The organism is Pedobacter sp. AW31-3R, assembly GCF_052180285.1.
Taxonomy (GTDB): Bacteria; Bacteroidota; Bacteroidia; order Sphingobacteriales; family Sphingobacteriaceae; genus Pedobacter.
Map to the genome: position 1 here is coordinate 6,459,207 of NZ_CP197475.1, position 57,671 is coordinate 6,516,877.

General features: G+C 42.6%; 52 protein-coding genes (1 of these 52 only partly in view). 19 read left to right on the forward strand and 33 right to left on the reverse strand.

Annotation, left to right across the window (positions count from 1 at the left end; all coding sequences use genetic code 11):
* Positions 1 to 57 precede the first annotated feature (57 nt).
* From ACSBL2_RS26315 to ACSBL2_RS26330, 4 genes are all read left to right on the forward strand, one after another.
* Positions 58 to 1,077 (forward strand): FecR family protein, encoded by a 1,020-nt coding sequence (locus ACSBL2_RS26315; RefSeq protein ID WP_442589526.1) that lies wholly within the window; start codon positions 58 to 60, stop codon positions 1,075 to 1,077.
* A gap of 220 nt (positions 1,078 to 1,297) precedes the next feature.
* A complete protein-coding gene (locus ACSBL2_RS26320; RefSeq protein ID WP_442589527.1) occupies positions 1,298 to 4,567 on the forward strand; it encodes a SusC/RagA family TonB-linked outer membrane protein in 3,270 nt (1,089 codons plus the stop codon).
* A 17-nt stretch (positions 4,568 to 4,584) separates the two neighbouring features.
* The gene (locus ACSBL2_RS26325) at positions 4,585 to 6,243 is read left to right on the forward strand and encodes a RagB/SusD family nutrient uptake outer membrane protein (RefSeq protein ID WP_442589528.1); all 1,659 of its coding nucleotides are present in this window, start codon (positions 4,585 to 4,587) and stop codon (positions 6,241 to 6,243) included.
* Positions 6,244 to 6,317: 74 nt separating this feature from the next.
* A complete protein-coding gene (locus ACSBL2_RS26330; protein WP_442589529.1) occupies positions 6,318 to 8,147 on the forward strand; it encodes a right-handed parallel beta-helix repeat-containing protein in 1,830 nt (609 codons plus the stop codon).
* Positions 8,148 to 8,248: 101 nt separating this feature from the next.
* On the opposite strand, the gene ACSBL2_RS26335 is transcribed toward ACSBL2_RS26330, so the two are convergent.
* From ACSBL2_RS26335 to ACSBL2_RS26385, 11 genes are all read right to left on the reverse strand, one after another.
* Positions 8,249 to 9,502, reverse strand: coding sequence for a pyridoxal phosphate-dependent aminotransferase (locus tag ACSBL2_RS26335; protein ID WP_442589530.1), 1,254 nt, complete (start codon positions 9,500 to 9,502; stop codon positions 8,249 to 8,251).
* 26 nt (positions 9,503 to 9,528) lie between these two features.
* Positions 9,529 to 10,860, reverse strand: a complete 1,332-nt coding sequence (gene argH / locus ACSBL2_RS26340) for an argininosuccinate lyase (RefSeq protein ID WP_442589531.1) — start codon at positions 10,858 to 10,860, stop codon at positions 9,529 to 9,531.
* A gap of 296 nt (positions 10,861 to 11,156) precedes the next feature.
* Entirely contained in the window at positions 11,157 to 12,224 is a 1,068-nt protein-coding gene (locus tag ACSBL2_RS26345) for a M20 family metallo-hydrolase (RefSeq protein WP_442589532.1), read from the reverse strand.
* Between the two features lie 3 nt (positions 12,225 to 12,227).
* Positions 12,228 to 13,046 carry a pyrroline-5-carboxylate reductase gene (proC, locus tag ACSBL2_RS26350; protein WP_442589533.1) on the reverse strand — a complete coding sequence of 273 codons (819 nt, stop codon included), beginning with the start codon at positions 13,044 to 13,046 and terminating at the stop codon, positions 12,228 to 12,230.
* 1 nt (position 13,047) lies between these two features.
* Positions 13,048 to 13,836 (reverse strand): acetylglutamate kinase, encoded by a 789-nt coding sequence (gene argB, locus ACSBL2_RS26355; protein ID WP_442589534.1) that lies wholly within the window; start codon positions 13,834 to 13,836, stop codon positions 13,048 to 13,050.
* Between the two features lie 21 nt (positions 13,837 to 13,857).
* Entirely contained in the window at positions 13,858 to 14,820 is a 963-nt protein-coding gene (locus ACSBL2_RS26360; protein WP_442589535.1) for an acetylornithine carbamoyltransferase, read from the reverse strand.
* Between the two features lie 8 nt (positions 14,821 to 14,828).
* Complete coding sequence (locus ACSBL2_RS26365; protein WP_442589536.1) at positions 14,829 to 15,962, reverse strand: aspartate aminotransferase family protein; 1,134 nt, start codon at positions 15,960 to 15,962, stop codon at positions 14,829 to 14,831.
* A gap of 77 nt (positions 15,963 to 16,039) precedes the next feature.
* Positions 16,040 to 17,011: an N-acetyl-gamma-glutamyl-phosphate reductase gene (argC, locus tag ACSBL2_RS26370; protein ID WP_442589537.1), complete on the reverse strand. Its 972-nt coding sequence runs from the start codon at positions 17,009 to 17,011 to the stop codon at positions 16,040 to 16,042.
* The gene (gene argG, locus ACSBL2_RS26375) at positions 17,001 to 18,194 is read right to left on the reverse strand and encodes an argininosuccinate synthase (RefSeq protein ID WP_442589538.1); all 1,194 of its coding nucleotides are present in this window, start codon (positions 18,192 to 18,194) and stop codon (positions 17,001 to 17,003) included. Before argG ends, argC begins: the two co-directional genes overlap by 11 nt.
* A gap of 117 nt (positions 18,195 to 18,311) precedes the next feature.
* A complete protein-coding gene (locus ACSBL2_RS26380; RefSeq protein ID WP_442589539.1) occupies positions 18,312 to 19,013 on the reverse strand; it encodes a GNAT family N-acetyltransferase in 702 nt (233 codons plus the stop codon).
* A gap of 422 nt (positions 19,014 to 19,435) precedes the next feature.
* The gene (locus ACSBL2_RS26385; RefSeq protein ID WP_442589540.1) at positions 19,436 to 21,409 is read right to left on the reverse strand and encodes a carboxypeptidase-like regulatory domain-containing protein; all 1,974 of its coding nucleotides are present in this window, start codon (positions 21,407 to 21,409) and stop codon (positions 19,436 to 19,438) included.
* A gap of 1,127 nt (positions 21,410 to 22,536) precedes the next feature.
* Here ACSBL2_RS26385 and ACSBL2_RS26390 point away from each other — a divergent pair.
* The 8 genes from ACSBL2_RS26390 to ACSBL2_RS26425 all read left to right on the forward strand — a co-directional run bounded on the left by ACSBL2_RS26390 (position 22,537) and on the right by ACSBL2_RS26425 (position 29,843).
* A complete protein-coding gene (locus ACSBL2_RS26390; RefSeq protein ID WP_442589541.1) occupies positions 22,537 to 22,674 on the forward strand; it encodes a hypothetical protein in 138 nt (45 codons plus the stop codon).
* A gap of 33 nt (positions 22,675 to 22,707) precedes the next feature.
* Positions 22,708 to 22,848: a hypothetical protein gene (locus ACSBL2_RS26395; RefSeq protein ID WP_442589542.1), complete on the forward strand. Its 141-nt coding sequence runs from the start codon at positions 22,708 to 22,710 to the stop codon at positions 22,846 to 22,848.
* 84 nt (positions 22,849 to 22,932) lie between these two features.
* The gene (locus ACSBL2_RS26400; protein WP_442589543.1) at positions 22,933 to 24,111 is read left to right on the forward strand and encodes an HlyD family secretion protein; all 1,179 of its coding nucleotides are present in this window, start codon (positions 22,933 to 22,935) and stop codon (positions 24,109 to 24,111) included.
* Complete coding sequence (locus ACSBL2_RS26405; RefSeq protein ID WP_442589544.1) at positions 24,111 to 26,261, forward strand: peptidase domain-containing ABC transporter; 2,151 nt, start codon at positions 24,111 to 24,113, stop codon at positions 26,259 to 26,261. Before ACSBL2_RS26400 ends, ACSBL2_RS26405 begins: the two co-directional genes overlap by 1 nt.
* Before the next feature lie 82 nt (positions 26,262 to 26,343).
* Positions 26,344 to 27,492: a M28 family metallopeptidase gene (locus ACSBL2_RS26410; RefSeq protein ID WP_442589545.1), complete on the forward strand. Its 1,149-nt coding sequence runs from the start codon at positions 26,344 to 26,346 to the stop codon at positions 27,490 to 27,492.
* 106 nt (positions 27,493 to 27,598) lie between these two features.
* Positions 27,599 to 28,681 carry an NADPH dehydrogenase NamA gene (gene namA, locus ACSBL2_RS26415; protein WP_442589546.1) on the forward strand — a complete coding sequence of 361 codons (1,083 nt, stop codon included), beginning with the start codon at positions 27,599 to 27,601 and terminating at the stop codon, positions 28,679 to 28,681.
* A gap of 120 nt (positions 28,682 to 28,801) precedes the next feature.
* A complete protein-coding gene (locus ACSBL2_RS26420; RefSeq protein WP_442589547.1) occupies positions 28,802 to 29,107 on the forward strand; it encodes a YbaB/EbfC family nucleoid-associated protein in 306 nt (101 codons plus the stop codon).
* 58 nt (positions 29,108 to 29,165) lie between these two features.
* Positions 29,166 to 29,843 (forward strand): metal-dependent hydrolase, encoded by a 678-nt coding sequence (locus ACSBL2_RS26425; RefSeq protein ID WP_442589548.1) that lies wholly within the window; start codon positions 29,166 to 29,168, stop codon positions 29,841 to 29,843.
* A 134-nt stretch (positions 29,844 to 29,977) separates the two neighbouring features.
* On the opposite strand, the gene polA is transcribed toward ACSBL2_RS26425, so the two are convergent.
* The 6 genes from polA to trmB all read right to left on the reverse strand — a co-directional run bounded on the left by polA (position 29,978) and on the right by trmB (position 35,523).
* On the reverse strand, positions 29,978 to 32,791 hold the full coding sequence (gene polA, locus ACSBL2_RS26430; protein WP_442589549.1) for a DNA polymerase I: 2,814 nt from the start codon (positions 32,789 to 32,791) through the stop codon (positions 29,978 to 29,980).
* A 102-nt stretch (positions 32,792 to 32,893) separates the two neighbouring features.
* The gene (locus ACSBL2_RS26435; protein WP_442589550.1) at positions 32,894 to 33,589 is read right to left on the reverse strand and encodes a CPBP family glutamic-type intramembrane protease; all 696 of its coding nucleotides are present in this window, start codon (positions 33,587 to 33,589) and stop codon (positions 32,894 to 32,896) included.
* A complete protein-coding gene (locus tag ACSBL2_RS26440) occupies positions 33,586 to 34,158 on the reverse strand; it encodes a DNA-3-methyladenine glycosylase I (protein ID WP_442589551.1) in 573 nt (190 codons plus the stop codon). The genes ACSBL2_RS26435 and ACSBL2_RS26440 overlap by 4 nt, the downstream gene beginning before the upstream one ends.
* A 17-nt stretch (positions 34,159 to 34,175) precedes the next feature.
* Entirely contained in the window at positions 34,176 to 34,517 is a 342-nt protein-coding gene (locus ACSBL2_RS26445) for a carboxymuconolactone decarboxylase family protein (protein ID WP_442589552.1), read from the reverse strand.
* An 18-nt stretch (positions 34,518 to 34,535) separates the two neighbouring features.
* A complete protein-coding gene (locus tag ACSBL2_RS26450) occupies positions 34,536 to 34,862 on the reverse strand; it encodes an MGMT family protein (protein WP_442589553.1) in 327 nt (108 codons plus the stop codon).
* 10 nt (positions 34,863 to 34,872) lie between these two features.
* On the reverse strand, positions 34,873 to 35,523 hold the full coding sequence (trmB, locus tag ACSBL2_RS26455; RefSeq protein WP_442589554.1) for a tRNA (guanosine(46)-N7)-methyltransferase TrmB: 651 nt from the start codon (positions 35,521 to 35,523) through the stop codon (positions 34,873 to 34,875).
* 98 nt (positions 35,524 to 35,621) lie between these two features.
* On the opposite strand from trmB, the gene fcl reads away from it, so the two are divergent.
* Positions 35,622 to 36,557, forward strand: coding sequence for a GDP-L-fucose synthase (fcl, locus tag ACSBL2_RS26460; RefSeq protein ID WP_442589555.1), 936 nt, complete (start codon positions 35,622 to 35,624; stop codon positions 36,555 to 36,557).
* Positions 36,558 to 36,648: 91 nt separating this feature from the next.
* Positions 36,649 to 37,581, forward strand: a complete 933-nt coding sequence (locus ACSBL2_RS26465) for a hydrogen peroxide-inducible genes activator (protein WP_442589556.1) — start codon at positions 36,649 to 36,651, stop codon at positions 37,579 to 37,581.
* Positions 37,582 to 37,702: 121 nt separating this feature from the next.
* Here the strand turns inward: ACSBL2_RS26465 and ACSBL2_RS26470 are convergent, their stop codons facing one another.
* The 3 genes from ACSBL2_RS26470 to ACSBL2_RS26480 all read right to left on the reverse strand — a co-directional run bounded on the left by ACSBL2_RS26470 (position 37,703) and on the right by ACSBL2_RS26480 (position 39,201).
* Positions 37,703 to 38,308, reverse strand: a complete 606-nt coding sequence (locus ACSBL2_RS26470) for a superoxide dismutase (RefSeq protein ID WP_442589557.1) — start codon at positions 38,306 to 38,308, stop codon at positions 37,703 to 37,705.
* 83 nt (positions 38,309 to 38,391) lie between these two features.
* Positions 38,392 to 38,865, reverse strand: coding sequence for a nucleoside deaminase (locus ACSBL2_RS26475; protein WP_442589558.1), 474 nt, complete (start codon positions 38,863 to 38,865; stop codon positions 38,392 to 38,394).
* Complete coding sequence (locus tag ACSBL2_RS26480) at positions 38,866 to 39,201, reverse strand: tRNA-binding protein (protein WP_442589559.1); 336 nt, start codon at positions 39,199 to 39,201, stop codon at positions 38,866 to 38,868.
* A 92-nt stretch (positions 39,202 to 39,293) separates the two neighbouring features.
* Here ACSBL2_RS26480 and ACSBL2_RS26485 point away from each other — a divergent pair, with 92 nt between their 5' ends.
* Both ACSBL2_RS26485 and ACSBL2_RS26490 read left to right on the forward strand, forming a co-directional pair.
* On the forward strand, positions 39,294 to 40,481 hold the full coding sequence (locus ACSBL2_RS26485) for a class I SAM-dependent rRNA methyltransferase (protein WP_442589560.1): 1,188 nt from the start codon (positions 39,294 to 39,296) through the stop codon (positions 40,479 to 40,481).
* Positions 40,482 to 40,590: 109 nt separating this feature from the next.
* A complete protein-coding gene (locus ACSBL2_RS26490; protein ID WP_442589561.1) occupies positions 40,591 to 41,502 on the forward strand; it encodes a bestrophin family protein in 912 nt (303 codons plus the stop codon).
* Between the two features lie 97 nt (positions 41,503 to 41,599).
* Here ACSBL2_RS26490 and ACSBL2_RS26495 read toward each other — a convergent pair whose 3' ends face one another.
* The 5 genes from ACSBL2_RS26495 to ACSBL2_RS26515 form a co-directional block, all read right to left on the reverse strand.
* Positions 41,600 to 42,655: a nucleoid-associated protein gene (locus tag ACSBL2_RS26495; RefSeq protein WP_442589562.1), complete on the reverse strand. Its 1,056-nt coding sequence runs from the start codon at positions 42,653 to 42,655 to the stop codon at positions 41,600 to 41,602.
* A gap of 83 nt (positions 42,656 to 42,738) precedes the next feature.
* A complete protein-coding gene (locus ACSBL2_RS26500; RefSeq protein WP_442589563.1) occupies positions 42,739 to 43,527 on the reverse strand; it encodes a TerC family protein in 789 nt (262 codons plus the stop codon).
* 102 nt (positions 43,528 to 43,629) lie between these two features.
* Positions 43,630 to 44,934 carry a hypothetical protein gene (locus tag ACSBL2_RS26505; protein WP_442589564.1) on the reverse strand — a complete coding sequence of 435 codons (1,305 nt, stop codon included), beginning with the start codon at positions 44,932 to 44,934 and terminating at the stop codon, positions 43,630 to 43,632.
* On the reverse strand, positions 44,931 to 45,458 hold the full coding sequence (locus ACSBL2_RS26510; protein WP_442589565.1) for a hypothetical protein: 528 nt from the start codon (positions 45,456 to 45,458) through the stop codon (positions 44,931 to 44,933). The genes ACSBL2_RS26505 and ACSBL2_RS26510 overlap by 4 nt, the downstream gene beginning before the upstream one ends.
* Positions 45,448 to 46,005 carry an RNA polymerase sigma factor gene (locus ACSBL2_RS26515; RefSeq protein WP_442589566.1) on the reverse strand — a complete coding sequence of 186 codons (558 nt, stop codon included), beginning with the start codon at positions 46,003 to 46,005 and terminating at the stop codon, positions 45,448 to 45,450. Before ACSBL2_RS26515 ends, ACSBL2_RS26510 begins: the two co-directional genes overlap by 11 nt.
* 148 nt (positions 46,006 to 46,153) lie before the next feature.
* On the opposite strand from ACSBL2_RS26515, the gene aspS reads away from it, so the two are divergent.
* Positions 46,154 to 47,899 carry an aspartate--tRNA ligase gene (aspS, locus tag ACSBL2_RS26520; protein WP_442589567.1) on the forward strand — a complete coding sequence of 582 codons (1,746 nt, stop codon included), beginning with the start codon at positions 46,154 to 46,156 and terminating at the stop codon, positions 47,897 to 47,899.
* 68 nt (positions 47,900 to 47,967) lie between these two features.
* Here aspS and ACSBL2_RS26525 read toward each other — a convergent pair whose 3' ends face one another.
* The 6 genes from ACSBL2_RS26525 to ACSBL2_RS26550 form a co-directional block, all read right to left on the reverse strand.
* The gene (locus ACSBL2_RS26525) at positions 47,968 to 48,414 is read right to left on the reverse strand and encodes a hypothetical protein (RefSeq protein ID WP_442589568.1); all 447 of its coding nucleotides are present in this window, start codon (positions 48,412 to 48,414) and stop codon (positions 47,968 to 47,970) included.
* Positions 48,401 to 48,781, reverse strand: coding sequence for a phage holin family protein (locus tag ACSBL2_RS26530; protein WP_442589569.1), 381 nt, complete (start codon positions 48,779 to 48,781; stop codon positions 48,401 to 48,403). Before ACSBL2_RS26530 ends, ACSBL2_RS26525 begins: the two co-directional genes overlap by 14 nt.
* A gap of 52 nt (positions 48,782 to 48,833) precedes the next feature.
* Complete coding sequence (locus ACSBL2_RS26535; protein ID WP_442589570.1) at positions 48,834 to 49,100, reverse strand: YtxH domain-containing protein; 267 nt, start codon at positions 49,098 to 49,100, stop codon at positions 48,834 to 48,836.
* A gap of 62 nt (positions 49,101 to 49,162) precedes the next feature.
* Positions 49,163 to 50,215: an AI-2E family transporter gene (locus tag ACSBL2_RS26540; protein WP_442589571.1), complete on the reverse strand. Its 1,053-nt coding sequence runs from the start codon at positions 50,213 to 50,215 to the stop codon at positions 49,163 to 49,165.
* A gap of 9 nt (positions 50,216 to 50,224) precedes the next feature.
* Entirely contained in the window at positions 50,225 to 51,628 is a 1,404-nt protein-coding gene (locus ACSBL2_RS26545) for a sigma-54-dependent transcriptional regulator (RefSeq protein ID WP_442589572.1), read from the reverse strand.
* 269 nt (positions 51,629 to 51,897) lie between these two features.
* Positions 51,898 to 52,680 (reverse strand): enoyl-CoA hydratase/isomerase family protein, encoded by a 783-nt coding sequence (locus ACSBL2_RS26550; protein ID WP_442589573.1) that lies wholly within the window; start codon positions 52,678 to 52,680, stop codon positions 51,898 to 51,900.
* A 332-nt stretch (positions 52,681 to 53,012) separates the two neighbouring features.
* On the opposite strand from ACSBL2_RS26550, the gene ACSBL2_RS26555 reads away from it, so the two are divergent.
* Positions 53,013 to 54,674 carry a glutamine--tRNA ligase/YqeY domain fusion protein gene (locus ACSBL2_RS26555; protein ID WP_442589574.1) on the forward strand — a complete coding sequence of 554 codons (1,662 nt, stop codon included), beginning with the start codon at positions 53,013 to 53,015 and terminating at the stop codon, positions 54,672 to 54,674.
* Between the two features lie 114 nt (positions 54,675 to 54,788).
* Here ACSBL2_RS26555 and ACSBL2_RS26560 read toward each other — a convergent pair whose 3' ends face one another.
* A complete protein-coding gene (locus ACSBL2_RS26560; RefSeq protein WP_442589575.1) occupies positions 54,789 to 55,622 on the reverse strand; it encodes an N-acetylmuramoyl-L-alanine amidase in 834 nt (277 codons plus the stop codon).
* A 221-nt stretch (positions 55,623 to 55,843) separates the two neighbouring features.
* Here ACSBL2_RS26560 and ACSBL2_RS26565 point away from each other — a divergent pair, with 221 nt between their 5' ends.
* A complete protein-coding gene (locus ACSBL2_RS26565) occupies positions 55,844 to 57,529 on the forward strand; it encodes a dipeptidyl-peptidase 3 family protein (RefSeq protein ID WP_442589576.1) in 1,686 nt (561 codons plus the stop codon).
* Positions 57,530 to 57,609: 80 nt separating this feature from the next.
* On the opposite strand, the gene ACSBL2_RS26570 is transcribed toward ACSBL2_RS26565, so the two are convergent.
* Positions 57,610 to 57,671: the 3' end of a response regulator gene (locus ACSBL2_RS26570; RefSeq protein WP_442589577.1), read on the reverse strand. 310 nt of this gene lie beyond the right edge of the window; 62 of the gene's 372 nt are visible here — the last part of the coding sequence; its start codon lies off the right edge, out of view — the gene reads right to left on this strand; its stop codon occupies positions 57,610 to 57,612.

Genomic DNA, 57,671 nt, shown 5'->3' on the forward strand with positions numbered 1-57,671 from the left:
CTATTAAATGTAAAAACCGCCTAGTACATCCCCTGTCCTGAACTGGTTATGTTGTAGATGGCCGAGTTAAACAGAGTAGTATTGCAGGAATTACTGCAAAAAGAAGCAGAAGGAACACTGACCCCGCATGAACAGCAAATGCTGGAGGAATGGCACCATACATTTGATGTGCCTGAACGTGCGCAGGAAGTATTCCGGGATAGTCAACACGAACAACTCGTTAAACTCAGGTTGTTCAACAGAATCCTGAAAAGCGGGTATACTGAAAAAGAAAAAATTCCCCCGAAAAAAACAATCCGGTTTCATCCCTCCTTTCGCTGGACAGCAGCAGCAATATTCCTTCTCGTGCTGGGTTATGGTACCCTTCAGCTAAAGAAAAGCAAGATTCCACCACACAGCTATGCAGGAATAAAGAAAGCCAGTTCCCATCCTTTGCCCAAAGGAGTAAAAAGAATTGTTCTGGCCGACGGAAGTACCGTCATCCTGAATAAAGACAGCCATTTAGATTATCCGGAAACATTCGGCAGCAATACCCGTGAAGTTTATTTACGCGGAGAAGCCTATTTCGACATTCAGCATGATGAAAAAAAACCTTTCCTGGTACATACCGGAAAATTAACCACGCGGGTTTTAGGAACTGCGTTTAATATCAAAGCCAAAGCAAATGAAAATGATGTTGAAGTTACGGTATCACGGGGTAAAGTAGCCGTATCCGACCAGCAGAAAACACTGGCCGTATTGCTACCCGATCAGAAGATCAACTACCATGTCAATTCCAGTACTGCAGAGAAATCTTCTTCCAATGCTAAAATTGCTACGTTATGGAAAGAAGAAGACCTGGTGCTGAACGATATCGCCATGGATCAGGCCATCAACCTTCTGGAAGAACGTTATGGTGCTGAAATCAGCCTGGCAAGCGATCAGATCAGCCACTGCAAATTTACGGCTTACTTCCTCAATACGACCAGCCTCAGGCAGGTACTGAGTGTCATCAGTAAACTCAATAACCTCAGCTATACACAAACAAAAAATGGAGTATACATCCTCTCCGGAGACGGGTGTGAAATAAAAAAATAAAACACAAATGAAACAACACTGATCCTCAGCACACCAAGAAAAAAATGCCCTGAGCCATAGCATCTCAACTCAATAGCTACAGGGCATCGCGAGTATTAACAAAAATTAAATTATTAAAACCCAATTGCAAGTTATGAAAAAAAACTTTGCGTGTAACCTTTTGCCTCTGAATCCAAATCATTTTGGACAACAAAGAGCTATAGTTGTATTACTCAGCCTTATGAAATTAAGCTTCCAAGTATTATTAATCCTGCTGGTCTCTGCCCAACTGCTGGTGGCCAGTACATTAAAAGGACAAAATCTAAATGAGATCAGGATCAAAATAGATTTCAGAAATGTTTCCCTAACCACTGCCATACAAAAGATACAGCGTAAAACACAGTTCCGCTTCGCGTTCAAAGAGAGCGACCTCAGCAACATGGCCAATATCTCCCTGCCGAATGAGGAAAGATCATTCAAGGCCACACTGGACCTGCTCTTCAAAAACCAGGGCATTGCCTATACACAGGTTGAAAACAGCATCCTGTTATTCAAAAAAAGCGCTGCTGCGGAAAGCGGTATGCTTCAGCAAGAGGGATCCGGTCAGTCTGCCCTCCTGATCAGCGGTAAAACACAGGATGAAAAAGGCCTGGGCTTAATCGGGGTCAGTGTAAAAGAAAAAGGAACCAGCAATGGCACAACAACAGACGCCAATGGTTTTTACAGATTAAACGTAAGCACTGAAAACGCCATCCTTGTTTTCTCTTATATTGGGTATACCACTAAGGAAGTTACTGTAGGTACACAGAAAAACATCACGGTTGTACTTACTGAAGATAAGAAACTACTGAACGATGTGGTCGTTATTGGTTATGGTACCGTTAAAAAGAAAGATGCAACAGGCGCCATTTCCACGATCAACCCTGATGGGTTCAACAAGGGAAGCCAGATCAATGCACAGGATGCATTGTTAGGTAAAATTGCAGGGGTAAATATCACTCCCGGTAGTGGTGCCCCTGGTGATGGCGGAACTATCCGGATCCGCAGCGGATCGTCCCTCTCTGCCAGTAATGACCCGCTAATCGTTATTGACGGAGTACCTATCGACAATACCTCTATTCAGGGATCTTCCAATATCTTAGGCATCATCAACCCTAACGACATTGAAAGTTATACAGTCCTCAAGGACGCATCTTCAACTGCCATCTACGGATCACGTGCCAGCAATGGGGTCATCATCATTACCACCAAAAAAGGATCCCGCAGCGGTGCCATGGCTTTAAATTACAGCAATAACTTTACTACAGGTTCCATCACCAAAAAAATAGATGTATTGAACGGTGATGAATACAGGGCATTCATCACCACACACAATGCGGCCTCCCCGACGGTAATAGCCGGACTGGGGACAGCAAATACCGACTGGCAGGATGAGGTCTTCCGTACTTCTTTCGGACAGGAGCACAACCTGGGCATATCCGGAAATTTGAAAGCTATTCCTTACCGGATTTCCCTGGGGTACAACAACCAGAACGGTATCATCAAAACGAATAACTATGAGCGTTTTACCGGAAGCCTCAATTTAAGCCCTACTTTCCTTGACAACCATTTAAAGGTGAATATGAATGTGAAAGGCAGCCATGAAACAAACAGGGATGCGGATGAAAATGTATTGGCCTCGGTCCTGACTTTTGATCCTACACGCCCTGTGTTTGAAAGCAACGCCAATAATTATGGCCTGGGTTATTTTACCTGGTTATCTTCCACAGGAACGCCCCTGACCATCGCTGATGCCAATCCTGTGGCGGCACTCGACCTGCGCAACAGTACCTCAAAAATCAACCGCAGTATCGGGAATGCTTCCATCGATTATAAAATACATGGCCTGGAAGATTTACGTTTCAACCTCAACCTGGGATATGATGTGTTAAAAAGCAAAGGACATGAGCTGATTGAAGACAATGCCCCGGCAACCTATGTAGCGGTTAAAAAAGACGGACAAGGCCTTGATCATACCTATACCCAGAAAAAAGACAATCAGTTAATGGATTTTTATGCCAACTACACCAAACAACTGGGCATACATAACCTGGATGTACTGGTAGGTTACGGCTGGCAGCACTTTACCTCAAGCCTGAATGATACACAGCTGAACAGAAGAGCTGAGCAACTGTTCGATCCTACCCATTACGAGTCAGAAAATTACCTGATCTCCTTTTACGGACGTCTGAACTATTCCATCGCTTCAAAATATCTGTTCACCGCAACCTTACGTTCTGATGGTTCAAGCCGCTTCACGAAAGAGAACAGGTGGGGATATTTCCCTTCAGCAGCTTTTGCATGGCGCATGAACCAGGAAGATTTCATGAAAAATTCGACGGTGGTTTCCGACCTGAAGCTACGCCTGAGTTATGGCCAGACTGGTCAGCAGGATATTGGTTCAGATTACCCGGCCCTGTCGACTTATACGGCAAGTTATAACAATTCACGTTACCAGTTAGGTGATGAATGGTATACCACCTACAGACCTAACGGATATGATCCGAATATCAAATGGGAGACAAATGAGACTTTCAACCTGGGTCTGGACTTCGGTTTCCTGAATAACCGCATTACCGGTAGCGTAGATGCCTATCGCCGCAACACGACCGACTTGCTGAACCAAATCCCCGTAGCCGCAGGATCAAACCTGGCAACTGAAATTTATACCAATGTGGGATCCATGAAAAACTCAGGTATTGAGTTTGCCATCAATACCGTCCCTGTTTCCGCTACCAACTTTAAATGGGAAATTGGTGCAAACATTTCACATAGCAAATCTGAAATCACGAAGCTGAATACCATCGATGCCGCAAATTACGGAGTGATGATCGGCCCGGTTTCAGGAACAGGAAAAACAGTACAGATCCATTCTGTAGGGTATGCCCCATACACCTTTTACCTGGCACAACAGGCATATGATGAGCAGGGCCAACCTATTGAAGGACAATACGTACAACCTGATGGCAGTGTTTCTTCTACAGCCACACTGGTTAGAAACCACTCTGCAACACCTTCAACCTATCTGGGATTAACTTCCAGATTCACTTACAAACAATGGGACCTGGGTTTTAATGCACATGCTGCATTCGGACACTCCATCTACAACTATGTAGCCGCCAATGACCATATGGGAAGTGTGTACGAAGCGAATACCTATAAAAACATCCAGCAGTCGACCATGGACAGTGGTTTTGAAGCAGAACAGCTGTATTCGGATTACTTCCTTGAAAACGGTAACTTCTTCAGAATGGATAACATCACCTTAGGATATACTTTCCCGAAAATCGGAAAGAGAAAAAGTTCCCTCAGCATCTCTGCAGCTGTTCAGAATGTATTTGTGATCACGAAGTATTCCGGCCTTGATCCGGAAGCATTTTATCGCTCAGGCAGTACTTCATACCTGGGTATCGATAAGAACTTATACCCAAGACCAAGAGTCTTCATGGCAGGTCTAAAATTTAATTATTAATCATGAGCTACTCATTTATGAAAACTATATCTCGTTTATTTACCCTATTCTTATTTTGTATAGTTGTGTCCTCTTGTACCAAGGACCTGGATACTTTACCTCTTGACGACAATGAACTGGTAGCCGATAAGTTATATGCCGATGCCGCGAACTATAAAGGTGTACTGGCCAAATGTTATGGCGCACTTGCCTTAACCGGTCAACAAGGTGGCGATGGGGGTGACAATGACCTGGGTTCCTTCAACGAAGGCTACGGAGGATATACCAGGATCCTCTTTTACCTGCAGGACCTGACCACAGACGAGGTGCTGATGCCCTCCTCCACCAATGGCTTGCGTGAATGCTTAACCATGAGCTGGACGCCCAATACCGCAGTGATTCAGGGTGCTTATACCAGGCTTTACCTTACTATCGGATACTGTAATGAATTCCTGCGCCAGACTACACCTGAAAAACTTGAAGCCCGCGGCGTAGCCAATGCAGCGGAAATCAAGAATAATTTGGCAGATTACAGAAATGAAGCCAGGTTCATCCGCGCTTATTGCTACAGTGTGCTGGGTGACCTTTTCGGAGATATCCCTTTTGCCACTGAAGAGCTTGGTGTAGGAACAATGCCACACCAGAAATCACGTAAGGAGGTCTTTGCCTATGTGGAAAGCGAGCTGCTAGACCTTGCAACAACCCTAAAAGACCCGCATGCCAATGAATTTGCGAGAGTAGACAAAGCTGCTGCCTGGTTCCTGCTGGCCAGGATATATTTAAATGCGGAAGTTTATACGGGCCTGAGCCAGTATGCGAATGCCTATAAATATGCAAAACAGGTAATCGATGCCAATTTCCCTTTGGCCAAAGAATACCGCAATAACTTCCTTGCCGATAACCATACCTCAACAGAGATCATCTGGCCATTGGTACAGGATGGACTGAACGGACAGTCATCTGCCGGAACAAACTTCTTCGTCAAGGCATTCGTGAACGGCAATATGCAAAGTTATTTCGACACCGGTATCGGTACCAAAGGCTGGGGTAACGTACGTGTTAAACCACAGTTTGTCGACAAATTTGATGTGGCAGACCAGACCTTCAATACAGCCGATGTATGGGGGAACACAAAAAAAGATAAAAGGGCACAATTTTTCACCATCGGACACAATAAACAAACAGCGACAGCGACCGGTAGCTTCTCTACCCTGTTCACAGATGGGTATGCACTCATCAAATGGCGCAATGTCAAGGCTGATGGCGGTGCAGCAAGTGACGGAACCTATGTTGATGTGGATTTCCCGCTGTTCAGGTCTGCCGACAGTTACCTGATGGCCGCAGAGGCAATTCTTCGTGGCGGTGGCGGTACAAAAGCAGAAGCCCTTGCCAATGTCAATGAAGTGCGGAACAGGGCATACCAATCAGGAGCCTATGGTACCGACCTTTCAGGGGCGATTACAGAAAGTGAACTGACACTGGATTTCCTGCTTGACGAACGTGCAAGGGAGTTCAGTACAGAGCTGGTCAGGCGTACAGACCTTATCCGTTTCGGTAAATTTGTAAAAAACAACAACTGGGCATGGAAAGGTAATGTACTGAATGGAAAAGACATGGATGACAAATATGTATTATTCCCGCTTCCGGCTTCTGACATCAGTGCGAACCCGAACCTGGTTCAGAATCCCAACTACTAGTCAGCTCTTTTTCTAGTCATACATTGTTTCCGGATTTCTATCCATCCGGAAACAATGCTTTTAATCCAATATACATGCAAAAACGAAAAACGGGTGCTACATTCCCGAATGCACTGCTTTTTTCTGTATTCTTATTTTCAGGAATTGACAGTGTTTCAGGCGGCAGTCTCCACGTACAACAAGCCGGCAGGCCAATCCCCAAAATATGGAATGTCCCTGCCGATTACCCCACAATTGCTGCTGCAGTCCAAAAGGCAGAAAATGGCGACCAGATTATTCTCGCACCGGGGATCTATAAGGAAAACACCATCGACCTGCATAAAGCCATCACCATTTCCTCGAAATGGAAACTGGATAAACGCCAGGAGCATATTGATAAAACAGTTATTGATGCCGAAGGAAAAACATTGTTTAATATCAATGTGGACGGTACTGAAATTAGCGGACTCAGCCTGATCAACGGGGACCATACGCTTGAAAACAAAGCCAGCGTCAGGATCATTCATAACCATTTCATCAATAACCTGGATGCAATCAGCATGGAAGGCGGAAGTGGCGGCTACATTGCTAATAATTTAATAGAAAATGACAGGGATGATGGTATTGATATGGATATCGGAGATGATGCGCGGCCAAACATCGGTACGGACATCGTGGTCACAGGCAATACCATTGTCAACAGCCATGATGATGGCATTGAGATCCGTTTATTCAAACGTCCGAACCAGAATATCCGGTATGACATTGGAAACAACCGGATCATAGGCAGCAAAAATGCCGGCATTCAGCTGATCTCTTATGATGTGCCAACAGGAAAGATCTTCAACATCCACCACAATACCTTCCAGTATTGTAAAACCGCATTGGGCTGTATGTCGGGTGGAAGAACAATGGAAAACCTGGAAGGAACCGACAAAATGGATGAAACGGTATATTTCTATAACAATAGTATCGCCTACAATCAAATGGCCGCAACAGGCGGAAACCATATTGTCGCCATCAACAATGTACTATACAAAAACACCTTAGGCGGATTTAAACATTTCGGAGCGGAGTCAGTTCTTGTAAATAACCTATTTTATGATAACAATGGTGCCGACCTGACCGACATAAACAGCCATGTTGCCATGATACACGCACAGGTTAGCCTTGGGGCCGATCCGGGATTAAATGAACTGGAAGCCCTCATGGGCAAAAACAGCCAGCCTGCTCCTAAAGCAGGCTATTCTTCTGCCGGTAATGACATGGTGGTTACGGAAGCTGAATTTACAGTAAACGGTAAACAATCCGGAGAACCGGGTAATGGCAGTGCGCCCTTCTGGAAACAGGTTGGAGGTTTGGCTGAAGCAACACTTTCTACCCCGAACGCCCTCTCTTCTACTGTAAAACTACCTAAACCCGGCATCTATGAATTCTTGTTTTCTTCTTCCCTGCAAAGCTCCGGATCGGATAAACTTACTGTCAGGTATATCAGCAAGGCTAAAAAACAGGAATATTTGTTCAGGGACACCAAAGAAAATACTTTCCAGGCAGGAGGTTTTCAATATGCCTATGGTACGTTCAGGGAAGAGCAACCGAACAATAGCCTGGCCCGGGGTGCCGTTTTAATGGAAAAGGGCGCTGCGCTGGAATATTCATTAGGGATCACTCAAAGCAGGGACTACTTCCTATGGATAAAGGCGAAAACCAGCAGTAAGTCAGCCATGATGGACTTTACCTATGACCATAAAACACAGGGGCTCATTGAGGTCAGCAACCGTTCCGGATATTCCTGGTACAAACTTGATTCCACCATTCAGGCAGATGCCGGACAATGGAGTTTAATCCTGCATGCGCTTTCCGGAAACATTCAGGTAAAGGATATTCTCTTTACCCCCGACGCGACCTTTAATCCTGCAAAATAAACCCAGTAAAACAGTATCCATAAACAGCGAGGCTGCCAGATCATCTCTGGCAGCCTCGCTGTTTTTATATCACCTGGTGCATCACACAGGTTAGAAAATGCTTATTTTAATTTTCCCAGTGCAGCTTTGATACGCGGGATCATTTCATTGATATCTGTCAATGAACAACCGCCCACAGAAGCACGGAACCAGTTTTCATTCTGGTCAGTACCGAAAGCCGAGAATGGCACCAGGGCAACACCAGCCTCATTAATCAGATAAAACACAAGGTCGGTCGCATCTTTCAACAGCTCTCCCGAAGCCGTAGTTTTACCGATATAATTGATTTCAAGGGTCAGATAAATTGCACCCATCGGTACAATTGCATCCACCGCAAATCCTTCATTCTTCAATTCCTGGAATCCATTATACAAGGCATCAAGGCTCAGCTGAACTTGTTTTTTGAAAGAAGTAAGGAAATGATCCACCTGGGTTTTATCTGCAAAATAAGTCGCCATCGCCACTTGTTCCGCTTTAGGAGCCCATGCACCAATGTGCATCAGAAACGCCTTCATTTTACTGATCACCTTTGCAGGTCCGAATCCCCAGCCTACACGCACACCTGTTGCTGCCAGACATTTTGAAACCCCGTCAATATAGATGGTATATTCTTTAATTTCAGGACGCAGGCTTACCGGATTCACATGTTCCTTACCAAAGGTAAGCAGTGAATAAATCTGGTCGTACATGATATACAATGGCTTCTCTCCCTCTGCCCTCGATTTATTCTCTTCAAGAACCATATCACAGATCTCAGCCAGCTGCTCTGCAGTGAACATCGTACCTGTAGGGTTCAAAGGAGAACATAAAGCCAGTAAGGTAGCACCTTTGATATGTGGTTTCAGCAATGCTGCAGTCGGCATAAAATTAGTTTCTGCAGTAGTCTCTACCGCAATTCCCTTTGCGGAAGAAAGATGAACATAATGGTTATTGTTCCATGAGGGTGCAGGATAAATCACCACATCTCCAGGATCAATCAAAGCCAGGTAAGTTGCATAGATCAACGGACGTGAACCGGCTGAGACAAGAATCTCATTGGTTTCAAAATCAAGGTCATACCTGTCTTTTAATACTCCCGCAATTGTCTGGCGTAAAGGCATAATACCATCTGCCGGCGGGTAATTGGTATGGTGAGCATTATATGCTTTTATAATCTCGTCTTTCAACTCTACCGGAATAGGGAAAATTGAAGGGTCGAAATCACCTATGGTCAAATTGGCAATCTTAGCACCTTTACTTTTCAGCTCATTTACCTCGTTACCGATTTTAATGATTTCTGATCCAATAAGGGAGTTTGCTAATACCGATACATTCATTGCTTTTATTTTATTAGTGGTTAGAATTAAGCCAGCAATTGTTGGATTGCTGATTTGGTTTTTTCAAAATTAAACTGGTCGAGTATGGCCTCCATCATTTTCTCAATTTCCTCATTGCACAGGTTGCCAATACTTCCTTCATGGGTATGATTTACTTTTATGCCCGGTTCAAAGGTACCATTTTCTATAGTTTCTCCTACAATCTTATAGGCTTCCCGGAAAGGAACCCCTTTTAATGCCAGGTCATTCACCACCTCCACGCTAAACAGGTACGCATATTTTTTATCGGCCAGGATTTCTTCCTTGATATCGATATGCTGAAACATATAAGCCGTCATTTCCAGGCACTCATTTAGCGAGGTCATGGCAGGGAATAAGTTCTCTTTTAATAACTGCAGATCCCTGTGGTAACCGGATGGCAGGTTGGTTGTCATCATCGCAATCTCATTCGGCAATGCCTGAATTTTATTGCAACGGGCACGGATCAGCTCAAAAACATCAGGGTTCTTTTTATGGGGCATAATGCTCGATCCTGTGGTCAGTTCATCGGGAAACTTGATAAACCCAAAATTCTGATTGATAAACAGGCATACATCCATCGCCATTTTGGCCAATGTTGCCGCCACAGATGACATGGCCTGCGCCAATATCCGTTCTGTTTTACCCCTACCCATCTGTGCGTACACCACATTATAGTTCAGGTTCTCAAAACCCAGTAGCGTAGTCGTCATCGACCTGTTTAAAGGGAAAGAAGAGCCATAACCGGCAGCAGATCCCAGCGGATTTTTATTGCAGATCTTCCAGGCAGCAAGCATGACTTCCATATCGTCGACCAGGCTTTCTGCATAAGCACCAAACCAGAGCCCAAAAGATGAAGGCATGGCAATCTGCAAATGGGTGTAACCCGGTAATAATTTATGTTTATGCTGATTGCTCAGCGCAACCAATTGCTGAAATAAAGAGGCAGAATTGTGGACCATCTCCTCAATCCTGTCACGGAAAAAGAGTTTCAGGTCGACCAAGACCTGGTCATTACGTGAACGTCCGCTATGGATTTTTTTTCCTGCTTCCCCAATACGTTGGGTAAGCAGCCATTCCACCTGTGAATGTACGTCTTCAACTGTATCTTCAATGATGAACTCCCCGGCTTCAATCTCTTTATAGATATTTTTAAGCTCCTTTTGAATTTCATCCAGTTCCGCAGCGGTTAGTAAGCCAATACTTTCCAGCATCTCTACGTGCGCCAGAGAACCTAAAACATCAAAAGCAGCCATTTGCAGATCAAGCTCTCTGTCTTTACCAACCGTAAAGCTCTCAATGTCTTTGTTTACTTCTATATTTTTTTGCCAGATTTTCATTAGTGAATATTGTTTTTTTAAAAGTTATGAAGCTATCATCAGCATTTTTCATTAGCTCTTATTGTTCTTTATTTGTATTCAAGAACTCGCAAGCTCGGTTTTTCATTAGCTCTTATTGTTCTTTATTTGTATTCAAGAACTCGCAAGCTCGGTTTTTCATTGCTGTTTGTAATCAGTATGCTTATGACGGTTTCATTAGAATATGACTTGTTATTATCTGTTATGAAGCTATCATCAGCGTATTCATTGCTTCTTGTTAGCAGTAAGCTGATGATGGGTTCATTAGAATATATTTGTTATTTTCCGTTAATTACCGGTTTAAGCATATCAATATACAACTGAATCCCTTCAGCGATTTCATTCACATACACATATTCGTCAGCCATATGGGAACGTGCAGAATCACCGGGACCAACCTTTACCGATGGAATGCTCAGCAGTGCCTGATCTGATGTTGTCGGTGAACCATAAGTTGTCCTTCCCAATGCTATACCTGCCTGCACCAAAGGATGCTCTTTGTCTATGGACGAAGGTTTTAACCTTACCGAACGGGGTTTAACTTCACAATCCACATTGGTACGGATAATCTTCAGGACCTCTTCATTCGTATAGGAATCCGTTACCCGCACATCCACTGTAAACGTACAGGTTGCCGGAACCACATTGTGCTGTGATCCTGAATTGATAATCGTTACCGACATCTTCAGCGGGCCAAATACTTCAGACACCTTTGCAAATCGGTAATTCCTGAACCATTCAATATCCTTCAATGCCTTATAAATGGCATTATCTCCTTCTTCCCTTGCTGCGTGTCCCGCTTTTCCGGTCACTGTACAATCCAGCACCAGCAATCCGCGCTCTGCAATAGCCAGGTTCATGAGTGTGGGCTCCCCTACAATACCAAATTCCAGTTCACCGAGCTCTGGCAGGATACATTCCAGGCCATTATTCCCAGAAATTTCTTCTTCTGCTGTGGTAGCCAGACAAATATTATAACTCAGTTCTTCCTGTTCATAAAAATAAAGAAAAGTAGCGATCAGTGACACCAGGCAACCACCTGCGTCATTGCTCCCCAGTCCATACAACTTTCCGTCTTCAACCTTTGGCTCATAGGGGTCGCGGCTATATCCTGAATTCGGCTTCACCGTATCGTGATGGGAATTGAGCAGTAAGGTGGGCTTTGAGGCATCAAAGTGTTTATTATAAGCCCAGATATTATTTAACTTACGGTGTACAGGAATATTCCGTTCTTCCAGAAACCGTACAATGACTGCTGCTGTCTGGTCTTCTTCTTTACTAAAGGATGGAATGCTGATTAACTCTTTCAGCAGTTCCAGGCTATCCTTTTGCAGTATTTCTATCATAAATTATTCTTTTGTATATAGTGCCCCCGCTTTAATAGCAGACAGCTTAATGCCTTTGATCAGGGACGAACTGAAGCCATTGTGCTCCATTTCATTTAAACCGGCAATTGTACATCCTTTAGGCGATGTCACCTTATCGATCTCCTGTTCCGGATGCGATTGCATCTTTAACAACAAATCTGCCGCTCCCTTTGCAGTCTGAACAGCCATTTTCAAGGCCTCATCTGCATGGAAGCCGATCTCTACGCCACCCTGGGATGCCGCACGTATGGCACGCAGGAAGAACGCAATACCACAGGCACATAAAGCCGTTGCCGAGGTCATCAGTTCTTCATTTATCTTCACCACAGCGCCTACCGTTTCAAACATACGGACCACCTCGTCCACATGGGATGCAGAAGCATTATCGGTGGCTACACAGGTCATAGACTGTCCGATAGCAATTGCCGTATTCGGCATCGCACGAATCACCTCAAGTTTTTCATGCAGCTTATTCCTGATATCGGCACAGCTTACCCCTGAGGCTACGGAAATCACCACATGTTTCTGCACATCAATGACACCTGCAATCTGCTCCATCAGGTCATTCAGCTGCTGCGGCAAAACTGCCAGCACAATGATGTCTGATGCTGCAACCACAGCCGCATTATCCGCACTCAATACATATCCGTCCTCAGCAAAAGAACTCAGCTTAGTGATATTCCTTCGGGTCAGGCTAATCTGCTTTGCCTCTACATAACTGGCCTTTACCAATCCTTTGGCCAATGAAATACCAATATTACCACTGCCAAGTATGGCTATTTTTCCTGTATATCTTTCCATCTTAATCGATTAATCGGGTACCAAAACCCTGTAAATTGATTTGAGGCAACTCATCTGCCTTGCCAATATAAACGGCCTTCACCCCTTGTCTGATTGCCTCAAAAGCATTGTGCAATTTAGGGATCATTCCTCCGGAAACAACGCCCTCCTGCTGTAAAGTTTCAAACTCGGTACTTTTTATTTCTGCAACAAGCGAAAGCTCATCATCTACATCACGTAGTACCCCTTTCTTCTCAAAACAGTAAACCAGGCGTGTGTCATACAGGGACGACATGGCTACCGCCACAGCAGAAGCAATGGTATCGGCATTGGTATTCAGCAATTGAGAATCCCCGTCATGCGTAATGGCACACAACACCGGAACAAGATTGCTTTTTAGCAGGCTGTCCAGCGTAGCAGAAGAAACGGAGGAAGCATCAAGGTCGCCCACAAAACCATAATCAATAGTCTTTACGGGGCGTTTAACCGCTTTAATCACATTTCCATCAGCCCCGGTAAGTCCGATTGCGTTACAGCCTTTTGCCTGCAACTGTGCCACCATATTCTTATTGATCAGGCCTGCATACACCATCGTCACCACACGCAGGGTTTCGATATCAGTAATGCGCCTTCCCTCTACCATTTTAGCTTCAACCCCCAGGGTGTTACCCAGTTCTGTTGCAATTTTCCCTCCGCCATGGATAAGGACCTTATCTCCCGGCAAAGCCGTAAAATCCAGCAAAAACTGGTGGAGTTTCTCTGAATCATCAATGACGTTACCGCCAATTTTTATTATAGTCAATTGCTTCATGCCCGGTCTGATAGGAAAAAATTAAATCTGCTGAAGCAATGCTTTAAGTACTGCCTGTGCCGCCCATAAGCGGTTTCCTGCTTCATGAATCACCAATGAGTTTGGTCCGTCAAGGATCTCAGATGACAGTTCCAGATCACGGCGTACCGGTAAACAGTGCATTACCTTTGCATCATTTGTTCCCTTCAGTTTCTCATTGTTCATCATCCATCCTTCCGGATAGGTCAGTACCTTTCCATATTCCTTAAAACTCGACCAGTTTTTCACATAGATATAGTCTGCTCCCTGCAATGCTTCCTCCAGGTGATGTGTAATGTGTGCTCCCGGAGTGAAATCTTCCGAAAGTTCATACCCTTCAGGCTGAACAATGGTAAAATCAAGCATATCCAGCTCCTGCGCCTTACACATCCACTCTGCAAATGAGTTTGGGACAGCCTGCGGCAGGGCTTTCACATGTGGTGCCCAGGCAAGAACGACCTTGGGTTTAGCTGCACCTTTCCAGGTCTCCTTAATCGTTACCAGGTCGGCCAGACTTTGCAGTGGATGCCTTGTTGCGCTTTCCAGGCTAACTACAGGAACACCGCAGTATTTAATAAATTTATTGAAAAAATCTTCATTATAATCCTCATCCCTATTCGTTAACTTAGGGAAAGAACGAAGGCCAAGGATATCACAGTACTGTCCCATTACGGCAGCCGCTTCACGGATATGTTCCACTGTCGTGCCATTCATCACCACGCCATCTTCTGTTTCCAGTGCCCAGCCTTCTTTATCCATGTTCATGACCATCACGCTCATGCCCAGGTTAATTGCAGCTTTCTGTGTACTTAAACGGGTACGCAAACTGGGGTTCAGGAAAACCAACCCCAGTGTTTTATTCTTTCCCAGTTCCTGATGTGCATAGGGATTGGCCTTAAGGGCCAATGCATCGTTAACCAATTGGCTGATGTCTTCCACATCATTTACTGAGGTGAATTGTTTCATATTTTGATTCATCCTTCTAGGGCGATTTTAAAGTTTTCAAGAAAATGATCGGCATGTGCCTTCGTGAGGTTCAATGCAGGTAACAACCTGATCACATTTGGTTTGGCCTCTCCGGTAAAAATATGTTGTTTAAATAATAGGTTCTTTTTCACGTGGCTGAGTTCTTCCGGTAATTCAATACCAATCATTAAGCCGCGTCCACGCACTTCCTTCACGACCTCAATTTTCTTCAGTTCAGCAATCAGGTAGGCACCCACTTCTGCAGCATTCTGCATCAGGTTATCCTGTTCCATCATCTCCAGTACGGCCAGTCCCGCAGCGCAGGCAAGGTGGTTTCCACCGAAAGTGGTACCCAGCATATAGTGCCATGCTTTAAACTTAGGGGATATTGAAATTCCGGCGACAGGGAATCCGTTGCCCATTCCTTTCGCCATGGTATACACATCGGCTTCTACGCCTGCATAATCATGGGAATAGAATTGCCCTGTCCTGCCATAACCACATTGAACACTATCGGCAATGTATACGGCATTATGTTCATCACAGAGTGCACGAATCAGCTGAAGGAAAGACACACTAGCCTCCCTGATCCCGCCTACCCCCTGAATACCTTCAATAATGACAGCACTGATTTCATTGCCAATTTCGGAAAAGACCTGTTTCAGCATTGCTTCATCATTAAAAGGAAGGAAAATCACATTTTCTGTTTCATTTACAGGGGCAGTAATCTTAGGGTTATCTGTTGCTGCAACGGCAAGGGATGTTCTGCCATGGAAAGCACCTTTAAAGGCAATCACCAATTTGCGGCCATTATAAAATGAAGCCAGTTTCAGGGCATTCTCATTCGCTTCCGCACCGGAATTGCATAAGAACAACTGATAGTCTGGTTTCCCGGATACTTCACCCAGTTTCTGGGCCAGTTCCACCTGCAAAGGAATTTTTACTGAGTTGGAATAGAAACCAACTTTGTTTAACTGATCAGTTAAACGTTTTACGTAATGCGGGTGCGTATGACCAATAGAGATCACCGCATGACCTCCATATAAGTCTACATACTCCTGACCAGCAGCATCCCATACAATACTGCCTTCGGCTTTCACAATTTCAATGTCATTTAAAGGGTACACGTCGAATAAATTCATTTTTATAAAGCTTTAAGCTGCCTTCCGGGCAGCATAGTGAATAAATAACAGATTTAGTGGAGGTGGGCGCAACAGACTTAAAAAGCTGTTGCTTTAAGCCGTAGTCCCTCCTGCTCGTTCAAACCAAACATTAAATTCATATTCTGTACCGCTTGTCCGCTGGCACCTTTCAACAAATTATCAATTATACTGATAATTAGCAACTTGTTCCCATGTTTTTCTACGTGAACCAGTCCTTTGTTGGTATTTACGACCTGTTTAAGATCAATATTTTTTTTGCTGACATGGGTAAATATATGGTTGGCATAATAATTCTCATACAGGTCCTGCGCTGCTGCTGCGGTCAGGTCACTTTCCACATACATTGCGGCAAGGATGCCCCTGGTAAAATCACCGCGCTGCGGAATAAAGTTCAGGGTGGTATCAAACGCAGGATCAAGCTGGAGCAGACTTTCGCCGATTTCATTCAGGTGCTGATGCTCAAAAGCTTTGTAAACGGAGAGGTTATTATTGCGCCAGCTGAAATGAGATGTTGCGGCCAGACTTTGTCCCGCACCTGTGGATCCTGTGGTGGCATTGATATGCACCTCATTCCTGATCAGTCCTTTTGCAGCCAGTGGCAGTAGGCCAAGCTGGATACAAGTGGCGAAACAACCCGGATTGGCAATTTTTCCCGCTTTGCTGATGCGTTCCCTGTTCAATTCAGGCAAACCATATACCCAATCCTGCCCGGCATTGGCTGCAAGCCTGAAATCCTGGCTCAGGTCAATGATCTTTATGGAAGAAGGTATTGGATGGGCATCCAGGAATTTCTTTGCATCGCCATGTCCCACACATAAAAACAGCACATCGATGTCATGTGACAGTTCTCCGGTAAATCGCAGGTCGGTATCCCCAAGTAAATCGGTATGCACGTCAGAAACCAGGTTCCCCTGGTTACTGGTACTGTTCACAAATGTAATTTCAACGGAAGGGTGGTTGATCAGCAGGCGTAACATTTCGCCCCCGGTATAACCCGCACCACCGATGATTCCTGCTTTAATCTTCATTGTTGTTCACTTTGTGCCAGATCATGACCTGATTACCAAATATTTTAGAGAAGCCTTTCACATCCTCACCCGACCAGGCATTATTCATTTCGCCATAGCTACCGAATTTATTGCTCATCAGGTCGTGGTCAGATTCTACCCCGATCACCTGGAAACGGTAAGGCAATAATTCTACAAACACTTTTCCACTCACTGTTTTCTGTGTATCGGCAAGAAAAGCTTCGATATTACGCATCACAGGATCATGGAACTGTCCTTCATGCAGCCAGTTGCCATAGAAAGAAGCCAGTTGCTCTTTCCAGGAAAGCTGCCATTTAGTTAATGTATGTTTTTCAAGGGTGTGGTGAGCTTTAATCATCACCATTGGTGCAGCAGCTTCAAAACCTACACGTCCTTTGATACCGATAATGGTATCACCCACATGGATATCACGGCCAATACCATAAGGCTGTGCAATTGCCTGCAGTTTCTGGATAGCCGTTACAGGGTCTAATACTTCATTGTCAATGCCTGTCAGCTCCCCTTTTTCGAAAGTAAGCGTCAGTTTACGGCTTTCTGTTGCTGTCACCTGGGTAGGCCATGCTTCTTCCGGAAGAGTTTCATGGGAAGTCAGCGTTTCCTTACCCCCTACAGATGTTCCCCAAAGGCCTTTATTGATGGAATATCTTGCTTTCTCTGCACTGTATTCCACCCCATGGTTTTTCAGGTATTCTATTTCCGCTTCGCGGGATAATTTCAGGTCCCTGATTGGTGTGATGATTTCCACATTGGGAATAATGATGTTAAAAATCATATCAAAACGCACCTGGTCGTTACCGGCACCGGTACTGCCATGTGCTACATAATCCGCACCAATCTTCTTTACATAATTAGCGATTGCTGTGGCCTGACTCACACGTTCTGCACTTACAGACAGTGGGTAGGTTGCATTTTTCAATACATTACCAAATACAAGATATTTGATGCATCCCTCATAATAGTTGGTCGTTTCATCAACCACCGCATGAGAAGCCACACCTAAAGCATAAGCACGTTTTTCTATTTCCTGAAGTTCTTCCTCAGAAAAACCACCGGTATTTACAATCACAGAATGAACTTCAAGTCCACGGTCCTGTGCAAGATAAATACAGCAAAATGAAGTATCTAAACCTCCGCTAAAAGCTAAAACTACTTTCTTTTTCATCGATTTTATATTGATTTTTAATTTAATAAAATCACCGTAATGATTTCATCAGGTGTAAAATTGTAAATAATTTTGATAAGATCTTATACTTAATAGGAATCTTATACTGAAAAGTCATTAAAAAATATGGGTAAACGAATAGATGATAGATTTCAGCTTCCTTTTACTCTCTGGTTTTGGTTTCAAAATTAGGCGTTGCTTAATGCGCATGAAACGTTCATACAGCTTCGGTTTCCGCTGTAACTCCTCCGCAAACTTTTTAGCCACATCATGTTTCTGTGTTGCAGGATCGTACAACATAGCCGTACACATACAGTTCTTGCGCTCCTTGCTTTTTAAAATTTCGAAGTTCACACAGCTCTGGCAACCTTTCCAGAATTCTTCATCCTGGGTAAGTTCAGAATAGGTTACAGGTTCATAACCAAGGCCGGAGTTGATTTTCATAACAGCAAGCCCGGTGGTCAGGCCGAATATCTTTGCTTTAGGATATTTCTGTCTCGACAGTTCAAAGATTTTCTCCTTAATGGTATGTGCCAAACCGACTTTACGGAATTTGGGGCTCACCACCAGGCCAGAGTTGGCCACAAACTGTCCGTGACTCCAGGTTTCTATATAACAGAAACCTGCCCATGAACCGTCTTTATGAAAAGCAATTACGGACTTCCCATCAGACATTTTTCCTGCTACGTACTCAGGAGATCGTTTTGCAATACCAGTACCACGTGCTTTAGCCGACTCTGCCATTTCTTCACAGATTTCTTCTGCAAAAACACGATGTTCATGAAGTGCAACCTGCACTATAAAATCGTTGATATTCATTAAAATGATAACGAAAAAATAAATAAAATATTCAGATTAATTATTTCGGAGAGACAAGGTCTCTGTGATCAGAGTTAGAAAAACTCAAATACGGGGTGTGTAATTTTGCCGACTGGTAGTGACAAAAATGATCGGCTGCAAACGTTCAATATATAAACTCCTTGCAGCAATATTTTTTGCTGTAACGATGGAAAGTTTATGTGTTGCGCTCGTGTTCATTTTTATCTACAATCCTGCTTTAAATTCATTGAGGTGTAAAGGTTTAAATAAATATTGGGATGTGCAATAAGTTTTTAATTTTTTTACAAAAAATCAGTAAAAAAAGTATCGCTGATACGATTTACCAACTGACAAATAACTGTTGAAACCAAAAGACAAAACCAGGCAATCATGGACCCTATTCGGCTCGGTATTACAGGAGACTAATGCCTAAACCTCAAATAACCACGTAAGCCTGTACGGATACTGAATTGCGTTAAAAAAGGAAATCTTGAGACCTGTTGCTGCTCCCTGCTGAAGACGGCGTTCGAAGACGACAAAGCCACCTCTTTTTCCGAAGGGAATATCTCCTGAAATAGGTTAGACGATTTTTTTGTAAATCGCAGGTCATCCTGTTGGTCCATTCTTAACAAGAGCGAGCCCTCGGCAAAAACAGTTAATACTTTATTGATGTCCAGGTTCATTCCAAAGACTGGACGAATGCCATGCTGTTTACTCATTAAATGAATCTTGAAGCCTTCCGGGAAATTTTCACCTTCGATCTGCAGACTTGAGCCAGAGAAAGTATAGTGCATCCTTTGCTTAAAAGTATTGTAGGAGTAATCGAGACCAGCCACTAATCGGACAGGCCTTTTTAGGGATTGAGAAATTATTTTTTGATACCTAATCCCCATTTCATAAATGTTGTTCTTTAAATCCCCTGTTTCTGAGACAGCCAATATCCTTAAGGAAAGATGAGCATTCAACGAATAGTCAAATCCATATCCAACTCCAATTGATAGACGACCATTTTTCAATGCATTCCTATGATCAACCCTGAGCATCCCGTCCATAGCAGTATAGCGGAAGGATACATCATACGGAATAGTCACATGGCTTATTGATGGAAAAATGAAAACAGGCTGCAGTCTATGAAAAAAATTCTTCCTCGCTGTCATCGATTCCGCCCAGCCCTTATTGTCAAGGCCCATTCCCACTTTTCGCGCAGTATCTATCAACAACTCATTTAGCCCCTTAGTCTGCCTCACAACATCATAGGATTTCCAGAATTCATCATTGTACGGGCTCGTCCTGGATGATAAAACCTCAGCAGGACTCAGTTTCTCATGATACTCAAACTTCTTCTGCCTATTCGTGTCTATACTTGTAGTAGCATATTCAGTAACATATCGAAACTTTCCGTTAGAGAGCCTTTCCTTCCCTATCGCCTGCTGCCAAATACTTTGAAGATACCATTTACCGGCAAAGGGCTGATAGTTGACTTTAAAAGCCCTGTCCGTGATTTTTGCCATTTTCAACGTATTGCCAGCCTGCGCATGCTCAGCAAAAAGCCGGAAGTCGGCTTTAACAATGGCATAAGATTCCACATCAATATACAATGTGCCCTCATACCTCGCTTTTATACGGGGTTTAAAATTGATCCTATGGACAAGTTTGCCATAATAATATGCTGTCCCAGCTTTTTCATAGCCATAATTTTTACCCTTGCCGGGATCCAAAAACTCAAATTCCTTTTTAACAATATCAAATCTGCTTGGAGTATAGGCTCCGCCATACCACTGAATAGCACTTCTTACAGGCAATAATTCATTCTTACGTAATTCTTCAATTCCTATTTCATCCTCCGAATGGTCCTTATAAGAACCTTTATTGAGGTTAATCACTGCTTCAATAACGTAATTCAACTTTTCTGCAGAATTGTCTTTTGAAGAATAATTGGTCTCTCTGTAAAACCCTTTATAAACCGTATTGCCAATTGGATAATTCATTAATTTATTGCGGTAGGCATGAAAAACGATGTCCTGAGCGGTTTCATCATGTACTTTAACCTCCTGAAGCGGAATATTCACCGGGGATAGAAGTATCTCCAATGGGCCAGCCGGGGATATTTGGCTGATTAATATTTTTTGTGTTTGATACCCTATGGAAGAGATGAGGAGCAATTCATTCTTTAAATGAGCGGGTATGCTGATGTTGAACCTCCCCTGTTCATCGGTTTTTGTTCCAACTGAGCTCTGGCTAACCGTAATGGTTACACCAGGAACCCATGTTGAATTCTCCTTGTTTACCACGATACCATGGATATCTCTGGTCTGTGCCTTCAATTCATGGGTTAAGCAAGATAAGGTCAAAAGGGAGTAGGTGATCAATCGCCAAAAAGCGCTTCCTCTATTCATTTTTTTGATGCAATCAAACGAAGTTTCAGGTTCAGGTTTCATAATTAAGAAAGTAAGTATCTAGATCCCAAATAAAATACAACACCCCAATAGCCTTATTTACCAGCAAAAGGTACTCATTTTATTAAAAAAACAATTCTAAGTGCAATTATAAATCGCAATAAATCATTAATTATATAGATTTAATAAAAAAAGAAATAATAACTATAAATCACTACCGCAAACATTGTCATATTATTTTCATTGACTCCATATGACTTTCATTTTAGCTCATCATTCATAATTCATAAAAAACAAATATAAAGATACTATTTTAATTACTTAGACAACAAACACTCTTTTATTTCAGAAAATATTTAACCACAATCAGATAATGATTCTGCTGCAGCATCGACCCAGGCCCGACCTTGCCCACACAACGCGCAATCCCGGAGTAAAGTAATAGCAGAGCACTCCTGTCCCCAAGCCGCCACCGACCAGACATAAAAGGAATAGACAGAGACACACAAATCTCTGTCCGCAAAGAAAACACTCTTTTATGAGTTAATATAAAAGTTGTTAAGTATTTTTTGAAGATTCATATAGCCACATAACCAAGACTTTAATCGTCTGTCACATGAAAAACAGCCACATGAATAAGGTTTACGAAAGCGATGTTTAAATCATCTCAGATACAGCGACCTAAATACACCTAGTCAACACATCCGGCTTTTTTTTCACCATTAAATCCTGTCATTTTTTTGGCAATCGACTTCCTTTTTATATATGCTTCTTAAAAAATTTGGATAGAGATGATACAATTTTCAACACCCTATCCAAAACTTTAGATAAAACATATATTTTCTGTAATAAAATATATAAAATCAAATATTTACACAAATTATTTCTAAAAGAAATACAAAAAACATCCACGACAGGTATGAAAAACCAAACAAACGCTTTAATAACTGTTTTTCAGTTAATTACGAAAAGACAGATCCAAACAAAATACACTCAAAGAAAATCAATAAGATTTTTTTATTTAACTTTAAAAAAACTATATTAGAAAAGTTTTTGTAATCAACAACTATAAAGGGGATACCGAAAACCTTGAAAAGAGTAGGTGAATCAATCTAATTTTAACTAATATGAACAATTTAAATCTCAAAGGAATTGGAGTCAAAGAATTGACAGACAATGAAATGGAAGAAACAAGAGGAGGATTTCTTGGAGTAATCCTAGGATTTTTGCTAGGTGGCGGGTTAGCTGCAATACTATTTGGTTAAACATTACAATTTTTAACATTAACAATTATTATCATGAAAATTACAGATTTAAAAAATTTTGGTGTTGACGAACTCACATCAAAGGAGGCAGAGGAAGTAAAGGGCGGATTTTTACCTTTTCTCATCGCATTAGTTGTAGGATTTGTAGTAACAGCATCTTATCTTCTTGACTAATTAAAGAAGCGCACCTCCCGGTGTGCTTCTTTAATTATTTGTTGCTCATGATGCAGAAATGACTTTTTATTGAAATGAAGTATAATGGATAAAAACTTCTTACCTAAAGAACTTATCGAAAATTCCTCAATAATTTACATGTATAGAGTGAGCAATAGGAGCCAATTAATTTACATCTTGATTCTCACTTTCATATCTTCAGCCCTTTTAATACTACCATTTGTCTACGTAACAATCAGTGTCACATCACCCGGGATAATACAATCGGAGAAGGAACGAATTGACCTTTTAGCGCCAGTAAGCGGCCAGGTGTCAAATTATAAAATGTTTGACAATAAGAGAATAGAGACAGGAGATACGATGATCGTCATAGATTCTTCGATACCACAAGAACAGTTGTTGGTAATGGAGAGAAAAAAGAAGCAATTAGAGGGCTTTATCAGTGATGCCAACATCCTTTTGAACACCATAAAGCTTAACAGGCTGAATAAAACTGAACCGCAGTTATCATCTAATAAATACATGGCATCTTGGCAGCAATTACTCCAGGAAACGACATCGACCAGCAATAACAATTCACAACTTACCAGGGATTTTGATAGGGCAAAAAAATTGTACACGCATAATTACATTACAGCCAGTGAATTTGAAAAGGCAAAACTCGAACTTGATCAAGCTGTTTCTGAACACTATCTAATTCTAAGGAAATACAGGGTTCAATGGGAAACAGACATAATCCAACAAACCAATGATTTAAAAGACATCAACACTAATATATTAGAATTGAAAGTAAAAAAACAACAATATCTCTTAAAAGCATCAGTCAAAGGGACATTGCAAAATTTAACGGGAATGCAGGTAGGAACATATGTATTCATCAATCAGAAACTTGCAGAGATATCGCCGGAAGGCTCATTGTACGCATTCTGTTATGTTCAGCCTAAAGATATCGGTTTGATCAAAAAAGATCAATTGACCAATTTCCAAATTGATGCATTTAATTATAATCAATGGGGATCTATTTCAGGTCGGGTTATAGATATATCAGATGACATTATACAAATTGGTGACAAGCCCTATTTCAAAGTGAAGTGTAAACTTGGCAACACCTTCCTAAAACTTCGAAACGGACACACAGAAAACATAAAAAAAGGGATGTCGTTCTCTGCCCGATTTTTTGTCGCTAAAAAAACCCTATTTCAATTATTATTTAACAATGTGGATGACTGGGCCAACCCTTCGGTTACAAAACAAAATGATTGATGATGAGAACTAAACAGCGTGATTTATCAGATTGTGGAGCGGCTTGCTTAACCTCAATAGCGTCTTTCTATAAATTACATCTTCCTGTTGCAAAGATTCGCCAGTTCGCTGGTACTAACAGATCTGGAACAAGTGTCTTAGGCTTACTCGAAGCAGCCAAAAAGATAGGATTTGATGCTAAAGGTGTCAAAGGAGATATTGAAAGTATTTTTAAAGTACCCAAACCCGTCATTGCCCATGTTGTGATAAAAAACATATTACATCATTTTGTGGTGATATACGCTATAAATAAAGAATACATTGAAATAATGGATCCTGCTGATGGACTGATGCACAAAAAAAGTCATGATGAGTTTAAAGCAATTTGGTCAGGGATTATGATTATACTTCTACCCTCTGATGAATTCGAAATGGGCAAATTTACAACTTCTGCCAAATTACGTTTTTGGAATTTACTTGTCCCTCATAAAATGATTTTAATCCAGGTTCTTATAGGCTCCTTGGTTTATACAATCTTAGGCTTATCCACCTCCATTTTTATTCAGAAGATATTTGACAATGTAATAGTTAATAACAACAGAAATCTCCTGAATTTAATGGTGGTTGGAATGTTTTTTATTCTATTCTTTCAGATAATCATAGGTGTCACCCGATCAATATTTACATTACGGACAGGCCAAATGATAGATGGCAAACTAATTCTGAGCTACTACAAACATTTGATGAAACTTCCACAGCAATTTTTTGATACAATGAGAGTTGGGGAAATCATTTCTCGGATAAACGATGCCGTAAAAATTAGGACATTCATAAATGAAGTATTTATTAACTTAATGGTGAATGTTTTCATAGTAATTTTTTCGTTTGCCCTAATGTTTACTTACTATTGGAAGTTGGCGTTAGTTACACTTGCGGTAATTCCTCTATATCTTTCCATATATCTTATTTCAAACAAACTGAACAAAAGGGTCCAAAGACAAATTATGGAGAGGTCTGCTGATCTTGAATCGCAATTAGTAGAAAGCCTAAATGCGGTTAATACGATAAAAAGTTTTAGTCTGGAGGAATTCTCAAACACCATTACAGAAACAAAATTCGTGTTTTTATTGAAATCCATTTATAAGTCTGGCCTCAATTCTTTATTTAATACCACTTCTACCGATGCCATTTCCAAAATAAGCACCATCTGTATTCTTTGGATTGGAACTACTTATGTGCTCTCAAGTGAAATATCTCCAGGAGAACTTCTTTCATTTTATACTTTAATTGGATATTTTACGGGTCCTATCACATCACTCGTTGGAATGAACAAAGTAATACAGGATGCAAATATTGCTTCAGATAGATTATTTGAGATAATGGATCTGGATATGGAAGATAAGGAGTCCAATAGAATTGAACTTTCCGTAATTGGTGACATCCGTTTTGAGAATGTTAGATTTGGATACAGCGGGAAAAGACAACTTTTTGAAAATTTAAATCTATTAATTCCAGCTGGCAAAACGACTGCAATCATCGGTGAGAGTGGATCTGGCAAGTCGACCATCAGCGCTTTAATACACAAATTATATCCATTACAAGAAGGAAACATTTACTTCGGTAATCAAAACATCAAATATATAGATAATCACTCATTGAGGAAGTTTATAGGCATAGTGCCACAGAAGGTTATACTTTTTAATGGCAATATTATAGATAATATCTGCATTGGCCAGTATGAACCAGATCTAGAGAAGGTGATCAATATTTGTACAAAACTGGGAATAATGCCCTTTATTGAAGAGCTACCTAATGGTCTTACCACTTATATTGGTGAAAATGGTACAACTTTATCGGGAGGACAAAAGCAGTTATTGGCAATCGCCAGAGTTCTATACAATGATCCTGAAGTTATTATATTTGATGAAGCCACCTCATCATTAGATTCTATGAGTGAAAAAAAAGTACAGTCAGCAATCAGCGAGTTGAAAATTCGCAATAAAACTATTATGATCATAGCACATAGACTGAGCAGCATTTTAATAGCGGATAAAATAATTGTTGTAGAGAAAGGAAAAGTAATAGAGCAGGGTGAACATGATGAATTGTACAAAAATAAAAGCCAATATTTCAATCTATGGCAACATCAAATCATTCCTGACCATTTTTAATGATCTTAATTTCTTAATTTTATATTGATTTCCCGTTTACTTTAAAAATCAATGTTTAAAACTTTATTGTTAAGCGTTCCCAATGAGAAAATTCCTGATCCCGTTGTTCTTATTAGCCACTCCAGCTTTAGCACAAGACATCTCTTCCGCAAGAAAGACATTGGAGATCCTTACTTCAAAAACCATGTGGGGAAGGGGGTATACCCAAAATGGAATGGCCAAAGCGGCCAGCTATTTATGCGAACGGTTTCAGCAAGCAGGATTACAAGCACTTTCCGGAACAGATTTCAGGCAATCCTTCAGCTACCCTGTGAATACCTTTCCCGGAAAAATGGAACTCTTCATCAATAACAAAAGGCTGGTTCCCGGAAAAGATTTCATCGTTAGCCCCTCCAGCACAGGAAAAAAAGCTTCGGGGATTTTACAACAAAAAGACAGCGTTACCTACATTTCAGCTGCAGAGCGGATCGTGGTACAGCTGGAGGACAAACTCACCTGGTCGGTCGCACAGGAGGCAGAGGATTATACCGGTCTTCAGGTCGATAAAAAAGCATTAACAGAAGTTCCCGCATCAATTCGTATAGATATAGAAAATGTAATGATTCCCCGGTTCGGGGCCAGCAATATCTGCGGAATAGTGAAAGGCACCAAACATCCGGATTCCATCCTGCTTTTTACGGCCCATTATGATCATCTGGGGGGAATGGGTGACCAAACCTTCTTTCCGGGGGCTAACGACAATGGCAGTGGTGTGTCCCTGCTGCTCAGCCTCGCCGCTTATTATGGAAAACACCCCCAACCTTACAGCATGGCCTTTATCTGTTTCGCTGGAGAAGAAGCAGGAATTCTGGGTTCCAAATACTTCACTGAACATCCGCTGATTCCGTTAGACCATATTAAATTTATGGTCAATGTGGATATGGTAGGGACAGGAGAAACAGGCATTACGGTGGTCAATTCTACCCTATACCCCGAAGCATTTGCCTTACTGAACAAAATTAACGACCAGAAAAAGTACCTGCCAAAGATCAATCCCAGGGGGAAAGCCGCCAACAGCGACCATTATTTCTTTACGGAAAAAGGGGTGCCTGCATTTTTCATTTATACGCAGGGAGGAATAGCGGCTTATCATGATATCAATGACCTGTCCAGCACCCTTCCACTCACAGAATTTGAAGATTTATACCACCTTATCCTCGATTTTAACCAAGGCTTCATGCACAGAAAATAAGACGTCCTCCCACATTTGTACGGAGGCTGTCATTTAATCACTTTGGTGACGGTTCGCTGAACAAAAATAGGCTCCTGTTGTTTTTATTTGTATAAAAAACAACGATATGTCCTTACTATTTTCACCACTTACCATAAGAAGCGTCAGCTTAAAAAACAGAATAGTTGTTTCACCGATGTGCCAGTATTCTGCTGTGGACGGATTTGCCAACGACTGGCATTTGGTTCACCTGGGTAGTCGCGCCACAGGGGGAGCCTCCCTGATCATTCAGGAAGCCACCTCGGTTTCACCGGAAGGAAGGATCTCAGCAGGTGATCTGGGCATCTGGTCAGACGAGCACATCCATTTCCTGAAACGAATCACAGATTTCATTCATCAGAATGGCGCAGTCGCAGGGATACAACTGGCACATGCCGGAAGAAAAGCAAGCTTTGATGTACCATGGAGGGGAAGTAAACAAATCACGCCTGAAGATGGTGGATGGGAAACCGTAGCCCCAAGTGCCATTGGTTTCCAGGAGGAGCATGCATTACCTACAACACTCGATAAAGCAGGTATAGAGAAAGTGAAGGCAGATTTTAGAGCAGCAACCATAAGAACTGTAGCTGCCGGCTACAAGGTAATTGAAATACATGCAGCACATGGGTATCTTTTTCACCAGTTCCTTTCACCGCTCAGCAATTTACGTACGGACGAATATGGAGGAAGTTTTGAAAACCGCAGCAGGTTACTCCTGGAGGTTATTGACCTGATACAGGAAGTATGGCCGGAAGAAAACCCTCTTTTTGTACGTATTTCAGCAACGGACTGGGCAGAAGGCGGCTGGTCACTGGAGGAGTCCATACAGCTCTCTCTATTACTCAAAGACAAAGGAATAGATTTAATCGATTGTTCTTCCGGCGGAAATGTGAGTACACAGAAGATCCCGCTGTTCCCTGGTTACCAGGTACAGTTTGCCGAAGCCGTAAAACAGGAGGTAGGTATTTTAACCGGTGCAGTAGGCTTAATTACCGATGCACACCAGAGTGAGGCCATCCTGCAGGAAGGAAAGGCCGATCTGATATTCCTGGCAAGGGAATTACTAAGAGATCCTTACTTCCCCCACCACGCGGCACATGAGCTTGAAGATGAGATCAAATGGCCCGATCAGTATGAACGTGCAAAACCCAGAAGGAAAGTCCAATCGTAACCAGGGGTGGCTTGCGGCATAAGAAATAGCCTATTATCTTATTTTTTTTGATCGCTGTAAACCATTTTCTCTTAATTTCGTTTTTTATAAAATTAAAATAACTCATTAAAAACTCAGATTATGTTCGATAAATTGATGGCTGCTCAGCAAAAAGCTGACGAGATAAAAAAACGTTTAGATACAGTTTCAGTATTCTCTGAAGTTGAAAACGGAGCAATCCGTGTAACCGCAACAGCGAACAAAACAATTACGGCAATAGAAATCAATGACGACTTCTTCAAAGGCGCGGATAAAGAAGAACTGGAAGAACTGTTGCTGACTGCAATCAATAAAGTATTGGTGCAGGCAGAGGATGTCAGTACGAATGAAATGCAGGCGGCGACGAAAGATATGCTGGGTGGTTTAGGTGGCCTGTTCGGCAGCTAGACATTCCTTTAAGGGATGCCTTTAAGAAATTAAAATTTACAAAAAATAATATAAACTGATGAAGTACACTTATTACGGCCAGTCCTGCTTTCTTTTGGAAGCAGATGGAAAGAAGTTCCTTTTTGATCCATTTATTACGCCGAACCCAAAGGCAGCAGAAATTGATACGAAAGCTATTGAAGCAGATTATATCCTGGTAAGTCACGGACATGGTGACCATGTTGCCGATCTTGAACTGCTGGCAAAGCAAACAGGTGCATTGGTAATCACCACTCCTGAAGTTGCGGACTGGGCAGGAAAACAGGGCATCACGAATATCCATCCGATGAATTTTGGCATCACTAAATTTGATTTCGGAAAAGTACGTATGGTATGGGCTACACATTCCAGCTCTATGCCTGATGGAAGTTACGGTGGCAATCCAGCCGGTTTTGTCCTGGAGCTTGAAGGCAAAACAGTCTATTTTGCAGGCGATACTTCACTGAATGCAGATATGAAACTCCTGGCAGATTTATATACGCTGGATTATGCGATCTTACCCATAGGCGGAAACTATACCATGGATGTAGACGATGCACTGATCGCAACGAAATATATCAACTGCGACCGTGTGATTGGGGTACATTACAATACTTTCCCTGTCATCGAAATCGATACAGAAGAATCTGTTGCAAAATTTAAAAGAGAAAACAAACAGCTGCTCTTACCTGCAATCGGGGAGACGATAGCTTTGTAATTATTGCTAATACACACATTTGTGGAAAACCTGTGGTGTCAGTTGAAAACTGACAGGGAGGAAAACAAAATTGATCAAACGAAAATGGAGTCTATAAGAGACTCCATTTTCGTTTATCTATCTTTGCAGCAACATTAATGTGCAGCAAGCCAGGTCTCACCCACGCCAATCTCCACTTCAATAGGCACCGTAGTTTTAATCGCTGTCTTCATCCGGTGACTGATAATTTCCTTCATCACCTCTACTTCCGATTTCAGCACATCAAACACGAGCTCATCATGCACCTGCATGGTCATCTTCGACTGCAATTTCCTGTCAATAATATCCTGGTGGATATTGATCATGGCAATCTTAATCATATCAGCCGCAGAGCCCTGTATCGGCGCATTGATTGCATTTCGCTCCGCAAAGCCACGTACCGTCTGGTTCGCCGAATTGATATCCCTTAAATACCTTCTTCTGCCCATTATGGTCTGCACGAATCCATTTTCACGGGCAAAGTTCATCGTATCTGTCATGTATCTTTTGATGCCCGGATACTGTGTAAAATACTGTTCGATAATCTCTGCAGCTTCCTTACGTGGAATACCCAGGTTCTGTGACAAACCAAAGGCCGACTGACCATAGATAATTCCAAAGTTTACCGCCTTCGCATTGCGCCGCTGTGTAGAAGTCACCTCTTCAATATTGATCCCGTACACCCTGGCAGCTGTAGCGGTATGGATATCAATACCATTATTAAAGGCATCCAGCATATTTTCTTCCTTGCTGATATCAGCAATAATCCTGAGCTCAATCTGCGAATAATCTGCCGAAAGCAACACATGGTCATTATCTCTCGGAATAAAAGCCTTACGGACTTCCCTGCCGCGTTCTGTACGGATAGGAATATTCTGCAGGTTAGGATTATTTGAACTGAGTCTTCCCGTTGCCGCCACCGCCTGGTTGTAGCTGGTATGCACACGTCCGGTTTTAGGGTTGATCAGCAATGGCAAGGCATCTACATACGTAGATTTTAACTTCTGCAGCTGACGGAAGTCAAGGATATCCTTTACGATATCACTTTTGCCCGCCAGGGCAAGGAGAACATCTTCCCCGGTTTGGTACTGCCCGGTTTTTGTCTTCTTCGCCTTGGGATCCAGCTGAAGTTTATCAAATAACACCTCTCCCAGTTGTTTTGGCGAAGCCAGGTTAAAGACACAACCTGCTTTGTCATAAACCAATTGTTCGAATTTCCGGATATCCAGTTCCAGTTCTTTGGAATAATTGATCAGGGTGTCCATATCAATCCGCACACCCTCCTTTTCTATATCCGCAAGGACATACACCAACGGGTTCTCTATCGTATTGGCCAGTTCTTCTGCATTGAGGTTTTTCAACAGCGGTTTGAACACCTGTGCAAGCTGCAGCGTCACGTCTGCATCTTCCGCAGCATAGTTGACCACTGTTTCCACAGGCACATCTCTCATTGTCAGCTGATTTTTACCTTTAGGCCCGATCAGGGTAGTAATAGAAATGGGTGTATATCCCAGGTAGTTCTCTGACAACAGGTCCATGTTATGCCGCGTATCAGGGTCAATCAGGTAATGGGCAAGCATGGTATCAAAAAGCTTCCCTTTCACCTGTACGCCATACCATTTCAGGATCAGGATATCATATTTGATATTCTGCCCTGTTTTAGCAATATTTTCATTTTCCAGCACCACACGAAATTCATCCACAATGGCCTGCGCCTCTTCCCTTTCGGCCGGAACAGGAATGTACCAGGCCTCCCCCTGTTGAACCGAGAACGACAATCCAACCAGATCTGCAAGGTTGGCATCTGTACCCGTTGTTTCTGTATCAAATGATATATTTTCCTGCGAAAGCAGCAAATCGATTAATATGCTGCGTTTTTCCTGCGTATCAATCAGGTGATAACTTGGCTGGGTATCCAGAATAGTTTTCGCTGTTGAAGGCTGTTCAAAGGCATTGGGAAGTTCTTCAAAAGTCTTTGGTTTACTTTGCGGAAGATCGGTAACATTTCCAAACAGGTCGGTCTGCTGGGAGACATTTGTCTTTCCATCAACGGCACTAAAACCATCTCCAAAGACCCTTCTGCCCAAGGTTCTGAACTCCAGTTCGGCAAATAAAGGTTCCAGCAACTGGCGGTCCGGTTCTTCCAGGATTAAAGTCGATTCATCGAACTCCACCGGCACATTCAGGATAATCGTTGCCAGCTTTTTGGAAATGATTCCCTGTTCAGCGAAGTTTTCTACATTCTCTTTTTGCTTCCCTTTTAACTGGTGGGAGTTGGCAATAATATTTTCGACAGATCCATATTGCTTAATCAGCGATTTGGCCGTCTTTTCGCCTATGCCGGGAATACCAGGGATATTATCTACCGCATCACCCCATAAACCAAGGATATCGATCACCTGTTCCACATGTTCAATATCCCATTTGGCCAGGACTTCCGGCACGCCCATAATTTCCATCTCATTGCCCATTCTCGCAGGCTTGTAAATAAAAATATTCTCTGATACCAGCTGAGCGAAATCCTTGTCAGGCGTCATACAGAAAACCTGGAATCCTTCCCGTTCTGCTTCTTTTGCCAGCGTGCCGATAATATCATCTGCTTCAAAACCATCCTTGGTAATCACAGGAATCTTAAAGCCTTCAATCAATTTAAAAATATAGGGAAGTGCAGCCACCAGATCTTCAGGCATGGCCTGTCTGTGCGCCTTGTAAGCAACAAAATCAGTATGTCTTTCAGTAGGTGCTTCTGTATCAAAAACTACCGCGATATGACTTGGTTTTTCTTTCTTCAGTACTTCCATTAAGGTATTTGCAAAGCCCATGACCGCCGAAGTATTGATACCTGTGGAGGTAAATCTTGGGGTTTTACTTAATGCAAAATGCGCCCTGTAAATCAGCGCCATACCGTCAAGCAGGAAAAGTCTTTTCATTGAGATGTTGTTTATTTTGCTTGTAATTATTGTTTTCCGGCCAGAAGGCCATCTCACAAAGTTAACATCTGCGCGGTATCAAACCTAATCGCCATCTGTCTTTTAATATTTTGAAAAAAGCAATAATGCAGGCAGGAAATTATACATCGCATGGAGCGCAATGGCATACTTCAGTCCGTAATTCATACGGGTGTAACCGAAAATCAGTCCCACCGCCAGCTGGGGCAATGTATATAAAAGCCCTGCGGGCAGCAAGGTAATTCCCTGTTCGAAATTCTGTAAATGGATCAATCCGAAGCACAGTGCCGTAAAATGAAAATGCCAGGGGAATATTTTCTCCCAGAACTGAAATTTACGGCTTACACTTTGTGGAAGGGTAAGCCTGTAAGCGATAAAAAGAAGGAAGAAAATCACAGGACTGAGAAGGAAGCCCCAGGAGGATTTCAACACGGCAGAAAGTATGGCGCCAGCAATATAGGAGACAAAGAGCAACATTCCGGTAAACCGTCGCAATTGTGCCCGGAACAGGAGTTCCTCAGCAACAGGTGCCCAAAGGATGGGACCGGCAAGCAGCATATAAGGAGCATAGCTTTTACCCTCCAGCAAGGAAGGCCCTGGGGCAGGGATCACCTTCAGGCCAATCAGTATTCCCGTCAGCATCCCTCCTGTTATTCCTGCGAAGAGGCAGATCAGGGTAAGCTGAAACAAAAGTACTCCGGGCTTTTCTACCTTCCGGGGAAGATGGACAAGCCGAGGATGGTTCAGGTAGCTTTTGATGTCCTCAATTAATTCAATCATGCTTCATGACACATGCAGCCCTGTACATGGTCATTGACCATTCCTGTTGCCTGCATGTGTGCATAACAGATCGTTGTTCCAAAGAATTTAAATCCGCGCTTTTTCATGTCTTTGCTGATGGCATCTGAAATCGCTGTCCGGGCCGGAACTTCTGCAAGCGACCTGAAATGGTTCACCAGCGGCTTCCTGTCAGGCATAAATCCCCAGAGGTAATCTGCAAAGGAGCCGAATTCCTGCTGCACCCTGATAAATAACCGCGCATTGCTGATGGCAGAATTTACCTTGAGCCTGTTCCGTATAATTCCGGTATCCTGCATCAGCCGTTCCACATCAGCCTCATCAAATGCCGCAACCCTTGCCACATCAAAACCGGCAAATGCCTTACGGTAATGTGCTCTTCTTTTCAGAATGGTAATCCAGCTTAAGCCTGCCTGTGCCCCTTCAAGGATCAGGAACTCAAATAAAATCTGGTCGTCATACACCGGCTTTCCCCACTCCTCATCGTGGTATTTGATGTAGAGCGGATCATTTCCGCACCATCCGCATCTCTTTATTTCAGGCTGGAGCATAAGTTCTTCAATGGTCCTTACAGACTTAATTCATCCCAATACTCAACTGCCCTGCGGTAATGCGGGATCACAATCGAACCACCGACCAGGTTTGCAATCATAAATACTTCATTGATCTCCGGGTTCGTTACCCCCTCATCGAAACACTTTTCCAGGTGATATTTGATGCAATCATCGCAACGCAAAACCATGGAGGCAACCAGTCCCAGCATTTCCTTGGTTTTTACATCCAGTGCACCTTCTGCATAAGTAGTGGTATCGAGTGCAAAAAACCTTTTTATATTGGTATTTGCAGTTTCCATGATCCTGTCGTTCATCCTGGAACGGTAATCATTAAATTCTTCTACTAATTGTCCCATTATATCTTTTTCTTTTATTTATAACTCTTGTGCAGGATCCCAGAAATGGGTCTTAAAATTCTGGATTTTGTCTTCTTTAATGATCAATCCTTCATTTTCCAGCAGTTCCTGCATCAGGTCAGGTGTCGCAAAATGAAACTTCCCGGTCAGCAGACCGTTGCGGTTGACCACCCGGTGTGCCGGTATTTTAGGGACGATACCATGTGCGTTATTCATGGCATAGCCCACGAGCCGCGACGATCCTCCGGCACCCAGGCTTTTCGCTATAGCACCATAACTGGTTACCCTTCCTTTAGGGATAAGGCGTACAATCTCATAAACCTGGTCGTAGAATGATGGCTCCATGGTCATTAATTTAGGTTAAAGAAAACTGAATATAGTTGATATTTTTATCCTGTTTCAAATAAATCCTTTCGTAATGTGTTTTTATCTTCAAGACCTCATCATAAAATTCTGAGGTATATAAATGGGCTGTCTTTGCATAACAGGGCAATCCCAGTTCTTCTACTTTTTCCACCGTATACTGGTACAGTCCGTCATTATCTGTTTTAAGGTTTACTTTACCGCCAGGTTTCAAAAACGTTTTGTATTTAGCCAGGAATCCTGGGAAAGTCAGGCGTTTTTTCTCCCGGCTATCCTGTGGCTGAGGATCAGGAAAAGTGATCCATATTTCATCCACTTCAGCTTCCGCGAAATATTCCATGATATCTTCAATCTGAATACGCAAAAAGGCAAGGTTAAGGATACCCTCATCCACACCTGTCCTGGCACCTCTCCAGATCCGGTTTCCTTTTAAATCTACGCCAATAAAGTTTTTTTCAGGGAAAAACTTAGCCATGTTGACGGAATACTCTCCCTTACCGCAGGCCAGTTCCAGCACGATCGGATGATTGTTTTTAAAATGTGCTGAGGCCCATTTGCCCTTCAGTACTTTGCCTTCTTCCATCTGGTATACATTGGGAAATGTATCTATTTCAGCAAACTGTCTTAATTTATTCTTACCCACGCTAGTCTTATTATTTTGAAGCAAAAATACAATTTAATCTTCTCTTAGCGTTGGCCGTTTTTATTCGTATTTTTGATTTAAAATTAAAATCATCTACAGTGGAAAAAAGTGCAAAAATTTACATCGCCGGACATCGGGGGATGGTGGGTTCAGCCATTCACCGCAAATTAGTTGAAGAAGGTTATTCTTCCATCATCACCAGGACTTCTGCAGCGCTGGATTTACGTGACCAGCAGGCGGTAGCCGACTTCTTCGCTTCAGAAAAACCTGATTATGTTTTCCTTGCTGCGGCTAAAGTTGGTGGCATTGTTGCCAATAATACCTACAGGGCAGATTTCCTCTATGAAAACCTGGCCATACAGAACAATGTAATCCACCAGTCGTATCTCAACGGGGTAAAGAAACTGATGTTCCTTGGTTCCAGCTGTATCTATCCGAAACTGGCTCCGCAGCCCTTGAAAGAAGATTCACTGCTGACCGGCCTGCTGGAAGAAACCAATGAACCTTATGCCATTGCCAAGATTGCAGGGATAAAAATGTGTGATGCCTATCGCGACCAGTATGGATGTAATTTCATTTCCGTAATGCCCACAAACCTGTACGGTTATAATGACAATTACCATCCGCAAAATTCCCATGTGCTGCCGGCCCTCATCCGCAAGTTTCATGAAGCAAAAGAGCACCATACCCCTGTGGTTACCGTTTGGGGATCAGGATCGCCCATGAGGGAATTTCTGTTCGCTGATGACCTTGCTGATGCCTGTTACTTTCTGATGGAAAATTACAATGAGCCCCACCTGATCAATATTGGTACCGGAACAGACCTGACCATCAAAGACCTGGCCCTGCTGGTTAAAAAAGTGACCGGCTATGAAGGAGATCTTCAGTTCGATACCACTAAACCAGATGGCACCCCAAGAAAACTGATGGATGTGTCTAAGTTACACGCCCTGGGATGGAAACATCAGGTTGAACTGGAAGAAGGAATAAAACTGGCCTATGCCGATTTTCTGGGCAAAGAAATCACAGCATAGAAACAACAGGGTTTTGTAAAGAAAGTCCTGTATAAAATACTTATCATAGCTAAAGTTTATATCTTTACAAAAGAACATAAACTTTAGCTATATGACACTGGTACAACTCGAATACATCGTGGCTGTTGATACCTACAGAAGTTTTGTAGGTGCGGCAGAAAAATGTTTTGTTACCCAGCCTACACTGAGTATGCAGGTACAAAAGCTGGAAGAGATGTTGAATGTCAAGATCTTCGACCGGAGTAAACAACCGGTAGTCCCAACTGAAATAGGCTCGCAGATTATAGAGCAGGCCAGATATGTACTCCAGGAGAGTCAGAAGATCAAAGAGATCATCAGCAGTCAGCAACAGGATATCGTAGGAGAACTTAAAGTTGGAATTATCCCTACTGTAGCTCCTTATCTCCTTCCACGCGTGATTTCTGCCATGATGGAAAAGTATCCTGACCTTAAATTACTGATCTGGGAATACACGACGGAAGATATTATCCACCATTTAAAGACCGGCGTGCTGGATTGTGGTATTCTTGCCACGCCGCTTGCGGATAATTCCATTGCGGAAATCCCCATGTATTATGAGAATTTTGTTACCTATATCAGTAAAAACAGCAAGCTCTTTAAGAAGAAAACGATTGATGCCAACGACCTGGAAGAGGAGAACATATGGTTGCTGAACGAAGGGCATTGTATGCGTTCCCAGGTACTCAATATCTGCAGGTCTACAAAGGACAGCCGTTTACAGGGTTTGACCTATAATACCGGAAGCGTGGAAACATTGATTCGCATGGTCGATGTAAATAATGGGGCCACCCTGTTACCGGAACTTGCATTAGAAGAGCTGACCACCAAACAACTCGCGAAAGTGCGGTCCTTTAAGTCGCCGGAACCGGTCAGGGAAATCAGCCTGGTGACCCATAAAAACTTCATCAAGAAAAGAATGCTGAATGCACTGAAGGAAGAGATCCTGACAATCATCCCTAAAACCATGAAACAGAAGAAAAAGAAAGATGTGATCGGGGTATAAAAAATCGGGATATCAAGAAAAAACCCGTTATTTCCATCTGAACTTTTACAGTCAGTCAGGAAATAACGGGTTTTTTCTTGATATCAATGATCCGGGATCAGCCGGTTCAAAAGGATTTTACTTATGCTTTTTTGAAGCGTTCAGCAACAGCATCCCAATTGACTACATTCCAGAAAGCGGCAATGTAATCAGGACGTTTGTTCTGGTATTTCAGGTAATAAGCGTGTTCCCAAACATCCATTCCTAAGATTGGCGTACCTTTAACTTCAGCAATATCCATTAATGGATTATCCTGGTTAGGTGTAGAAGAAACGAACAATTTACCGTCAGCACCAACGCTCAACCAAGCCCATCCTGAACCAAAACGGGTAGCACCTGCTTCAGCAAATTTAGTTTTGAAGTCAGCGAAAGAACCGAAAGCAGCTTTAATCGCCTCAGCTAATTCTCCTGTTGGCTCTCCACCTTTGTTATGTCCCAATACTTCCCAGAATAAAGAGTGATTGTAGTGGCCACCACCATTGTTTCTTACTGCTGCAGGAAATTTAGAAATGTTTTTGATAATTTCATCAAGACTTTGTGTCGCTTCAGGTTTACCCTCTAAAGCTTTGTTTAAATTAGTTACATAAGCCTGGTGATGTTTATCATGGTGAATCTCCATGGTAGTTTTATCGATATGCGGTTCTAGTGCATCTGTTGCGTAAGGTAACGCAGGTAATTCAAAAGCCATACTATTATTATTTAAGTTGTAATTTATTTCTCAGAGACAAATATAACATTCGAACATTAAGTTTTGTTCAATACTTTGTCAAGTTAACCACGTTTATTTTCAAAAAACCTTTTCATTAAGGTGGCACATTCCAGGGCAAGGACTCCTTCCCTCAATTTTGTTTTCGGGTGCAGCAGGCTCCCTCCTTTAGAACGGAAGCCTCTTTTTTCTTCCGCAGCCCCATACACAATGGTACCGATCTGTGTCCAGTAACTGGCTCCGGCACACATCACACAAGGTTCAACCGTAACATACAAGGTACAATCCTTTAAATACTTCCCGCCAAGGGTTTGGCTCGCTGCTGTAAAAGCCTGCATTTCCGCATGTGCCGTCACATCATTCAACTGTTCCGTCAGGTTATGTCCGCGTCCTACGACCCTCCCCCGGCTCACAATCACTGCCCCTATAGGAATTTCTTCAATATCATAAGCTTTCTGTGCTTCCTGTAAAGCCATCCGCATATAATGCTCATCTTCCTTAGCGATGTCATTCCCTTCTTCAAAATTATAATAACTCATCTAACACATTTTACTGCCGTTGGGCACCTTACCCTTCAGCGTCGTTAACACAATAGCTCCATTTTCATCCGCAAAACCGGTGACCAGGAATTCCGACATGAACTTCCCAATCTGTTTCCTGGGAAAGTTGGTGACCCCGACGATCTGCTGACCGATCAGTTCCTCCGGTGTATAATGCTGCGTGATCTGCGCACTGCTCATCTTTATTCCATATTCCCCGAAATCTACCTTCAGCTTATATGCTGGCTTTCGTGCCTCAGGAAAGGTAATGACTTCCAGGATTGTTCCTGCACGCAGGTCAACTTTTTCAAAATCAGTCCAGTTTATTTCTTCCATTTTCTTTGCTTGTCGTCTGTAGCAGCTAAAATTACAAATCTTCATCCTATAAATCTCCTTTTAACCCTATCGCTTTTTATTACCTTTGCAGCATGATTGATGTAGTACTTAAAAAAGGTAAAGAGAAAGCAGCTTTACAGAGACACCCATGGATTTTTTCCGGTGCCATAGATAAAGTAAAAGGACAGCCTGTAAATGGAGAAGTAGTCAAAGTTTTTGGCGCCGACAAATCTTTCCTTGCCTATGGGTACTATAACAACCAGTCCAGGGTAGCCGTACGTTTGCTGGAATGGCAGGAAGACCAGGAAATCAACAAATCATGGTATCAGCAGCGAATTAAAGAAGCTATTGCAGCAAGGGGGCATGTACTCAAAAATGAAGAGACCAATACCTGCCGGCTGGTATTCAGCGAGGCCGACTTCTTACCGGGGCTGATTGTAGATAAATATGCAGATTTCCTTTCCCTGCAGATCCTGAGTGCCGGAATGGAGAACATCAAAGCAGACCTCATTGACATCCTGAGGGAGGAACTTCATCCCCTGGGTATTTTTGATAAGAGTGATGCCAATGCACGGACACATGAAAACCTGGAAGTTTCACAGGGTTTATTATGGGGCGAAACACCTCCGGAATTTGTGGAAGTAAAAGAGAATGGAGTATTGTATCATATCAATATCGCTGACGGACAGAAATCCGGGTTTTACTGCGACCAGCGTGATAACCGTGAAATCCTTGCCGCTTATACGAAAGATAAAACTGTGCTCGACTGCTTCTGTTACAGTGGAGGTTTCACCTTAAACAGCCTGAAACAAGGCGCAAGGGAGGTGACCAGTGTGGACAGTTCGGGATTGGCCATCGAAACACTGCAACACAACCTGGGATTGAATGGTTTTGCACAGGACCGGCAGATCAGTATCCAATCGGACGTCAATAAACAATTGCGCGCTTTTAAAGACGAAGGAAAAACATTTGATGTCATCATCCTCGATCCGCCGAAATATGCACCTTCAAGGTCTGCCCTGGACAGGGCTGCACGTGCTTACAAAGATTTAAACCGCCTGGGTATGCTGTTGCTGAATAGCGGCGGAATCCTGGCTACCTACTCCTGCTCAGGAGCGGTAGACCTGGAGACTTTCAAGCAGATTATAGCCTGGGCTGCACTGGATGCAGGAAAAGAAGTACAGATCATTAAACAGTTCCACCAGCCGGAAGATCATCCTGTGCGCATATCTTTTCCGGAAGGGGAATACCTGAAAGGTTTATTACTAAGAGTGCTGTAGTTTCTCCTTGTAGGAAAGTACACGATAAAAGGCATGTACCGTTAAACAATTACGGATTTCAATTGTAAATTTATAATATACATTTTATAACACACAATAAAAGAATGACATGCTCATAGCACAGAATATAAAAATTAGCCGAATCCTGAGAAACACGTGGCAGGTAGACATCATCATGATTGTCTCCTGTACCGGAGCCTACCTTGTACGTGAATTTCTGATTAAACATCATTTTGAAATCCCTTCTATTATCCCTACCGTTTTAGGTACAGCCATTGCATTTTTCGTGGGGTTTAACAATAACCAGGCCTATGACAGGTGGTGGGAAGCAAGGAAAGTATGGGGAGCTTTAGTCAATGATTCCCGCTCCTGGGCACGTAGTGTCATTACTTACTTTTCCCAGAAAGAGATGGACGACCAGGCTTTCCATGAGTTAAAAAACAGGCTGGTATGCCGGCATATTGCATTTTTATATGCCCTGAAAGCCGCCCTAAGGGGAGCTGTGGATGAAACCTATCGCCAGTACCTTGACGAAGGAGACCTGGAGCAGATTAAACACCATTCCAATATACACAATGCCATCCTTACCCTGCAATCCCGTGAACTCCAGGAACTGACAGATAAGGGAATGATTGACGGCTTTCGTTTCATGGAAATGAACCAGTTGCTGGTGAAGTTTTCTGACGAAATGGGAATGTCTGAACGGATCAAAAACACGGTGTTCCCCACGACCTATAATTACTTCACCAAAGTCTTCATCTGGTTGTTTGTCGTTTCCCTGACACTCGTGATCAGCCAGTATGCCGGACCATGGTCGATCTTCCTGGGCTGGCTCGTGGGCTTTGTCTATGTATCTACACAGATCAATGGAATGAGCCTGATCAATCCTTTTGACAACAATTCCGCAGCGATACCATTGAACCAGATTACAAGGACCATCGAGATCAACCTCCTCCAGATGATTGGTGCAGCAAGGGTTCCAAAACCAGTGCTGCCGATCAACGAAGAATACATCCTGTAAAGACAAATATACGATCGAACTTTTCAGGTAGATACCCACGCAAAGGGGCTGTTCATTTCTCATGAACAGCCCCTTTGTGATATAAGGAACAGAAAAATTATTCCTCTTCTTTAAAATAAACTTTATAATAATTCATCGACTTATCATCATCAAAACCTTTTTCGATAAGGTCTTTATCTCCATGAATATAAATATGGAAGTTTTTATCCAGTTTTAAGACGCTTTTAAATGCCCTGGACTGCTTCTTAACGGCTGCACCAGAAATTTCAAAGGTGTCCTGTATTGCTGTGTCAAATTCATCTTCATAGCTCTTTTTATAGTTTTTGAAGGATTCAATCCCATCCGGATTACCGATCACCTCCTGTGAGAATTCATCCAGGTCAAAGCTTTCCTTTTCCTTGAAATATTTCATTGATTTATTCAGGAGGTCAATCTTATCTGCCTTGGAAATGTCGAATTCGTCATCCAGCTTTTCGGTGACAAAATTCTTATACACCCCAAGGACATTATTGGTCTGGTTGTAATTGTCATTCCTCACTTTCAGCTTCAGGAATTCATCCTTCCAGTATACGGCCTCTGCGCTACGGTTGGTCTGGTCAATGACGGCTACCTTAAATCCTTCTTCCCCTTCGGTATTAAAGATCAGGCAACCTTTATCCAGCTTGCTGATATTAATTGCTCCTTCTTCATAGCTCAGACCAAAACCTGCTTCTTCCGGATAAACCTTCAGGTAGGTTTCTTTCGTCTCCGATTTAAAAATGCCTATGGCATCATGTAAATCACCTTCTATCTGTACGTTTTCGAAGTAAGCGACATACAGCTCCCCTGCCTTTATTTTGGGGTGGCTGGAAATCTCGTACAAATGTTTTGCCAGCTGCTTGCTGTTTTCATGGAAAGTAGATCCATCCTTGAAAATCTTATCGGCAAAGTGGTAAACCTCATTTAAATTCAGGTCATCATTGGTGTGAAAAAAGCGATAGATCTCATTTACCTTCTCATAGGGACTCAGGAAATACTGGATCAGCAGGTTCTTCAATGTTTCATCCTGGATCTGTAAAGAAGCCTCAGATAACACATAAAATTCATCCTGCGCTTTATTTCCAATGCGATGTATAGAAAGCTCTGCCAGAGAAGCTTCAAAAAAAGTGATCATAGTGCTGCCGATTTTTATGTCGTAAAAACTGTAAAAATACCTTTTAGGAATGGAATCCCTTACAGAAATCTGAATTTTTGAAATCAGGCTTTGTTCCCGTCCTGCGGACTATTTCTAAGCTTTACCGGTGTTTTGGTATTTTTCTTCATCTTCAGGTTCAGCATCTCTACGAGGATAGAGAATGCCATTGCGAAATAGATGTATCCTTTAGGGATGTGCTGGTCAAGTCCTTCGGCAAGCAGGGAGACCCCAATCAGCAAGAGAAAGGAAAGGGCCAGCATTTTAACGGTAGGGTGATTATTCACAAAATTACTGATGGCATTGGCAGAAAACATCATAATGATGACTGCAATAATCACCGCAGCGATCATTACCTCTACATGTTCTGCCATTCCGATGGCAGTGATTACCGAGTCTAAAGAGAACACCACATCCAGGATCAGGATCTGAATAATGACCCCTGCAAAAGAATGGACTTTTGCCTTGCCTTCCTCATCTTCTTCCCCTTCCAGTTTAAGGTGGATCTCATGGGTACTTTTATAGATCAGGAATAACCCGCCCAGGATAAGAATAAGGTCTCTGCCTGAAATAGCCAGTTTTTCCAGCCATTCTTTGTTATCCAGGCTTATCCATTCCCCTATATTGAACAAAGGGGAGGTTAAGCTCATCACCCAGCTTAGGGAGAGTAGCAACAGCACCCTGGTAATCATGGCCAGCCCCAAACCAAGCTGCCTTGCTTTCTTTTGCTGCTCTTGCGGAAGCTTCCCTGAAAGGATGGAGATAAAGACAATATTGTCGATACCCAATACGATTTCCAACAGGGTAAGTGTCAGGAGCGAGATCCAGGCTTCAGGGGTGCTAAAAAATTCCATATAGGTGCTGATTTGGGGAGCTAAGTTATAAAAAAAGCTTGCTGAATCTCAACAAGCTTGATATAGAAATAGTTTTAACAGCAGTATATTTTTCTGCAATGGCTATTTGAAAACAATTGAGCCGTATTCTGCCTTAATCCTCAGTGAAGCCCCGGCACCATTCCCCATTTTCCCGAAGTAACGCTTAGTAGAGGAATCGTCATCACCAGATTCTACCCTGGCTTTTACGTTCGAACCATACTTAAAGGATCCGTATTCCCTGCTGACAATAAAATCGGCATTATACCCATCTGCAAATCCTAAATTGATGTCCACATATTCCGCATCCACATTCAACACCTTACAGCCGGAACCAATATCATTGATATTCAAATTATTATAGCTCATGTTAAAATTTCCATCCCCCCTTAAGGTACCCACTGCAACTCCGGTGTATTCCGCACGGAGATTCAGTTTGCCGACCGAACCGATCCTGATCGAATTGTATTCCTGTTTGATGGTCGCATTTCCCCTCACTGTACCAATATTGGCATTCGCATACTGAATATTCAAATCAAGGTTATTTACCCCTCCAACGGTTAAGCCACCACCGTACTGTTGTTTAATAATGGCATCTCCCTTCACATTGGTAATGTTGACCCCAACATATTGCACATCCAGGTCCAGCGTACCTACAGTTCCCAGCACGACACCAGCACCATACTCATGCCTGACCACCCCTTTGTTTAACTCCGCAATATTTGTCTTCCCATATTGCACTGAAATGTAGTTATTGGTTCCTGACAGGTTTCCCGCTACAAAATTACCATACTGCACCTTTGCAGAAAGCGGGCCGGCAAAATTACCCATGGTCACGCTCCCGAATTCCTGAGAAACCGTCAGCGCATTCACAGCAGGCATATACACCACATATTCAACCTTCACGTTTCTGTTTTTATTCCTGCCCCATCCGCTACTTCTATTGATATTGGTTTTGCAGGAAATGACATCTGCATTCCTGTTTAGGGAAATACCGACTTCATCAATAATCCGTTGTGCCTCCTTGTCATTGCTGCTGTTGGCGATCACGTCTATATCGATCTTCACTTCTTTCCGGTCCCACACTTTGATCACCACACTGCCAAATTGATTGCTCAGGTTAACTTTATCATTTCGGTCTACCGTAAAGGTTTTGCTGATGATCCTGCGCAGCCCCTGGTCATCTGAGGATTTTATATCCTGAAGCTGGTCATCCTGACCTCCCTTTGTTCTTTCCGTATCACGCACAGTAGTGGTGGAACGCTGGCCCTCCACCTTTGTATTCAGCGCATAATCGATATCAACCGATACTGTTGGCTGTATCGCTGTCTGTGCATAAGCCCTGCCAAAGAAGCATAACACAGCACTTACCAAAACTAGATTTTTCATATGCTATTCTCCTTTTTAATTTGGCTTACTTCATTAATGATGGACAACTGCTGACTCACCACCTGCAATTGAATTTCCAGGTTCCTTGCCATCGCTTTCACTACCAGTTGCTGGTTCGGACTTCCTGTGAGCTCTTTTTTAAGCTGATCATAGGCTGTCTGTAATTTCTGCAGGTCGGCACTGAACTTATCATACAGCTTGGGGTTCGATTTTGCATAGACCTGGAGGCTGTCCCTCTTCTCTTCGATCAACCCGGCAAACCGCAGTTCCTTTTTTGCATACCCGGGACTCACATCCGCCAGGTCTATATCCCTTTTCTGTGCAGGCTTAAGATAAAGGAAGGCAATGGCGAGCAACACTATAAAAGACGAAGCAATCCCTATCCACAAAGGCAGACTAATTGTTTTTTTTTGTTGCTGCTGTGTCAATTGCTGATCCAGCTTCTCCCATAATTTTGACGAAGGCCTATCGTCATCAAAGGCCTTCTTATTTTCCTTGATAAAATCTTCTAATTTAATACCCATCTCTTACTCCTTTCTTTTCCATACTACTTTTCAACTTTGCTTTCGCCCTCAGTAACTGCGAACGCGAGGTGTTCTCTGATATCTTTAAGATATGTGCGATCTCTTCATGATCATATCCTTCAAAAAGATAGAGTGTCAGCACGACCCTGTATCCATCAGGCAATAAACGTACTGCCGCTTTTATTTCTTCTACCTTCCATTGCAGGTCTTCCTCCTCTTCATTAACCCGCTCTGCAACATCCAGCCCTTCCAGACTCACAAACTCTGCCTTTCTTTTCCTAAGGCAGTTGATCGACTTGTTGATCACGATCTGTTTCAGCCAGAGGCCGAAGGTGGTATCTCCCCTGAAATCAACTATTCTCGTAAAGGCTTCCAGAAAAGCCTCCTGTAACACATCCTCTGCTTCATCTTCCTCATTTACAATCCGCAGTGCAGCACTGTACATAGCACGCTCATACAATTTGTACAATTCAAATTGTGCTTTTCGGCTTCCTTTACGGCAGTCGTTGACCAGTCCTATATTTTTGTCTATGTATACTGCTTCCACTGTTTTTCTTATTCGTTATAAATGACACAATGATTTTTGAAACGTTGCACCTTTTATGAAAAAACTTATGAATATACCATGCTAAATCAATAAGCCCTTGAAATATATGGGGCAAAATCAATATTTTTGCGACTTAATCCGATTGAAAATGTTAAGAACAACAACTTGCGGAGCCCTGAACATTGAGAATTTAGGCGAGAACGTAGTCCTGTGCGGTTGGGTACAGAAATCCAGAGATTTGGGAGGAATGACTTTTATTGACATCCGTGACCGTTATGGGATCACCCAGTTGGTTTTCAATATGGATGATAATCCTGACCTGTGTGAAGCTGCCCGCAGCCTGGGTCGTGAGTTTGTCATCAAAGCCAGTGGCTTAGTAGTAGAACGTACCAATAAAAACCTTAAAATACCAACAGGAGAAGTAGAAATAAAAATTACTGCCCTGGACATATTAAACGCTTCCAAAATCCCTCCTTTTCTCATTGAAGATGAGACGGATGGAGGTGATGACTTAAGAATGAAATACCGTTACCTGGACCTGCGCAGAAACCCTGTGAGAAACAACATGGTACTGCGCCACAGAATGGCTCAGTCGGTAAGAAGATACCTGGACAACCTTGACTTTATAGAGGTGGAAACGCCTGTTTTGATTAAATCGACACCGGAAGGTGCGCGCGATTTTGTGGTACCAAGCCGAATGAATGCAGGTGAATTTTATGCTTTGCCGCAGTCGCCACAGACCTTCAAACAGTTGCTGATGGTTTCCGGATTCGACCGTTATTTCCAGATTGTTAAATGTTTCCGTGATGAAGACCTGCGTGCAGACAGACAACCGGAATTTACACAGATAGACTGCGAGATGTCTTTCATTGAACAGGAAGATATCCTGAATACCTTTGAGGGACTGATCCGTACCTTATTTAAAGAGGTGAAGAATTTTGACCTGCCTGAAGTACCGAGGATGCAATACGCTGATGCCATGCGCTGGTACGGTTCAGATAAACCGGATACCCGTTTTGACATGAAGTTTGTGGAATTGAATGAACTGGTAAAAGGCCATAACTTCCCTGTATTTGACAGTGCAGAATTGGTGATAGGCATCAATGCGAAGGGCTGTGCGCATTTTACGCGTAAACAGCTGGATGAGCTTACCGATTTCATTAAACGTCCGCAGATCGGCGCTACAGGCCTTATTTACTGCAGACATAACGGAGATGGTTCTATCAAATCTTCAGTAGATAAATTCTATGATGAAACGGCACTTCAAGGCTGGGCTGAAGCTTTGCAGACTGCGCCGGGCGACCTGATGCTGATCATGGCTGGCACGACAGACAAAGTGCGCAAGCAGTTAAGTGAACTTCGCCTGGAAATGGGCAGCAGGTTAGGTTTACGTGATAAAAATGTATTCAGTGCCCTTTGGGTACTCGATTTCCCGCTGTTGGAATGGGATGAGGAATCAGCACGTTACCATGCCATGCACCATCCCTTCACTTCACCAAAGCCAGAAGACATTCCTTTACTGGATACCCATCCGGGTGAGGTAAGGGCCAATGCCTATGATATGGTAGTCAACGGTACTGAAATTGGTGGCGGATCTATCCGTATCCACGACCGTACTTTACAGGCACTAATGTTCAAACACTTAGGGTTTACACCGGAAGAGGCACAAAAACAATTCGGCTTCCTGATGGATGCTTTTGAATTTGGCGCTCCTCCGCATGGTGGTATTGCCTTCGGGTTCGACCGTCTGTGTTCTATTTTTGCCGGCCTGGACAGTATTCGTGATGTCATTGCCTTCCCGAAAAACAATTCCGGAAGAGATGTGATGATCGATAGTCCATCTACCATCGACGAAAAACAGTTGAAAGAACTTAAGATAAAAACGGACTTATAACCTGGTCCGTTACCCCATAAAAAAAGGAAGCTGCGAGGCTTCCTTTTTTTATGGGGTAATATCTGTTGTTAAAACGTCTCACTATCGGGTGGAATCCCGTAATCTACATAGGCTGCGGAGGCTTTCTCTTTCTTTTTTTCCGATCCAAACAGTCCTTTTACGCTATTAAAAATAGAGGTCAGGCTTGAGGCATCAAGTGATTTGCCCACTTTACTGGTGGCAAGGCCAACCAGTGTTTTCGTGAGAAATCCTGATCCCCTGAAAATAGTGCTGTTCATTAACAGCGGCAAGGCCATAGACATCACCTTGCTGGTCAGATTCAGCTTATCGTCAGTTTTTAACAGGGAAGAAGAAGTAAAATATTTCTTGAAAAGGTGTCCCGGTGTAAATTGCTTTGCATACACAACAACATCCTCTTTAAGGGCTACTTCCTTCATTTTATAATCTACTTTGAGACTAATCATCCTCACCTGCAGGTCATGCAGGTTATTAATTGCGTAACTATTTTTGCTCATCTTCCTCGTCCTCCTCTTGTAGTTTACTGAAATATTTTTTGATGGTAAAATTAACAATAGCCTTTTCTATGAATTTATCCTTTGCAAAGAAGACAACTACGGCCAGCAACAGATAAATTAAGGAGACGGCACCAAAACCAGCGGTATAGCTGTGGAAAAGGTCGGACAGAAAAAGTGCCAGTGTTACGGTACCAAATAAAAAGGCCAGTGAAAAAAACAGGATCACCACCACATTGGTAACCAGATCTGCAAATATTTTTGATGCCCTTTTTACAAGAAACAAGCGCATATATTCAACACGCATGTCCAGGTACGTTCTGGCTTCTGAGATAATCTCCTCAAAATTCTTCTCTTTCTTCTCCTCCATTGGTGTGATTTTTAACAGCGTTATGTATTTATTCTAATCTACTGACAGATGCTTAGGCATGCTCTATATCATCAGCAAATTCTTCTTCCACTTCGTTTACTTTTCCTTTCACTGAAGTAACTACCTTATCTCTGAGTTGAGTGAGGTGCTCAATTTCTTCTGCTGCCCTGTCTTTGATAGAATCGCCCAGATCTTTTAAAGACTGACTCAATCTATCTCTTGTTTCACTACCTTTATCAGGAGCAAACAATAAACCCAATGCAGCCCCTGCTGCCAAACCTGTTAGAAGACCAATTAATACTTTTGAATTATCGTTCATGACTTTAGTTTTTATGTTTAAAATTTAATTGTGTAAGAGATGCTGGCAACCTGTTACTACTTTTATAACTCGTCGGGTTCAGAAATTGTTTTAATTCTTTCCAATCTTTCTGAGGCCATAGCACTGGTTTCATATATTTTGATCAAAAGTATAAAATAAGACAGTAATAAAGGGCCAAAAACAAGGCCTAATATTCCAAAAAGGGGTATTCCTATGACTACGCCAATGACGGTGATGATAGGGTGGATATTCCCGACCTTCTTGGCAATCACAAAGCGGATCACATTATCGATATTGATAATGACCACGAAGCCAAAAATCAGCATTGCCCATCCCCCGAAATTATTCCCCCCGGCAATCTGCAGCAAGGCAGCAGGCACAAAAATAACAGGAGGCCCCAATACAGGGACAAAGGAGATGAATGCGGTAATCACTCCCCAGAAGACAGGGTCATTAAAGCCGAGGACAAAAAAAGACAAGCTCAATAAGGATCCCTGGACCAATGCAATAAATCCCTGTCCGAGTACATTTGCATAAGTGGTATTCCTCATCTCTTCCGCAAAACGGTAAGCATTTTGTGTCCGGAATGGTGCATATTTGATCAATGCATTTTCAAAGCGCTCCCGCTCTACCAGCATAAAATAAACCAGGAAACACATCAGCAGTAAGCCCAGGACAATATTGAATGCTCCGGAAATCAGGGATGGAAAAAGTTCTGTAGCCCAGGTTCCTGCCTTCCTCAGTCCTTCTTCAATCAGTTGTTGCGACTCGGTTCCAACAGGCACCAGCTGTTTTAACTTGAAAAGCAGGTTTTTAAAGTAAATGTGATCACTTTGTAATTCATTGATCTTCTCAATGACCATGGTGCTTAACCCATAAAAAGGCAGGATAATGAGCACAACGGAAATAAAAAGCAATAAAATAGCGGAAAAACTCCTGTTCAGCTTTTTGTCTTCCACCAGATAAATAAATCCGGGACGAAGGATCGTGAACAATACCAGTGTACTTAAGATAGATCCGAAAATTCCCTGCAACGAATAGGCAATAATACAACCCAGGGCAATAATGATGACCAGGTTAATGATATTCCTTTGTTTATAGGTGAATAAGGACATTCAGGGTATTTAAGTATCGAGGTTAATGGCTTTCATTTTGTTATAAAGTGTTTTCCTGTCAATATTGAGGATTTTGGCTGCTTTTGTTTTATTGAAGTTCACTTCCCTGAGTACTTTTAAAATGGCATCATATTCTGCCTCTGATGCTGCATTTTTCAGGTCTCTCGACTTTTCAGGATTGCGGTGAATCACTTTTTCTATAGCAGTGACCTTGGCATCAGTAGAAATCTCCAGGGGCAATGCTTTCAACTGGATCTCATCTGTTTCGGTTAACAGGGTTGCTCTTCTGACTACATTTTTCAGTTCCCTGACATTTCCAGGCCAGCTGTACGTAAGAAAACATTCCTCCACATCTTTGGAAAAACCGGTAATATTTCTTTTCAACTCATCATTGGCAAAGTCAAGGAAGGTCCTGGCAAAGATCATGATATCTTTTCCACGCTGGCTTAAAGGGGGAAGGTCAATAGAAAACTCATTGAAACGGTGGTATAAATCTTCCCTGAAACGGCCCTTTTGAATAGCAGCACCAAGATTTTCATTGGTGGCGACAATTATACGCACGTCAAGGTCAATTTCTTTGGTACTTCCTATGCGTTTGATCTTGCGTTCCTGAACCGTCCTTAATAAAGCGGCCTGAATCTCATACGACAGGTTCCCCACTTCATCAAGAAAAAGTGTTCCCCCGTTAGCCATTTCAAAATGACCTATTTTTGTATTTAATGCGCCTGTGAATGATCCCTTTTCATGACCAAAAAATTCACTTCCTGCAAGCTCTTTAGTGAGTGAGCCGCAGTCCATTGCCACAAAAGGGTTATCCCTTCTCGGACTATTCAGGTGAATTGCTTTAGCCACAGACTCTTTTCCTGTACCGCTCTCCCCCATCAGGATGACACTGTAAGAGGTAGGTGCCACCAGTTGAATCTGTTTCAGCAGCTCTTTCGAGGCAGGGCTTTGTCCTGCTACAAAATTCTCTACATGGTTATAAACGGGTACACGCGGGGCCTTAACTTTTGGCGCATCCTGTCTTTCCACAGAAATATCATTCAATGCTACCTGTGTATCTATCGCCTTATTGATTGTATTTAATATTTCGTCGGGATATAATGGCTTGGTGATATAATCATATGCCCCCAGCTTGATCAGCTCCACAGCAAGTTTGATATCAGAATAACCGGTAATAATAATCACGCCGGTCTGAGGATAGCTCTCCTTAATTTTAATCAGAATTTCCTTACCGTCAGTATCTTCCAACCGATAATCACACAACACAAGATCATATGATTCCTTTGCCAGATATTCCTGGGCAGAAAATCCGCTTGTCGCAGTATCCACGGCAAAGCCATTCCTGGTTAAGAATTTAGACAACAGTAATCCTATATTTATCTCATCATCAACTATTAATATTCTTTTCATATTCGGCACCTGTTCTGAAAAATATAATTCGATGATAAATATAAAGAATTATTTTATATGGGAAATATTTTCTACACTATTATGTATAAAATACCCCCATTTTTTGATGAAATGTGTCAAAATTTATATTAAAACAGTATTCAATTCATATCCGCTACTTTCCACCAGTAGCGTAATGGGTCTTTAGTGGTGATAAAGTCAGCTTAATTTTATAGCCAATCGTTGTGTGATTTAAAAACCAGGAGAATTTCAACCGCGGTCACCGTACTTTAGTGCCCTTTAAAAACAGCCTTTCTTTTCTCCAGAAAAGCCGATGCCCCTTCTTTAAAATCCTGCGTACCGAAACACTTTCCGAATGCTTCAATTTCGATTTCAAATCCATTCTGCCCATCCGTGCCAGCCGCATTTATGGCTTTGATTGCTGCTGATACCGCAAGTGGTGCCCGCAGTTTTATTTTATTTAATATTTCCTCTGCTTTCCCAATTAGTTCAGCAAGAGGGACTACCGCATTTACCAATCCTATGCGCTCTGCTTTTTCTGCAGAAATCATATCGGCGGTAGTGATCATTTCTATAGCCCTGCCTTTTCCGACCAGAGCAGTAAGCCTTTGTGTTCCTCCATAACCCGGAATGAGGCCTAAAGTAACTTCCGGCAAACCCATCTTCGCCGTATCGGCAGCAATCCTGATATGGCAGGCCATAGCGAGTTCCAGTCCCCCGCCCAAGGCAAACCCATTGATTGCGGCCACCACTGGTTTGGTACAGTTTTCTATTGCATCAAATACAGTTGCATGTCCATTCCTCGCCAGTGTTTCTCCCTGTTCCACCGTATAGGAAGAAAATTCTGAAATATCGGCACCGGCAACAAATGCCTTTTCTCCCGCTCCCGTTAACAGGACTCCCCTCACCTCATGACTTTGCGTCGCAAATGCAATGGCATCGGCAAGTTCAGTCAATGTGTCTTTGTTTAAGGCATTTAATTTCTGTGCCCTGTTGATGGTGATGTAAAGTATGTTTTCCCTGAGTTCGGATAAGATATGCTGATAAGTCATGTTTAAAATATTAATTGAAAAACTGAGTCAATATTCGTTTAAAAATTCCGGTTTTCAAAAATCCCGTCCGTGATATACGTCACTATTACCTGCTTTGCTGTTCCCGGAGCGCATCATTTGCTATAAACAACTGTAAATCAACCCACATCAAAACAACAAAGAGAAGTAACCCTACTTTTTTGCCCCGGCTATGTCCGTTTATTCCAAATTAACCATTAAAACCAGGATCGTCCTGTTTAAAGTTTTGCCCATAATTTATACCAGGCAGTAGACGTAAATGTAAGTGAAATTAGGTCTTTTATGTTAACTTTGGGAATAAATTTACAGTTTTTATGAGTGAGGAAAGATCATTGAACTTTATTGAAGAGATCATTGAAAACGATTTAAACAGCGGAAAATACGAGACTTTAGTTACCCGTTTCCCCCCTGAGCCTAATGGATACCTGCATATAGGACATGCTAAAGCAATTTGCCTGAATTTTGGACTGACCAAAAAATATGGCGGTTATACGAACCTGAGATTCGATGACACCAACCCGGTGACAGAGAAGACAGAATATGTAGACAGCCAGCAGGAAGACATCAAATGGCTTGGATTTGAGTGGAAAAATGAGTTGTATACTTCAGATTATTTCGATACGCTTTATGATTTCGCCGTTAAACTGATAGAAACTGGTTTCGCTTATGTAGATCATGGAACCGCAGATGAAATCGCGGCTTTAAAAGGAACACCTACAGAACCCGGAAAGGATAGTCCTTACCGCAGCCGCAGTGTAGCCGAAAACCTGGACTTATTCAGCAGGATGAAAGCTGGGGAATTCGGTGACGGGGTTTGTATCCTGCGTGCAAAAATTGATATGGCGAGTCCGAATATGTTAATGCGCGACCCGATTATTTACAGGATTAAACATGCGGCACACCACCGTACCGGTGATACCTGGTGCATTTATCCGATGTACGATTTTGCACACGGCCAAAGTGACAGTATTGAAGAGATTACGCATTCCATTTGTACACTTGAATATGTTTCCCACCGTGAACTGTATGACTGGTTCATAGAGAAATTAGGGATTTTTCCTTCCAAACAATATGAATTTGCCCGTCTGAACCTTACCTATACCGTCATGAGCAAGCGTAAGCTGCTCCAATTGGTGAATGACGGAATTGTCAGTGGCTGGAACGACCCGCGTATGCCGACCATCAGCGGATTGAGAAGAAGGGGCTATACCCCGGAAAGTATCCGTGAATTCTGTGAGCGGATCGGTATTGCGAAAAGAGAGAACCTGATTGAGCTGAGCTTACTGGAGTTCTGTCTGCGTGAGCACCTGAATAAAACAGCGAACCGCGTAATGGCCGTATTGGATCCGATTAAACTGGTGATCACCAATTATCCGGAAGGACAAACGGAAACACTGATCGGTGAAAATAATCCTGAAGCTGAAGACAAAGGCGGAGTAAGGGAAATCCCTTTCAGCAATGAACTTTGGATTGAACGGGAAGATTTCATGGAAGAACCCGCCAAAAAATGGTTCCGCCTTGCTCCTGGAGCAATGGTAAGGCTAAAAAATGCCTATATCGTGAAATGTGAAGATTTCAAAAAAGATGCGGAAGGAAAGGTAACTGAAATTTACTGTACCTATATTCCTGAATCCAAAAGTGGTGAAGATACCAGCGAAATCCATGTTAAAGGAACCATTCACTGGGTAAGTACGGCACATGCGAAAACAGCAGAAGTGAGGATATATGACCGTTTGTTCTCTGTGGAATCACCTGACAGTGAAGAAGGAGATTTCAAGGATTACCTGAACAAAGACAGTATTACCGTCATCAAAGAGGCTTACATTGAGCCCTACCTGGCCAATGCAGATAGCGATGCACGTTACCAGTTTATCCGTAAGGGTTATTATTGCCTTGACCAGGATTCAACCCCTGAAAAACTGGTATTTAATCAGGCTGTCGGACTAAAAGACGCCTGGGCAAAAGCAAAGAAATAACAAAAATCTGAAAACAGGCTGTTTCATTCCAGATGATCAGCCTGTTTTTCTCTCCATAAACGCGTTTTCTCCACTATCCATTGAGCTGGATCACCATTTCGAAAGAAGCGTCTCCTACAGGTATTTTTTATACAGGTTAAACAGGATCATTTGATCTGACTGTGACAGCACGGGATTTTCATCTTTCTGCACAAAATGTATTTTAAATGCTTTTATGGCAGCAGATTTATTACTTACGTTATAACCGATAATGCGCAATGCGGCTATGGCATCAAAATTATCCGGCGGGATCTGCAGAATTGCATCATACCATAACCCGAACCCTTTATAGGCAAGGTCCTTCCAGGGGAATTTATAGGGATCAATCTTACGTCCCGGTGCAATGTCTGAATGTCCGATAAAATTTGCCACCGGAATATTGTATTTCTTTTTTAGCGTAGACAGCAAGGCCAGTAAACTCCTGATCTGCTCCGCTGAATACGGTTCTTTTCCGGTATTGTCGAGCTCAACGCCTATGGAGCCGGAATTCAGGTCTGCATTATTCCCCCATTTCCCTACACCTGCATGATTTGCACGAAGATAATCGTTCACCATCTGCACCACCTTACCGTCTCTTCCCACAATATAATGGGCACTGGTCTCTGTTCTTTTCAGTAAAAAGGTATTGATCGTTTTATCGGTCGATTCCTGTGCGGTATGGTGTAAAATAACATAATTCGGTTTGCGGATTCCAAAATTCACCGATCCGATAAAAGACTGCGATTCCAGGGCTAAGGAATCGACAAACTGATTCACCGGCGGCATGGCTTTCAGTGTATTTCCGAAATCATTTGCTTTTTCTTTATAGACTTTATTCGTCGCTGCATATTTACTGGTGCTGCAGGCAGACCATAAACAGAGCGGAATCCCCATCAGGATTACATTTCTCAGGGTTATCGTTTGTGACATAGGTTGATGATAAATGCCGAAATTACCTATTATTTATATAAATGAATCTGATTTGAATTAACTTTATCGCTGCTTTATATTTTTTCCTAATTTCGCTGAGTTCAAAATTAATGCCTGAATGAGTATAGGCCACGGCAGAGATAAGGGTATTTTGCCTGGCCAAAGCTGCCCTGTGTCATTTATAGACAGGATTAATTACCTAGAAAAACAATATATATTACATGAAACACCTCAATAAAACAGTTCTGTATCTGATGGGCTGCACGATGATCGGGTCTACAGCCATATCTTGTACCAGTAATTCAGGGAAAACCACAACAAAAACTGAAAAAAACAGCACTGCAAAAGATAGTTTACAGAGATATGTTGACGAGCGGTTAGACATCTACAAAACAGTAAGGCTGACCACCAACCTGAATGCACTTACCCCAAGCGACAGGAAAGTACTTCCCTTGTTGATCAAGGCTGCACAGATTATGGATGAGTTATTCTGGAAACAAACCTATCCGCAAAGAGATAGCCTGCTCGCTAAAGTAAAGGATGAAAACACCAAAGCTTTTATTAAAATAAACTATGGTCCATGGGACAGGCTGAATGGTGACAAATCATTTATTGCCGGGATTGGGGCAAAACCCGATGGTGCTGCCTTTTATCCTGCCGGGATGAGTAAAGAAGAACTGGAAAAATCTACCCTTAAGGACAAATTCAACCCATATACGGTCATCCAGAGGGATACTGCGGGAAAACTGATTTCAGTGCCTTACAATGTGCTTTATGCAACAGATCTGCAGAAGGCATCCAGCCTGCTGAAACAGGCCGCACTGCTGGCTGATGATGCCGGACTAAAAAAATACCTGAACCTGAGAGCAGATGCCCTGGTGACGGATAAATATACCGCAAGTGATTATGCCTGGCTGGAAATGAAGAACAATAACCTGGATATCATTATTGGCCCTATTGAGAATTACGAAGATAAATTATTCAATGCACGTTCTGCCTTTGAAGCTTATGTCTTGGTGAAGGATAAAGAGTGGAGCAAACGTCTGGCAAAATATGTAAGCATGCTTCCTGAACTGCAGAAAGGATTACCGGTGGCCGCGAAGTATAAAACGGAAAAACCGGGTACAGACTCAGAACTGAATGCCTACGATGTTGTCTTTTATGCCGGAGACTGCAATGCAGGATCGAAGACCATCGCTGTGAACCTGCCAAATGATGAATTGATCCAACAGGAAAAAGGAACGCGGCGCTCCCAGTTAAAAAATGCAATGAAAGCTAAATTCGATGAGATTTTATTGCCGATTGCGAATGAACTGATTGATAAAGACCAGCAGCAATACATCAGCTTCGATGCTTTTTTCTCCAATGTGATGTTTCATGAAGTCGCACACGGACTTGGCATCAAAAAGACCATTACCGGTAAAGGATTTGTAAAGGAGGCCTTAAAAGAACAATACAGCTGGCTGGAAGAAGGCAAGGCAGATATTCTAGGTTTGTATATGGTGACTGGCTTATTGAAAAAAGGAGAGCTGAAAGGGGATATTAAAACCTTTTATACCACTTTTATGGCAGGTATCCTGAGATCGGTAAGGTTCGGTGCAGCAAGTGCACATGGAAAAGCGAACATGCAATGCTTCAACTATTTCAAAGAGAAAGGTGCTTTTGTGAGAACAGCCACGGGTACATATAGGGTGGATTATACGAAATTCGCGACTGCCATGGACGGATTAAGCAGTGTGATCCTGACGTTGCAGGGCAATGGTGACAAAGCCGCAGTAGAAAAACTGCAGCAAGAAAAAGCGGTCATCAGTGCAGAGCTGCAATCAGACCTGGACAGACTAAGTAAAAAAGGGATTCCTGTGGATATCGTATTCGAACAGGGCTTTGATGTACTTGGGGCGAAATAATCCTGTTTTAGCCGGAAGAAAGGCCCAAAGCTGCAGCTCAGTAAGATATTCCGCAGCCTTCTTATCCGGTATATGACAAATTAACCAACTGGGAGATATTTCACAATAATATCTTCCAGTTCGTGGATATCAAACGGTTTTG

Excerpts from the sequence above, each read along its gene's own strand:
- ACSBL2_RS26315 (WP_442589526.1), top strand. The coding sequence starts at position 58 with ATGGCCGAGTTAAACAGAGTAGTATTGCAGGAATTACTGCAAAAAGAA.
- ACSBL2_RS26320 (WP_442589527.1), top strand. The coding sequence starts at position 1,298 with ATGAAATTAAGCTTCCAAGTATTATTAATCCTGCTGGTCTCTGCCCAA.
- ACSBL2_RS26325 (WP_442589528.1), top strand. The coding sequence starts at position 4,585 with ATGAAAACTATATCTCGTTTATTTACCCTATTCTTATTTTGTATAGTT.
- ACSBL2_RS26330 (WP_442589529.1), top strand. The coding sequence starts at position 6,318 with ATGCAAAAACGAAAAACGGGTGCTACATTCCCGAATGCACTGCTTTTT.
- ACSBL2_RS26335 (WP_442589530.1), bottom strand. The coding sequence starts at position 9,502 with ATGAATGTATCGGTATTAGCAAACTCCCTTATTGGATCAGAAATCATT.
- argH (WP_442589531.1), bottom strand. The coding sequence starts at position 10,860 with ATGAAAATCTGGCAAAAAAATATAGAAGTAAACAAAGACATTGAGAGC.
- ACSBL2_RS26345 (WP_442589532.1), bottom strand. The coding sequence starts at position 12,224 with ATGATAGAAATACTGCAAAAGGATAGCCTGGAACTGCTGAAAGAGTTA.
- proC (WP_442589533.1), bottom strand. The coding sequence starts at position 13,046 with ATGGAAAGATATACAGGAAAAATAGCCATACTTGGCAGTGGTAATATT.
- argB (WP_442589534.1), bottom strand. The coding sequence starts at position 13,836 with ATGAAGCAATTGACTATAATAAAAATTGGCGGTAACGTCATTGATGAT.
- ACSBL2_RS26360 (WP_442589535.1), bottom strand. The coding sequence starts at position 14,820 with ATGAAACAATTCACCTCAGTAAATGATGTGGAAGACATCAGCCAATTG.
- ACSBL2_RS26365 (WP_442589536.1), bottom strand. The coding sequence starts at position 15,962 with ATGAATTTATTCGACGTGTACCCTTTAAATGACATTGAAATTGTGAAA.
- argC (WP_442589537.1), bottom strand. The coding sequence starts at position 17,011 with ATGAAGATTAAAGCAGGAATCATCGGTGGTGCGGGTTATACCGGGGGC.
- argG (WP_442589538.1), bottom strand. The coding sequence starts at position 18,194 with ATGAAAAAGAAAGTAGTTTTAGCTTTTAGCGGAGGTTTAGATACTTCA.
- ACSBL2_RS26380 (WP_442589539.1), bottom strand. The coding sequence starts at position 19,013 with ATGAATATCAACGATTTTATAGTGCAGGTTGCACTTCATGAACATCGT.
- ACSBL2_RS26385 (WP_442589540.1), bottom strand. The coding sequence starts at position 21,409 with ATGAATAGAGGAAGCGCTTTTTGGCGATTGATCACCTACTCCCTTTTG.
- ACSBL2_RS26390 (WP_442589541.1), top strand. The coding sequence starts at position 22,537 with ATGAACAATTTAAATCTCAAAGGAATTGGAGTCAAAGAATTGACAGAC.
- ACSBL2_RS26395 (WP_442589542.1), top strand. The coding sequence starts at position 22,708 with ATGAAAATTACAGATTTAAAAAATTTTGGTGTTGACGAACTCACATCA.
- ACSBL2_RS26400 (WP_442589543.1), top strand. The coding sequence starts at position 22,933 with ATGGATAAAAACTTCTTACCTAAAGAACTTATCGAAAATTCCTCAATA.
- ACSBL2_RS26405 (WP_442589544.1), top strand. The coding sequence starts at position 24,111 with ATGATGAGAACTAAACAGCGTGATTTATCAGATTGTGGAGCGGCTTGC.
- ACSBL2_RS26410 (WP_442589545.1), top strand. The coding sequence starts at position 26,344 with ATGAGAAAATTCCTGATCCCGTTGTTCTTATTAGCCACTCCAGCTTTA.
- namA (WP_442589546.1), top strand. The coding sequence starts at position 27,599 with ATGTCCTTACTATTTTCACCACTTACCATAAGAAGCGTCAGCTTAAAA.
- ACSBL2_RS26420 (WP_442589547.1), top strand. The coding sequence starts at position 28,802 with ATGTTCGATAAATTGATGGCTGCTCAGCAAAAAGCTGACGAGATAAAA.
- ACSBL2_RS26425 (WP_442589548.1), top strand. The coding sequence starts at position 29,166 with ATGAAGTACACTTATTACGGCCAGTCCTGCTTTCTTTTGGAAGCAGAT.
- polA (WP_442589549.1), bottom strand. The coding sequence starts at position 32,791 with ATGAAAAGACTTTTCCTGCTTGACGGTATGGCGCTGATTTACAGGGCG.
- ACSBL2_RS26435 (WP_442589550.1), bottom strand. The coding sequence starts at position 33,589 with ATGATTGAATTAATTGAGGACATCAAAAGCTACCTGAACCATCCTCGG.
- ACSBL2_RS26440 (WP_442589551.1), bottom strand. The coding sequence starts at position 34,158 with ATGCTCCAGCCTGAAATAAAGAGATGCGGATGGTGCGGAAATGATCCG.
- ACSBL2_RS26445 (WP_442589552.1), bottom strand. The coding sequence starts at position 34,517 with ATGGGACAATTAGTAGAAGAATTTAATGATTACCGTTCCAGGATGAAC.
- ACSBL2_RS26450 (WP_442589553.1), bottom strand. The coding sequence starts at position 34,862 with ATGGAGCCATCATTCTACGACCAGGTTTATGAGATTGTACGCCTTATC.
- ACSBL2_RS26465 (WP_442589556.1), top strand. The coding sequence starts at position 36,649 with ATGACACTGGTACAACTCGAATACATCGTGGCTGTTGATACCTACAGA.
- ACSBL2_RS26470 (WP_442589557.1), bottom strand. The coding sequence starts at position 38,308 with ATGGCTTTTGAATTACCTGCGTTACCTTACGCAACAGATGCACTAGAA.
- ACSBL2_RS26475 (WP_442589558.1), bottom strand. The coding sequence starts at position 38,865 with ATGAGTTATTATAATTTTGAAGAAGGGAATGACATCGCTAAGGAAGAT.
- ACSBL2_RS26480 (WP_442589559.1), bottom strand. The coding sequence starts at position 39,201 with ATGGAAGAAATAAACTGGACTGATTTTGAAAAAGTTGACCTGCGTGCA.
- ACSBL2_RS26485 (WP_442589560.1), top strand. The coding sequence starts at position 39,294 with ATGATTGATGTAGTACTTAAAAAAGGTAAAGAGAAAGCAGCTTTACAG.
- ACSBL2_RS26490 (WP_442589561.1), top strand. The coding sequence starts at position 40,591 with ATGCTCATAGCACAGAATATAAAAATTAGCCGAATCCTGAGAAACACG.
- ACSBL2_RS26495 (WP_442589562.1), bottom strand. The coding sequence starts at position 42,655 with ATGATCACTTTTTTTGAAGCTTCTCTGGCAGAGCTTTCTATACATCGC.
- ACSBL2_RS26500 (WP_442589563.1), bottom strand. The coding sequence starts at position 43,527 with ATGGAATTTTTTAGCACCCCTGAAGCCTGGATCTCGCTCCTGACACTT.
- ACSBL2_RS26505 (WP_442589564.1), bottom strand. The coding sequence starts at position 44,934 with ATGAAAAATCTAGTTTTGGTAAGTGCTGTGTTATGCTTCTTTGGCAGG.
- ACSBL2_RS26510 (WP_442589565.1), bottom strand. The coding sequence starts at position 45,458 with ATGGGTATTAAATTAGAAGATTTTATCAAGGAAAATAAGAAGGCCTTT.
- aspS (WP_442589567.1), top strand. The coding sequence starts at position 46,154 with ATGTTAAGAACAACAACTTGCGGAGCCCTGAACATTGAGAATTTAGGC.
- ACSBL2_RS26525 (WP_442589568.1), bottom strand. The coding sequence starts at position 48,414 with ATGAGCAAAAATAGTTACGCAATTAATAACCTGCATGACCTGCAGGTG.
- ACSBL2_RS26530 (WP_442589569.1), bottom strand. The coding sequence starts at position 48,781 with ATGGAGGAGAAGAAAGAGAAGAATTTTGAGGAGATTATCTCAGAAGCC.
- ACSBL2_RS26535 (WP_442589570.1), bottom strand. The coding sequence starts at position 49,100 with ATGAACGATAATTCAAAAGTATTAATTGGTCTTCTAACAGGTTTGGCA.
- ACSBL2_RS26540 (WP_442589571.1), bottom strand. The coding sequence starts at position 50,215 with ATGTCCTTATTCACCTATAAACAAAGGAATATCATTAACCTGGTCATC.
- ACSBL2_RS26545 (WP_442589572.1), bottom strand. The coding sequence starts at position 51,628 with ATGAAAAGAATATTAATAGTTGATGATGAGATAAATATAGGATTACTG.
- ACSBL2_RS26550 (WP_442589573.1), bottom strand. The coding sequence starts at position 52,680 with ATGACTTATCAGCATATCTTATCCGAACTCAGGGAAAACATACTTTAC.
- ACSBL2_RS26555 (WP_442589574.1), top strand. The coding sequence starts at position 53,013 with ATGAGTGAGGAAAGATCATTGAACTTTATTGAAGAGATCATTGAAAAC.
- ACSBL2_RS26560 (WP_442589575.1), bottom strand. The coding sequence starts at position 55,622 with ATGTCACAAACGATAACCCTGAGAAATGTAATCCTGATGGGGATTCCG.
- ACSBL2_RS26565 (WP_442589576.1), top strand. The coding sequence starts at position 55,844 with ATGAAACACCTCAATAAAACAGTTCTGTATCTGATGGGCTGCACGATG.